This window comes from Lacticaseibacillus chiayiensis (assembly GCF_004123795.1).
In the GTDB taxonomy this organism is placed as follows: domain Bacteria; phylum Bacillota; class Bacilli; order Lactobacillales; family Lactobacillaceae; genus Lacticaseibacillus; species Lacticaseibacillus chiayiensis.
The window spans coordinates 1-40,899 of the sequence record NZ_MSSM01000029.1; the positions used below are offsets into that span (position 1 = coordinate 1).

Genomic DNA, 40,899 nt, shown 5'->3' on the forward strand with positions numbered 1-40,899 from the left:
CCCGTACTGACGTGCTCTGCAGCTGGCTGGTCTGAACCGACTGACTTGTTAGCCGTGATGTGCTTTGTGACTGACTTGTCTGGATCGAAGCACTTGTCGACTGACTTGGGTAGATCGCCCGACTGGTCGATTGACTCTCACGTACTGACGTGCTCTGCAATTGACTTGCCTGTACTGACTGACTCGTCAACCGTGATGTGCTTTGTGACTGACTTGTCTGGATCGAAGCACTTGTCGACTGACTTGGGTAAATTGCCCGACTGGTCGATTCACTCTCACGTACTGATGTGCTCTGCAGTTGACTCGTCTGGACTGACTGGCTCGTCAATCGGGAAGCACTCTGTGATTGACTCGTCTGGATCGAGGCACTTGTCGACTGACTTGGGTAGATTGCCCGACTGGTCGATTCACTCTCACGTACTGACGTGCTCTGCAATTGACTCGTCTGGACTGACTGGCTCGTCAATCGGGAAGCACTCTGTGATTGACTCGTCTGGATCGAGGCACTTGTCGACTGACTTGGATAAATCGCCCGACTGGTCGATTCACTCTCACGTACTGACGTGCTCTGCAACTGGCTGGTCTGAACCGACTGACTCGTTAGCCGTGAAGTGCTCTGTGATTGACTTGTCTGAACTGAAGCGCTTGTCGATTGACTTGGATAAATTGCCCGACTGGTCGATTGGCTCTCACGTACTGACGTGCTCTGCAACTGGCTGGTCTGAACCGACTGACTTGTTAGCCGTGAAGTGCTTTGTGACTGACTCGTCTGGATCGAGGCACTTGTCGATTGACTTGGGTAGATCGCCCGACTGGTCGATTGGCTCTCACGTACTGACGTGCTCTGCAACTGGCTGGTCTGAACCGACTGACTTGTTAGCCGTGATGTGCTCTGTGACTGACTTGTCTGAATCGAGGCACTTGTCGATTGACTTGGGTAGATCGCCCGACTGGTCGACTGACTCTCACGTACCGACGTACTCTGAAGCTGACTTGCTTGTGTCGACTGACTAGCCCTTGTTGACTGACTGACAGCTTGACTCATACTCATTGAGGCAGAATTTGATGTACTTTCAGATAATGATTGGACATCCACAGAGTAAGTAACCGTTACCGTAAGTGAAGGACCAGTCCAAATTAGTTGATCTTTAGTCCAATTAACACCGTTCGGACTGACCACATAACCCGGCACATGATTAACCGGAACAGCAGCCGGAGCCTTAGTAAGCGTGTAAGTCGATTCTCCTGTAACCTCATCGGTGTCTTTAGTATAAGTACCCGATTCTGTCACATCTGGCAACTTATCAGGAAAGCCTTCTGGAACGCTATAGTGAACAATAAATTGGCGTGTTACTGTCGACTGAGTATGCTTATGGACAAGATAAACGGTACCAACGTTGTCATCAGGCGAGTTTGTGAATTCAGCCGGAATTGTTGGATTCTTGGTTGTTGATTGTTCGTAGGTTGATGGAATGTACTTGCCATCTGCATTTATTTTGTAATCGATCTTGTCGCCACTTTCACCAACGTAGGATACATCAGTGTCAACAATCTTATTATTTTCATCCTGATCAACATAATTAACAACCAGACCAATAACAGAACCATAACCATCCCTAAATGCAGTCCCTGAATCAAGTTCAGGTGATTCATGGTTAAATGAAGTATAGGTCGTTGCCGTTGTATCAGAACTTGCTGTGTATGGCTTCTGCGCAGAACCTGACGTCCAAGCGTTTGGCTTTACTGTTGTCTCTTTGTTAACGTAATTGACTAAATCTTTAAGGTAGGCTTCACGCCCAGCCTTATAAGCAGCGTTGGCATTCTTGGCTTCTTGCGTATAGGCCGCGTCATAAACCGGTGTAACCAACTTGGTAGCATAGTCGGTGTTTTCTGGAACGTTACCCAATAACGTATTGTTGAAGCTTGGTGTAAAGCTTCCTGGAGTAGTACTTATGTCGCCCTTTGTCGTTCTAGTATGCGAATTCGTATCAGCGGTCACCATCGCATTGTATGCGGCGTCAGCAGACTGCAGATAGTGAATAACATTGGCATAGTCACCTAAACTATAACTGTGCGCACCGCTATCGTCTTTATAGTAACTATCGTTTGATGGCAGTTTAGGATCGCCTGGTGAAACAAACGTCGGTGTATTTTTCGAAATATCATCGGCACTCATATTCGGATTGGCTTGATAGTCAGTGAACGCCTTCTGGACAGCAGCGTACTCAGCATTGTAAAAGGCTACCAAGACAGCCTGAGCACCTTGAGGATTCCGGGTATAGGCCGGGACGCCTGAAACAATTTGGTTACCAGCACCACTGTCAATCTGCTTTTGCATATCGGCTGTAATGGCACCTTGGGACTCTAAATAAGCTGATAAATCAGCAGATGTCTTTGTCTTGTTATCAGTGTTACCTGCTGCCGCATCTGCTAACGCATTGCTTGCCGCATACTTAACAAGCGGCGCCAGAACTTTATTTGCCCAAGCGAAACCACTTGCTTGTGTAACAACAGACAAATCAGCACTTTGTGTAGTCCCAACCATTGCGGCCGGGTTATTGTCATCATAGCCTTTTACCGAAGAATAGATTGACTTGCCATCACCCAACTTGCCCGTTGACAAAAAGATATCGACAGCTTTTTGAAAACCGATTGCAAAGTTGTATTGAATGGCGTGACGCGCCACATTCGCAATTGCTTCATAGACCATTTCCATGAGGGGTGAATTAATAACTTTATCCAACCCAAGTCCACTAACCAGCTTTTTATAGCCGTCGTTTAAAGCAATTGCTTCACTTAACGATTTTGGAACGTAGTCAGAAATTTCGGTACCAGTACTTGAATTCTTGTTCATCGCCGTGTTGGCGCCACCAATAGAGCGGACATCCGCAAGCGCTTCATGAGCAATACCATTGATAATATTGGTTGCCAGCAACTTGACCAATGCATTCACATTTTTAATTGAGGTGTTAACAGCATCGGCGGCAATATTACTGCTATCAACCGTATAATTCATAATACTTGGCGCATAAACGCCATTGCCAAACCATGTATCAATCAAACCGCTAATGACGCCGCCAAGCGCACCTGCAATATTAGCAATGGTCCCTAAAAAGCCAGAGGTACCTTGCAAAGCGGTACTATCATAAGCTTTATAATCAATAATAGCGTTGGCAGCCGATTCGTCATTGGCTTTGCTGTTAATATTGTCCAGCCATGCCAATAAGCCATTGACATATGCAGCAGTAGCGGCCGCGTAACCGGCGGACCAATTTGCGCTACGGCTCCAAAGCCCAGTGTGCCAACTGCCCAGAATATCCATTGCAGTATTGGCCGTACCATCTGAATCTAACATAGTTCCGTTAGTACTTTGATAAAGATCATACAACTTCGTCAGCTTTTGAACCGCACTGCCTGTATTAAGTCCCAGTGACAACGACCCTGCATTGTCCTTTAATTTACTGTCCGCTTCACTAACAGCACCCTTATAATCCGAACTGTTTGGATCAATGGCGTCCGCCGCTGCTTTTACACTGACATTAGCTGCAAATGCTTGTGCCATTGTGCGACCTGTCTTTGCTTGATTAGCAGAAGTCTGTGCACTTGTACTCATCGAAAGAGATTGACTAAGCGAACCACTACCGCTAGTTATCTGACTACCAGAGCTTGATTGACTGACTGGATTCGATTGACTCGCCGAGTTCGATGTCGTTGTCGACTCAGATTGGCTATCACTGGCCAAACTATTTGTGGCAGAATTAGAAATACTCGTGGAACTAACAGCACTAGCCGAAACGCTTTCAGAAAGACTCCCCGCCTCGGATACTGAAGTTGATTCCGAGGTCGTGTTGGAGGCCTGCGTTGAATTAGCAGGAATCGTTGCAGTATTTTGAGTCGCTAAAACATCATCTTTGCCAACAACTTTTCCCACCTGTGGTTGATTAGCAGCATGAACGTTGTGCGGCAAAATAAACATACCGCCCAGCAGTCCAGCTACTGTGGCCGTACCGGCAACCAGCCATCGTTTGCCAGCCTTATACATCCGAAAACGGACTTTGCCGTTTTCTTTAATGAACTGCTCGCGTCTATTTATTTTTCCCATGTCATACAAGGCCTCCATACCAATATCAAATGACCCCAACTGATACTTACACTCATTTCAATGATATAACTAATATTATTAAATTTCAAAATTATTTTTTTGATTAAACTACTTACTTTTTGTTATTTTCAGGCAATTAATATTTGTGTACGCCTTTAACTTTTTCAACGACCGCGTTTTCTTTTAGTTATCTGAATGCCACGTTTCAAGAACAAAATCTGCGCTTACATCACGCTAATCGAGACGGCGTTTCAGTCTATTTTTTCGCTATACAGATACTGGTATTCAAATACATTAAGATCTAAAAAGGCCACAAAAAACTCGCTGGCATCGTAAATCTCACGTTGGCAGCGAGCTGACAATTTTTTAAATCAGGGGATTGAAGTGACATAAATCCAACTTTAAAAATACTGACGATGGAGCTTGACCCGTTCAATCACTTCTAAACCAGCATTTTCAACGCCTAAATCCTCATCTCTTTAAGCATTGCCTGCAAAATAGTTTGCTCTGGATGCTCATTTATCAACCAGTTTTGCGTATTGACAATCTGTTGGGCTCTTTTGTCATCCGGCTTGCTTAAGAGTCGCAATAATTCTTCTTGTGCATGACCGATATCATGAACAACATGCAGCCCGTGGAGAATTTTCTCCCCTTCTGGTGTAAAGGGTGTGTGGTTCTTCCGCAGCAGTGCCACAATTGGTTTACGTTGAATTTGCATTTCGTAAAATGCGGAATACCCGTCTGTCAAGATCACATCGGCAGCAGCAGATGCGCCATACTGTGATTGATGCTGCAGCACGCCACCATTTGGTAAGGCTGCAAAAGTTTTTAAAAATTGATCGTACTGTTCCAGTGTCACGCCAGAAACAGGTTCAGTAGCAATGATTTCACGTAACAGCGGATGTGGATTGAACAAAACTGAAAGCTCTTGATGTTTTCGTGCCCATCCCAGCATGGCTTGATATATCCTTGGAAAAGTTCCAAATTTAAACCACGTGTCAGTTACCGAATGATGAGCTGTCCAAAGCACGCGCTTACCTGGATGGTTGATTGGCCATTTCGGGGTCGCATGCTCGATCATCTTGGCCTTCATGGATCCCACCGGCTGGAAGATGTCCTGGGAGATAAATGATGCCGCAACAGCTTCCTTTTCATCTGGATAAAGTGGTTCGGCTGTATAATAGCGCCACACATGCAAGTAATAATCATTTGTCAGCATCGTTCCCTTTTGATGATGAGGTGCGTAGGTCATTTTTTCTGTAATGGTATACGGCACGTGAATCAATCTTGCCCAATCAAGGTGATCAGCTTGAAAGGCTGATGGATAGTCACCATCCCACTGTGATTGGCGAATAATAAAATCTGCCTGCCACAAACGTAATTTCTTTAAAGCTGCCTCGTAGTTGCTTTCCACAGGGATACAAATTAATTGCTGCTTCTGTAAGAATGCGGTGACGTCATCGAGTGTCGGCAAAACGTTCAAATCATAATACTGCTTATTCATAACAAGAATTTTAGCTTCGAACGCTTCATCTTCTTGAAGTGCCTTCATTAACGGTAAAAGTGCCGGTAGCGTTTCGACACTATTCAAAATAAAGGCAACGCGAACACGCGAGCGTGTCTTGATCTTCTTTATGAGCGGAGTGACGGTTAAACTAGCCTGATCAAAATGAGCATCAAGCTGGTTGCCAAAACCATTTTTAAGATCATGTAAGCTTTCGGGCAATTGGCGCGCCATTAGTTGATGTTGGACAGATGGATCGAGCACATAATCGCCAATTAAGATGAATTTAACCATCTCGCATGGATTTTCGGGAAGAGGAAAACGTGTTGTGATCTCATGATTCATATCCAGAAACTGCAGTTGATCATCACGCACTTGCCAAAAGCTTTCATTGTGTGCCGCATAGTTACTAATCTGTCCGTCAGAATTCAAAATCATATCTCGCGTATATGGTTCTTCATCCTTTTTGCCAAATGCAAACCATTGTCGCGTGAGATAATTCTCCCAGATGTGACGTTTTTGCTCATTCATAACCTGCCTATGACCTCCTAAATTTTCTTATGTGCGCCTATCAAACAGTATCTTATTTTGCAGGCGCCTTAGTTCATAAAGTTGGCTATCTAACTAACGCTATTGATAACGACTCAAAATCAACATAGAAGGCGCCTTGGGAAACATCCAAGTTGACTTCGGTGGCAGGATATTACTATCGGCGGCCGATTCCAAAAAGGCTGATTTCGACATGGGGTGAACTTTGAAAAAGACAGCATTTTTATTTCTCCGATGGCGCCGAAACTCCTTTTCACTTAGATAATGGACTTGGCGTTGTCCATCAAAAACCCGAAATGCTTGCTGAATAATTTGTGTATTTAACCGATAAATATCGTTGTTCCAAAATCCATCTGCATCTAACGCAATAAGCCGAATACGCCAAGCTTGCTTCCCGCGAAACATAATAACGGTTCCGGGATCTGGCTCAGGATTACTTTCCGAGAGCAATGTTACCTGAAACTTCTTTTGGATGAAGCGTAAACTTGCCGCAAAACGATCGTCGCTAATGCGGATCAACTCTCGGTGTATCGGGTCAATTCGAATATCGTTAAAACCGACAACATATGCCAAGACCTTTTGCTTAAAACCACTTAATGACGTGGCATATAGCCGATGATGCCCATCGCCGACATAAAGATGATCAACTGGAATGAACCGATCAAGCAGTGCCGCTGCATCTGCTTCGTTATAGTACAATAGGCGAATCCCATTAAACTGATAAGTAGCATTCGGGACATGATTCGCAACAAACGCTGACAAATGCATATCTGTGTTTGCCATCAACAAGACAGGTGCGGCTTCTGTATTGTACCCACGATAATTACTAAGCATTCCTTGAATCGTATCCGGTAGCACAAGTTCATGGTTCCGGACGTGCTGCTGTTGATACTCGCGAATTGGAAGATCACAGACAAGTCCCAAAATTCCTTGCTGCTCTAAAATGTAGACGCCGCCATGATGGACTGCCAACGGTTGCCGATTTAGTTCTTTCTTTTCACGTTCGTCTAAAAAAAGCGTCCGCTGATCAAAGTGAATTGCGTTATTGGCGATCTGCGCAAGATTAATGAATTCAGAATCATGCAACTTGCCAGATAAATTGACATAGCTATTTTCGAGTGACGCTAATTTAACCATTACCGATACCATACTTTCTCTTGCGGCTCCTGCCAGTCAAATGAGGCCTTTCCTTGTTTATTCGCCAGTTCGTAAAACTTAGCAGCAAAAAACAAGTCGTGTAATGCCGTGCCAATGTTATAGACTGTTAACCGCTCTTGATCATTTTGGCGACCAGGCGCATGACCTGTTAACACGTCATTTATTTGTGCTAACCCGTGAAATTTGTCAAAGTATTTAAAGTTGCGAATCTGGGCTACAGAATCGCAATAAATCCGATCAACAACTGCATCGAGATTCATAAATCCCCGGGTGTGAATTGGCAGCAATAAGGTTCCGGGTTCCATCACACTGGTATCGGTTAATATATCTTTCGCGGCATAAGTAACCGAAGAAACCACGACATCCGATTGACGGAAAACCTCTTCAGGGGTCGTAACGATCTGAACAGCGGATAATGAGATGCCCATTAGCGACTGTAAGTACCGTTCGAAATCACTCGCCTGATCCTTATACTTCAGTAACACAATCTTTAAGGGATCGTCATGAATTGACAATAATGACTTCACCGTTGCCCTGGCCTGATTACCTAATCCGATAAAGCCCACACTTTTATAATGTGATCTTGCTAGTAGTTGAATACTGTGAGCTGCAACTGAACCGGTTCTGGCGGTTGTAATATAGTCGCCGTCCATAATGGCTTTTAAATGACCATCGTTTAAATCGTAGATCATGATATGACTTGTTAGCGTTGGGTGGCGACCGGGGATGCGATTAATTACTTTTACACCGGCAATGTTCAGGTCGGGGATGACGACTGGCATAAAATTATAAAAAACTTCAGAGCTTGGTTTTAAACTTATTTTAGCCGGCAGCTCAATATGTGATTGCATTCGCAGTGCATCGTCAACCCACTTCACTTTCTCTTTTTCAGAAACGTGCAGTTGATTCAGTTGATTAAAGTCAAAAAGTTGTGTTTCCATCGTATGCCCTCAATGCGTGGATAAGTGTCTGATTTTCTGCGTCCGTTTTAACCGCAAGCCTTACATACTCGCCCTCGATGCCAGGTTTTGTCCCTAAATCTTTGATTAAAATATTGGCCGACTCAAGAAGGTAAGAAGAAAGATCCTGACTGGTCACACCGACGAGCTGCACCATGAAAAAGTTGGCCTGTGACGGCAGAACTGTCATGTACGGAATCGTTTCAAGGGCTCGGAAAAACCGCTTACGAACCTTGTAAAAAACAACTAGCCCTTCATTGTAAGCCAATTGATAGCTGCTAACCTTTTGAAGAAAGAACTGACCAAAAGCATTGATATTCCAAATAGGCAATACCCGCTTGATTTGAGCCACTAATGCCTCATGGCCGCTTGCCAGCACTCCTAATCGAACGCCAGGAACACCATACGATTTTGAGATACTTTTAATGACAATTAGATTCGGAAACCCTTTCAATAAATCTTCGTTAAGTAACGATGGATGACGTTCAGCATCCACAAAATCAATGAAGGACTCATCAACGATCACGCGAATGTTAAGCTTCTGTGCCCATTTGCAAATCGCAAGTACTTCCTTTTTTTGTAAATAATTGCCGCTCGGATTGTCAGGGTTGATAAGAACCAAGCAGTTGACAGGATGCTTGGAAAAATAATGGATCACGTCTCTCCCCGTATAATGAAAACCCATTTGTTGGGTTATCATCGTCTCAATTTGGGTTCCAGCGACGCGATTGGGGTATTCTTCAAAAGTCGGTCGAATGACGCCAATTTTGCCGGGAATTAGTTTTAAAGCCGCCTGAATCAACTCGGAGGCGCCGTTACCTACGACGATTCTTTTTGGCACTAAATCAAAGGCCTCAGCGGCTAATTCTGAATTAACCGTCATCCCTGAAGGATAAGCCGTTAACAAGCTTGGCAATTCAGTTTGAAACTGCTGAACCAGTTTTTCTGGTGGAAAAAAGGGATTCACTAGGTAGGCATAGTCTTTGATATCAGGAAAACGCCAGTAACCACCATATTGTCGGCTAAGTCGTTTCATCTTTTCAGTTGGGTTTGAATTCAACCGAATTTCCGCAAGCCGCAATTCTTGAAGCGTGTCAACTTCGTCCCAATCTTTCGCATCAACCACGACTGCCCGCAAAAGTCCCTTCTTTAAAGCTACTAAAGCACCAAATACCGTTTCGTAATAGTCATTACCACCAAAGCTTCTGATTTGTTGGCGTACATATGGCAAAAAATAATGACGATTAAAATGGCAGCTAAGCTTGTAAATATTGACAGTCTTAAAATAATCACTTGCCAAAGCCTCTTGTTGGTCATCGCGACTAACAAATGCCGTAATCTGATAATCATCATCAAACGTGACAACAGTTCCGTCCATCCAGTTGTCCAAAGAACTGACGATGGCGGCATCGGTCGGCGCATCGCGAATGACATCCATGAGTTCATCGCGAATAATGACATCAGATTCGACCAGCAACGTTTCGTCTTCTTCTAAAACAGAACTTGCTTTTGCAACCGACACAATATTGTTTGACGTTGCGAACTGATCATTTATCAAGATCGTAATGGGAACCCGCGACTCAATGGATTTTAGATACTTCGTCAGGACTTCTTCTTTGTAGCCGGCCACAATGACAATACGCTTCAGGTCAAGTTGGTTCAGCTGTCGAATCATCCGTCCGATCAACGTCTCCCCGTTAAAAGACAACATGCATTTTGGCTTGTGCTTTGTTGCCTGCTTAAATCGGCTACCTTTACCTGCTGCCAGTATGACTGCTTGCATCTTATTCTCCACCCTACCCGAATGTTATTGACAAAAATATTTATAAATAAGCATAACACCAATGACATAATTCATAAATAGTCGCCAAAACCCTGAATCAACCTTTAGGCATTTTTTGCGGTAAATTTTCTGAGACGAGTTATCAATTATGTGTGATATGCTCTCCAAAGCAATTCAATGCTTTGAGGTTAAGAAACATGTACCTTTTTACTTATGTTAAAATAAATCCATTAAAGCATGAAGGTGGTTCGATCTTTGAAGATTTTGGTTGTTGGTGCAGGCTTGTTTGGTGCTGTCTGTGCCCATGAACTTGCAAAAAAGGGACACCATATCACAGTTATCGAAAAGCGAGATCATGTTGCCGGCAACGTTTATACTCGCGACATTGCCGGTATTCAAGTACACGAATATGGTGCGCACATTTTCCATACATCAAATCCCGTAGTATGGGACTACGTGCGGCAATTTGCGCACTTCAATCGTTTTACTAACCAAGTAATTGCAAACTATCGCAATACTTTATACAATCTACCCTTCAATATGAATACTTTTTATCAAATGTGGGGAACCACCACACCTAAAGCTGCAGAAGCCAAGATCAATTCACAACGCAGCCGCCTACACGAAAAGAACCCTTCAAATTTGGAAGAACAAGCCATCTCACTTGTGGGCACGGATATCTACCACAAACTAATTGAAGGATACACTACCAAGCAATGGGGACGCGCGCCCAAAGACCTACCCGCCTTTATTATCCGCCGCTTACCTGTTCGTATGACTTTTGACAACAATTATTTCAATGACCGCTACCAAGGTATTCCTGTTGGTGGTTATACCCAGATAGTCGAAAAAATGCTGGATGTGTCTCATATCACAACGCATCTTAAAACAAACTTCTTTTCGGCCAAGGAGGACTTTCTGCAACATTATGACCACATCATTTTTACCGGTTTAATTGACAAGTTCTTTGATTACCGGTTCGGCGAATTGGCATATCGATCATTGCGTTTTGATACAAAGCTACTTGATGTACCAAACTTCCAAGGTAACGCTGTTATGAATTACACAGATGCATCCGTTCCTTTTACGCGCATCATCGAGCACAAATGGTTTGAATTTGGTCATGGCAACCCAAATCAAACTGTCATTACTCATGAATATCCACAACCTTGGAGTCGCGATGTTGAACCTTATTATCCTGTTAACGATATAACTAACAACCACCTGTTCTCACGTTACCGTCAATATGCCGAGCAATCAGTTCCAAACGTCACTTTTGGAGGACGGCTTGGTCTTTATCGCTACTATAACATGGATCAAGTCATCGCTGCCGCCCTGCAGTTTGTTACTAAGAGTCCTCTTTTTTAATGAGGTTGCTGCGTTTCTCTAAGAAATCTATGACAAAAGGCGTCTGTGTACAGTTAACAAAATGCATACAAACGCCTTTTATCTTGACTGATTAATGCCCATTAAATGACACTAACCAATTCTGATCTTATTCATAGGCACATTAGCTTCACCAATTTTTTGGAAAGCCGCCAGCGGCATCCGTACCTCCTGAACATATGGAATATCGTTCTTCAAGATTGCCTCAAGGTTGCCTCGCAAAACATGATTGTCATCAAAGGGGTTTTCAACTAACTGTAAAACGTTATGTGAGCGGGTCTTGACAAGTGAATCTAATTCGACCCCCATGTAATTGAAAGTCACCGTATCATTGGGATGCACCCTTTTAGCCATCTGGTCTTGAATAAACTCCCCTAAGTTAGCATAGTGCGTGTTCACTTCATGACTGATCGGATCTTCAATGGTAATGTAGTTAATCGCGTTATCGTAGTAATAGTATCTTAACACCGGACGCTGCTGCATGTCATAGAAGACAATTTCTTGAATCTCGTTGTTGTAATAAAAAATATTACTGAAGACACTACCGTCAGCAGCATACTCTTCGATATAATCCAAGCTACCATCGAGGTTGGTGTAACGAATATCCTGTGCCGCTCGCCGCGAATCCGGAAACAAAAATTCACGGCCAATACTGTCACCTTCATGTAAAATCGAAATACTGCCATTTTCATTCATATCAACCTTAGCAGAATAAGGCACGCGAACTTTGTTGAAAAATCTGTATTCTTTAGGGTGATATGTGCGCTTTGTCAGTAAGTCAACGAGGTTAATACCTTTTAAACCCTCCTTTGCTAAAACCTTTCCGTAGTCTGGTTCAGCCGTTAGCGTCAAGAGTGTGGCATGGTCGCGCGCTATTCTTTTTTTGATATCCGGCCAAACGGGGGACGTCAAATCAACTGTGTTCAACAACTCATAATGCATCGATCAATTTCCTCCATTTTCCAGCTATAACGTGATCCTGAAATGACGCAACCGAGATCTGCGTGTTCTTTTGAAGTTGCGCGTAGTCTGACTTCATAAGCCGCTCAATTCCTCGCATTAGTTGCTCAACGTCAAATTCATCATCTTCACGTTTGAAATCCTGCAGAAAGCCATTCTGGCCATCCTTGACTAACTCCAAGGCACCAAACCGTGCTTTAAAGGTCACAATTGGCAGTCCAGCATTCAAAGCCTCGATGTAGGTTAGACCAAAACCTTCGGAAAATGAGGCAGAAATAAACACGTCATATTGCGGATATACGTCCGCTAAATCATCGGATAAACCTTTAAGAACCACATAATCCTGCGCGTTTTCTTGTTCGATAGCCTTTTTAATCTTGACATCTTCACTGCCTTGACCATAAATGTCAAAACGAACATCATGACCTTGATTATGTAACTTCGCAACAGCATGGACGATCAGATCAATATGCTTTTCTGATGCTAAACGCGATGCTGTCATCAATCGAATCGGTTCTTTCAACTCACGTGGGGTTATTTTCGCAGGCTCATCAGAAACGCCACCAACCGGAATGGTTACAAACCGCTGACCATCATTAGGAAAGTCAATCAACATGTCCTTACGTTGCAGTTCAGTTGCAACCACAACCCGATCGAAAGCGGACAAGTGATCAAACAAGAATTCATAGTGATTGTTCCATAGAGGATTTTTTGGATCATCCCTGTCGGATAACTGATCAGCATGGATCATATAAATTAATTTTGATTCAGGAAGTCGATAATTCATTAAAGCCTGGTCTGTGTTTTCACCACGATCAATAATGAAATGACTGGGAGCACCATACGCCGCATCAAGTTGCGCAAAGAAGTAACGATAAAGCAAAAGCGCATTGCGAAAAAATAAGTGCTTTCCTCTTTGATCGTACAAGTGGATATTGGCAATAATTCTTCCACGATTCTCATCGTCAATGATCTCGTACATCACACGTCTTTTACCACTGGCAACGTCGAACAACTCGACACGACCGCTGCCAACCATCAAAACCTTATTTTCAGGATGATGTATATCCGGATACTTAACGTAATGTTCAACTACCATCATGCCGGAATCAGTCATATATTCCCGCTTGCGATGCGTGTTCGTACCGTCGATAACCAGCTTATCTTCTGGCGGCGTCATTCGCTTTTCGAGTCCATTTTTAAGGTAATCATCACCTAAGACAAGATACTCCCAGAGATCGATGACTTGGTCGTCGCGCAAATGCCAGCGATCCATCGCAGGGTGCAGCTCGCGAATCAGATCTAGAAACACTAATCGGTAAGGTATCCCAACCTGATCAAAGCGCTTTGCCCGATAAAATTCTGCATGTTCGACACCAGAGTTTCCCATGCCCATAGCCGCATTGATAAAAAAATTCATACTGAGTTCTCACTTTCCTTGGTTTTTAACACCATGACGCTTTATTTAATTAATACCTTTATTTTTCACCTTGAAAGACGTTTTGGCAAATGCTTCTTGCCAAAACCACTTCATGGGTCGTCATGCGCCAATTGAATGGTTCATCAAATGACTGGCGATCGCGTAAGGCTTTATACGCCTGCTCAGCAATCGAGTGGATTTCTTCTTCATCATTCAGCCTGTCAGCCGGGATTCGCAAATAATACTGATCTGCCATTTCACTAAGCTCAAAAGTCTCATTCGGTACTCGTTGCCGCAAGACGACCATTTCCTTACCAGCAGATTTTGTATCATCATGAACGTGAAGTAAGCGGTTAGTCACTGGTTCGGCGATTTTTATCGCTTGCATCACAGCAGCCGGTGCCAGATAACACGAAAAAAAACGAATTTTTTTATTATTGATATTCAGTAACTCAAGCCGATAATTATTTGCGTCCTCCGGCATTGTGAACTCACCATCTAAGTGTTGGCCATAATACTGCGCAATGATGTGGTCGCCATCACCCATGAAGCGGAGGTTCACAGTTACCGATCTATCGGGAACGACTGTTGCTTCAACATGATACGCATACTTCTGCCCCCGCTTAAGCAAGGGAATTTGGACATGTGGCTTGCGATCGGCTTTCATAGGTAGATTTTCCCAATAATGCATCGCTGTCCCCGGAGCTTGCAGGGGGTTCACAAAACCGACAGACCCATCATGGTGATATTCGATTTTTGACCCATAGGTATAACTTGCTGAAGGCGTACGTTCCCAATGAAGCATTGTCAAATTAGCCATCTATTCTCCTCGCTAACAAACTCAATCAACGTTTCTTCCATACTGCTGGTGAAGCAAATGTCGAAATTGCATCACAAACCAGTTAACAATCCCATTTGTATCATCATTATGGCGCCCAACCAAACCTTTTGATAGGATTCGCGCCATTGGTTCCGCCTTTTTAAGATACTGTCGAACCTGTTGAAAAGCATGCGGATCATAATCATCATTCATCATATAAGCAAAAGCAAAGGTCGTATGACTAAAATCCGCTTTCTTAAAGACACGCCAGAATTGTTCATTTAATTTATCGGCTCGCGACAAGTCTCCTTCATAAAACAGTAACATATCAAGGCTCGTGGCAAAATCACCTGGTCGTGTCAAGTGGGTTCCTTTGGCAATGGTTCCCACGTTGACTAGTGGCTTGCCGACAACAATCGCAGATGGTGCGAGCCTTGCACCGTAATAAAGCGCCCCAAACGTGCCCATAGACAAACCGGAAAGGATAAGCTCATTGGGTTTAAAATGTAGCCGTTTCAATGTTTCTCGGATAGCTGCCATGACCTGTTGCTGCAATGCTTCACTCCCGAGATAAAAAGCGCCACCTTCCAAGCGAGAATCGGCAATCAACAAGAATGGCCCGTGAAACATCCGCATCATATAATTTCCTTCAAAACCTTCCGCAGAACGATATCCCGAAAAATAAACATTGAGCGGCGGCTTTAAATCGCCCGCATCAAAATAAATGGCCAGTTCAGTATTCATGCCGGCAGGTTCGATTAAACGCCGATCATTTAGTAAAAATTCACCGTAAGGGCCGCGTGATCGGCGCACATGAAACTGACCGATATGAAAGGTGCCCGATCCACTGGCAAAAACAGTTAGCTGCATGTTGCAGCCCTTTTCGCCACCCTCGACTTTGAACTCCTGCCTGAGTTCGTCGTCAACTTTTTCGTCAGATCGTACAAATTCATTGGTTTCAAGATCATATTGCGTGACAACTGCCTTCAAATGAACACTTGGATCCAAGAGTTCAAATTCGACCAATACCGTATCTAACATGTGTGCCGGCACCCATTGGGCAACGTTTGGATAAGCTGCCAAGTGCCACTGATGATCAAGATTAACCTTGAATTCGTGATAAGATTGGCCTTGCTGACGAATACTCCCTTCAAAACCGGGCGCAATTGTAAACCAGCTTGGCGGCATGCGATAACCAGCCTGATTACCAAAAAAGTACTTATTAATGGTCGTCGCCAGTGCATCAACATCACTAAAATCAAGCTGATGAGCACCTTTTAGCTGCATGATTTTTTGACAATCAGGCGCCATTTCAACTGCCTGATCATATAAAATCTGGTTAGCCGGTAACGCGGTTAAAATCTCTGGCCGATTACACCATGGCGATGTCTGGTCAATTAGAAACAAGGCATCCTGATAGTATGAGTTTAAGCGGTTTAATTTAAACAGCGCATGCTCCTTAACCGGAGGCGTGTCGGCGTCATTGATCCAAATATATTCAAACTCGTCCACTAACAACGTTTCCAGCGGTAACGCGTTTTCTCCAACCTGAATAACTTTCTTTGTATTGCGCTTTTTAGCTTTCACCAAATGCTATTACCTCTTGCCACTTTTTAATCAAGTTGTCAGCCGAGAACTTCTCTATCAATTCGGCATTCACCACCAATGACTGATTCCAGTTGCTTAACGTTTTTAAAAAGAAACGGCACGCTTCGGGAATCGCTGCCAAATCAGCAACAACAATGCCGTTTTGATGCTCGCGAATAAGCGTACTTGACTGCCTGACAACGAGCGGCACACCATTACTGATCGCTTCGATCATCATCCGCAAGTCAGGTATGGTTGCTGTGTCGACATACACCCGGGCCTGATGCATTAACGTTTCCTGTACATGACGTTTAGCAACCTGAAGATGGATGCGACTGGCAACGAATTCTGCAGCGCTTAACGCCTGCCAGTTCGGCAATTCTCGAAGCTTTTTTCCACGCTTGTCAAGTCCGGCGATCGGCTTACCACTGCGTTGATCGGCAACAAATTGGGCAACTTCTTGATATTGTTCGCTGGTCAAATCGACATCAAAAGTTGATTTAATGAAAGCTTGAAGATGATCTGACATTGTTTTTACTTGCCCCTCGCTGCCTTCGACAATCAGTGCCTGATCATCTTCATGTTGTAATACTTTAATTAGTTGGATCAGTAACCGCCGGGCTTCATTATCCCGAATATTGCCAAGTCGCCAATAAATTGAATCTAATGCAGTCTCATTGCTTAAGCCCAGATTTAATGTTGTTGCATACTGGGGGATCACGTATTTTGCGACTTGATCTGCCTTTTCCTTATTTCCCTTAGCCTCGGCCTGCCGCACAAAAAGTCGTTCATCTGCCGAGGTTGGGAAAACAAAAGCATCCCCATCATTGATTTGAATCAAATCTTTCGCAGTTAACTCGTGCTTTTGATTAACCAGAAAGATTATCTGTTTCAAAAAAGGTTGCTCACTGCGTAATTCAAGTGTGTCTGTTCCCAGATCAGTGACAATTGGCGGCGACTGTTGAAGTTGCATGCTCTGCTTCATTAAAAACTCATAAACGATTTCTTGCATCGACTGGTAACTGGCAGCCGCAAACCGGCTCCTCTGACTGTCAGCAACCATTATCTTCTGCGACGTTTGCGTCAAGACCACATAGCCGTTGTCATTTAACCAGAATGTTTTCCACTGCCCATCCGCCTGAGTCACCGTTTTGGTCGTCACGAAACCACGATCATCATACTGTTCCTTGACGACTTCACCCGAAGGCAATCTATGTTCAACCCAGTAGACAAAACCTTCCTTATGAAAATGTGCTTGCATAACTTTTTTTGAACCCTGAAAATAAAAAACATCGCTCCCAAGAAAGTAAGGAATCGTATCTTTGGGCAAGACAAGATCCTCAATCGTGAATGGCACCCCCGATTTCATATGAATGTCCTGAATGTCATCATACACATTGGTCCACGAAAAGGTTTCTAACCCGGCTTGATATAACAATCTGCGTAAGTCTGGCATTTGATTTGTAAACAACATCGAAAATGGCACCTTATTTTCTTTGAACATGGTAGCCAATTCAATGACAGGATCTGTTTCCGGATGATCGGCACCACTCGCAAAAGTCGGCATCAATGTTAACATGCTCCACTCCCTCACTCAATTGGCTCATCAAACAAGCTATAACGATTCTTATTCCATAACGCAATAAATTGTTGCGTAACTGTATCGGTAATTGTCACCATAATAAAAACACCGCCTAAATACATAGCATAGTTCGAGGCAGAGGGCAAATACATGCCTATTGCCAATGGAACAACGCCAATTAACAACAAATAAAAATCACCAATCATACTTAACCTAAAAAAGTGTCCCATGATAAGGGCCTCGGTCGCATCACCCGGCGTCGTGTGATAAACGTAATCCCCGCGTTCTTTTAGTTGGCGTGCCATTTTTGTCGGGCTAAGATTAATCAAACCAAAAGCAAAGCCAAGAAACAAAACAATAAATGCATAGGCGAGAATACCAGGCCAATGATTGTAATTGATCTGCGTGATAATGAATTGACCAACATGGGTATATTGATAGCCGAACGCTTCGACAACCTGCTTTGGTAAGACAAATAACATATTGGAAAACATAAATGGCATTGCGCCTGCTGCTAAAAAAGGCAATGGCAAATATGACTCACTGAAGGTGCTCTCTAAGGATGGTCGCTGTATAGGAATTCGCTGTTCCGCGCGATAGACGAGCAACCCAGAAATAAAGACTAAAACGGTAACAACAATTCCGACTGTTACATTGGTAGGGTTAAGCTTCAAACGCGTTGTGCCATAACCATATAAAAAAGAATGCGGCAAGCTGGTAATGATCCCCGGAATAATCAGTGCCACAGATCCTCCGAAGCCATGATTCGCATTTTCGAGACCGATAAACAACGCAAACATGGCACCGGCAACCATATATAAAACCGCTGCTGCAACACCCAAGTTAAGGTTGTCACTGATTAAATACAATGGTGCAATCGCATCACGCAAATAATAAACCATCACAATTCCTTGAAGGACAGCTAAAATAAATGTCAACAGACGCTGTATAAAACCGACTTGCTGAACTGATAAATTGTTAACTGAACGAATATCCAATGACGCAATCGCTTGCCACACAATCATGGCCGTCATGTAAGGTCCCAGACCCAGAGACAATAAGGTTGGCATATTCATTTGTCCGCCTGTCGTCAGGCCAAACATTTGCAACAATGCATTGTGGCCCATCATTTTTCTAGCCATTGCAACATCAAACCCAGGTAGCACAACTTGTTGCCCCAATGCATACACAAAAAGTACTAGCAATGTAAACAGGACCCGTTTAGCGACATCCTGATGCTCTCTCATATATTTCACCCTTTAAATCGCTTTGTCGCACCATCGGTTGACTTTTTCAGCTCAAGGAAATTGAACCTGAATAGTGCCGTCCTTATTGAAGATCAAATCAGAACAAAGCAAATTTCGCGTAATTCTAACGTTCATACTCTTCTTCATTTCGTTGAACGTACGCCGCGTTTCTTTTTGGTATTCAAATAACGGATCACGCCCGTTGGTTGTCCGATTCATCGTAACTGCCTGTAAAGCTTCCAGATTATCAACTTGGTCAATCCAGGACACATCAATTGTTTTTAAAAGCGTAATCCTTTGAAAATAAAGCCACTGCATAGGATCGGTTAACGACTCATGCTTTTTTTCAAGCTGGCGGGTCATCAACGACAACATGTACGTGGGATTCCGCCACTCTGTATCATGTTCATTAAGTGTTTTCGGCAAAAAATCCCGGTCGATATTTGAATAAACAAAATCCAGAAATTCTGAAATATCGCCGTCGCGGTGCTCATGAACAAAATCATCCGCAACGCGTTTGAAGACGCCGTGAATAACACGATCAAGCGAAGTTGCCACCATAATTTGGTCTCGGGTTGCATACACACTATCTCGTTGTGCCCGGAAAACCTCACCATACTGTAACGTTGAAAAACGGGCGCTGCGTCCATTATTGCTGACGCGATCCTGAGCGTGATCAATGACTTTGCGAAACCGTCCATGCCGACTAAGCCGTTGCTCTTGGTCATGAGCGTGACGATAGGTGTATTGACGCACCCATTTTGGCGCATTCTGAATAACAATCCGGTCTTCCAGCGAGGTGTAAAAAATACTGCTACCCGGCTCTCCTTGTCGTCCCGCGCGGCCACGCAACTGATTGTCAACCCGACGATTTGCCATTCGTTCGGTTCCTAGGACAAGCAGGCCGCCTTTTACTTTGACCCCTTTGCCTAGTTTAATATCGGTTCCGCGCCCAGCCATGGACGTTGCAACCGTTACGGCACCGAGTTGTCCTGCTTCGGCAACAATCTTGGCTTCTTTAGAGGCACTGCGCGCATTTAATAAACTGTGTGGAATTCCCTCACGCAATAATAAACGTGAATACAGGTTAGATAATGATAAGGATCCTGTTTCAATAAGAATTGGCCGCTTGTCTTTATAGGCTTCACGAACCGTTTTTAACGATGCCAACAGCTTTGCTTCTTGGGTAATATAAAGTTCATCACGTAAATCATGACGGATCATCGGCTCATTTGTTGGTACCCGATAAACTTCCATAAACTCGCCTGCGTCCGTTGCGGCTGTTCCTGTCATCCCTGCCAACTGGCCAAACATCCGGAATAAATTCTGATATGTAACCGATGCCATTGTTCGCATTTCATCGGTTACTTTGACATGTTCTTTTGCTTCAATTGCTTGATGTTGCCCGCTTTGCATCTTCATCCCGATTAATTCACGGCCATTATCGCGATCAACCAAAACCACCTCATTATGATCGACAACATAATCACGATCCGGTTTGTATAGAAAATGTGCCTTAAGTGCCAATACCAAGTGGCGGTACAGTTCATACCACGTTTTACCTAAAAGATCGTCAACTCCAAAATAGTGTTGCATCCGTGCAATACCTTCTGGCGTAAACCAGACAGACTTATGATCATCACTGATCTTATAATCCACCTTTTCTACAAGCATATTAATCATACGATCAGCTGCTAAATAGTAATTCGAGTGCACTCTGGGAATGCCGGCGATAATCAAGGGGGTTTGTGCACTATCAAGTAAGATTGCATCGGCCTCGTCAATTAAAGCGTAATTCATATGCTTAATGTATTGCTCTTCGGGATTAGCCGCGAGATTGTCAAACAAATAGTCGAAACCAAGTGCGGAATTAGTGGTATATACAATGTCAGCGCCGTATATCTTCTCCCGATCGCGTTTTTCGCCTTCGTGTCCTGGTTGAGCAACACCTGAAGCAACCGATAAACCTAACCAACGATACACTTTACCCATCTGTTCTGCGTCTCGATTAGCCAGATAACTGTTAGCTGTGATCAAAAAATTTCCTGCCCCTGTCAAGCCATGTAAATACATCGGCATGGTAGCTGTCAGGTTTTTCCCTTCACCTGTTTTCATCTCGACGATATTATTGTATTCCATAGCAACGGCACCGAGTATTTGAACCGGAAAGGGCCGCATATGTAAAACGCGAAAATCCGCTTCACAGACGACAGCAAAAGCTTCGATCAATAATGATCGCAATGCGTGCCCACTTTTTAGCTTTTCACGAAATAAAACGGTTTGATGGCGAAGCTCTTCGTCACCCATGGCTTGATATTTGGCCTGCAAGTCAATGATTTTTTTTGCTCGCTTCCGATACCGATAATCTGATCCCCAGAAATTCATTAACGGATCTCCTAACATAAAGTTGTTCAGTGTTGCTTTTGCTTTTGCTTGTCTCTATACTCAAACTATTATGACAAGTAAAAAAGAGAATTTAATTGACAAAGACATTGCACAACGAGTCAAAAAAGAAAATGAAGAGATTACCAAGCCTTCAAAAGACCATGTAAAAGTCAGTACCGTTGTCCAAGTGACAGTTGCTTTGCTTTTGGCTGTTATGGTCTTATTCGGGCTTGTTTACTCGCTCATTCAGATTTTTTAACTTTAGCGCCTGAATTAAAAAGGTAGCGTTCCCTTCACCGCTAGTACGGCTTGGAGCGCAGCCATTTGATTGTGTCTGCCCGTTCGAATTAAGTCGCTAATATTTGCCACCTTGTCAGCAAGTTGATTGTAGTCATCTTCCGTGATGCCAGACATAATATTCGACAAGTTATCCAGCGAGTCAATCGCTATACCAAGCCCGTTTTCACTAACATATCGGCCAATTGCCGTTTGGTTAAACGCAATGACAGGCAATCCCACTGACAGATATAAACTAAATTTATGGGTCATGTTGATTTTTGCGTAAGGATCAAAATGATTTTCGGTGTCTGCATCCCAAATCAAACCATAGCCATCATTCAACGCCAAAGCCAAGGCTTCTTGCTGATAGCTTCCTAAATAATCAACCGATTCTGCTAAATTGAATGGCAACTTTGTGTCACCGTCAGCAGATCCATATACTTTTATGTTTAAATCAGCCGGTACATTTCGCAAAAAGCCAGCTTTTCGTTCTACTAAGTTGCCTGCATAGTGAAGTGTTTGTGAAAACTTCGGTCGGCGATAAGCGATCGGTTGGTGGTAGCCCCATGGCCCGCTTGGAATCATCGGAATGCTAACACCGTCAGCGGCTAACTGGTCTTTAACAAGTTTTGTCCCAACAATCAAGCCGTCAAACGACTTCAGGAATTTTAAAACCTCTTGTTTGTTGTAAGAATCCGGAAAACGCAAATACTCGACATCATGTACAAATGCAACGATTAACGCTCCCTGCTTATGTACAAGTTCCACAACAGCTTCTTCTACTTCTGGTTCAGCATACGTCGGAATTTGAAAAATAACGACGTCGCCTTTGGTCACCGTGGCGATCATCCCTAAAATTTCTGATCGCCAGTGCTTATCATTCCAAAAAACGTATCGAGACAGGAAAAGCTTACGGAAGCCGATTTTTCCAAAAAAATAAGCCGTATCCATCTTTGCCTTAATGGTTGCCTGATCCGTGTCCGGCTGTAATGGTGAAATTATATATTCCATTAGTTTAAATCCTCCATGCTGTCAAGCAGCACTATGTTTTCTAAGTAACGCTATTATAGCATAACGTTACAAAAATATTTCTAAACCCCTTGCAGCTCTGAATTTTTAAAAAATAAATGTGACAATTAAATTCTCTTAAGTCGGCTTTTCCTTAAAACCGGTTGTCTTCGTACCAACCTTCACCTTTAACTAACAGACGTTCTTCTGCGTGCGTCACATCAAAACATAAGCATCGTCAAAAATTCATTGTATGCAGTTGCTTTTTGTCGCTCACACGCCGATACTAAAGTAATAAGTATTCTTGTAATCAATAATATGTTGGCGGAGAAAGCGCCACTTAAACACTGTTACACACCGTTAAATACCAAATGGAAAGATTATAGGTAGGGGTCATGGCTAATTATTTCTTACATTTTAATGGTTCAAATGAACCTTCTTATCCGTTCTGGGGCGAAGGGTTCATGGGCAAGCAAGCTTTGGATCACGAATACTTTCTGCGAGAGATCGGTTTCAGACAAATTGATGCCTTCTTTTATCGCTGGCCTGAAGAACCAAAAGATTCGTTAAATGCTCGCATGGATGGGATCCTGGGCGGTTTAAAAATAAACGATTGTTTGTTAATTCAATGGCCCTTACCTGACATGGGCGAACGCTGGCTTCAAAAATTGATCAAAAAGACCCATGAGTTCGGGGCAAAATTGATCTTCTTGATCAATGGTCTCACTAGCTGGAGCGATGGTTTAATATTACCTGGAAAACGTAACCAAGGAGAAATTCAAAAAGCACTAAGAAATCCTAAGGTGCAGCTTGAAATGTTGTTCCTTCATCAAGCCGATGCCGTAATTACCTCCTCCTTACAAATGGTGGAGCAACTTAAAAAAGAATTAGCTTTAACCGGCCAACAATTGTCACCCTGTACGACCTACCTTGGTCCCGATGGCTATAGAACCCGCTATTTTCAGAACCGAAGAGACTTAAACAAGGGAATCGATTTTATCAATTCTCTGCCAGGAGCTCCTTTTTTCTCGCAGCTCCCAGAAGACCTTCACTTTAATGTCTACGGTGACCAATCACAAAACCATCTGCTGTCACAGCGTCAAAATATCACTCTTCTTCCTTGGAGCGATCCTGAAGCGATGCCCCAACTGCTTAAGGGTACTTATGGGTTGGTTTGGGCGTCCCAACAGTATCCAAATGTTGCCGGTGTCTGTAGCGAATATGAAGAATACCAGACATCCGTTACATTAGCACTGCATTTAGCAGCAAATGAGCCTGTTATTGTTTGGTCGCAATCCGCAATAGCTGATTTTGTTCGCAAGAATGGTCTGGGTCTGGTGATTGATTCACTAGAGCAGTTGGCACAACAAGTTGCTACCATCACCGATTCAGACTATAACGATATGATTAACAATGTTGAAAGAATTAGCCCGCTTATTAGAGAGGGCTTTTATTTAAAAAGAGCGATGCTGAACGTTATCGCAATGTTGTACGATCGTACAAGCGACTAAACTTTCGTGTCGGTTAAAGACATGAACTTTGTAGGAATCACAGTTGCTTAATTCGCGCGAGAAAGACTTGGTAAAAAGAGGTTCACTGATGGCAAACTATATATTTCACTTCAATGGAAGTATTCACCCGGGCTATCCATTTTGGGACTTTGGTGCGGCAGGAAAGTGTCATTTAGATCGCGAAACTGCTGCAGAGGAACTCGGGTTTTCACGGATTGACGGGTTCGTTTATAACTGGAATACCGAACCAATAGATGTTCTTAATGCACGAATGGATGGATTGCTAGGGGGCTTACAACGATACGATTGTTTGCTGGTTCATTGGCCCTTTTCACCGAATTTCAATCATCGATGGATTCAAACATTCATTGATCGAGTACATTTGTTCGGTGCCAACTTAATTTTTTTGGTTGATGATATGGCTAGCTGGCGTTCCAATCCCGTCTTACCCAACCCAGCAAAAGTCAACATTGAGAACTACATGGCATCGCTTGACGTATCCGCAGAAGTTAATCTCTTAAGTCAAGGAGATGGCTTCATTTTCCATTCAGAAGCAATGTTGAAACATTATCGCGAGCAATTACAGTTGGCCGATAAGAAGTTAACGGATAAAGTTTCATGGTACGGTCCGAGCTTGAACATGACTAACTATTTTCAAGGACGCCGGCATTTTGATCAAGGTGTCGATTATGCGGGCGCGCTTTTCAAAGCCGCCTTTTTGCACGAGCTTCCTGACAACTTCAAATTAAATATTTATGGTGCCCGGGAAAAAGACAAGGAACTTATCAAAAACAAGAATATCCATCTACACGCTCGGGTTGACCCTGAAGCGATTCCCCAAATGCTTGAAGGCTCTTACGGATTGGTTTGGGATTCAGAAAGCTATCCCGATGTTGTTGGTCCCCTTGGTCAGTATGAACGCTATAACACCCCGGCTAAGTTTCCGATGTATTTGTCAGCTAACGAACCGGTGATTGTCTGGTCGCAAGCTGCAACTGCTGATTTTGTCCGAAAAAATCAAATTGGCCTTGTACTTGACTCATTGGCAGAACTACCAAATGCGGTGCGTGACGTTAGTGAAGAGCGGTACAACCAAATGATCACTAATGTTATGCGGATTAGTCCACTGATTCGCAACGGATTTTTCCTAAAAAAAGCTATTTTGGATGTCATGGCAAAGATTTATGTACGAAGTGTTTGAAGCGCAACGCTTTTAAGGTATAGAGGAGGTCGCTTATGTTGTGGGTTAGTCGTGGAAACTACATGGCTGTCAAGGCTGGTGATGAAAATAATCGAACAGCCATGTACAAAGCACGAGAAGATTATGCAGCAGACTTAATGGCTATTGGGGCACAACCCTTTGACCTGTTTATTTACTATTGGCGCGATGAACCGGATGAAAGCGTAAATGGCCGGTTGGATGGCATCCTAAGTGGTTTCCATTTAAACGACACTCTCATTTTGCAAGTACCGGCCTTTGTTCGTCCCCTTAACTTAAAGTTGATGATTATTAAAATTCATGAAGCTTATCACGGCAAAGTCATCGGTTTAGTTCACGACTATTATCCGCTATGGAATGTTGCTGCTGCAAAAGAAGATACTGATTCCGATCCTTGGCTCGACCAGTTTTCATACCGCACTTATCCCGCGCTTTTTTCCATGTTTGACGGTCTCATTGTCCACAGCGAGTCCTACAAAAAAGCGATTAAAAAAGAACTGAATTTTAAGGGGCCGATCGTGACCCAAGGACCTTTCAGCTATCATTTAGCCCCTGACGAAGATATTACAGAACCGCATTTTGAGAAGAAACTGGTCTTTGCCGGCAATATCAACAAGTCCAAGTATCTGGACAAGATTCCAACTTCCTGGCATCTTGATATTTTTGGCAAAAAGCCAGAGGGAGACATACTGAATCTTGAGTCGGTTGTTTATAAGGGTTCTTTTACGCCCACAGATTTACCAAATCACTTCAATAGCGGCTTTGGACTTGTATGGGACTCAGATAGCTTTGATCAGGTGATTGGTGAATCAGCAAACTATAGTCGAATTAGTTACGAACACAAGCTCAGCCTATATCTCGTTAAACGCCTCCCCGTCTTCATTTGGAAACACGCAGCTCCCGCAAAATGGGTAACCGAAAATCACTTAGGGTTCGCGGTTGACAATCTTTCCGACATTTGGCCAATTATGGAAAACCTCACTGAAGATGATTATAAAAACATGCAAAAAAACTTAGTACACGTCAGCAATCTGATTCGCAGCGGCGTTTTTGCAAAACACGCAGCCCTGAAAGCAGTGTTGGCGGTTAACGAATCTTATAACAAGTGGTAGTCGAGGGCGATCCTCGACTTTCTGAATTCCATGGCAATAAATAAATGGTAGGTCCGCATCAGCAAATGCGAGGCCTACTATTTTTGTTTAAAGTATTCGGTAATTGATCGTCACCCTAATCAGTCAACTGACAACCTTAGTCAGATAACTAGTACTGTCTGTCACGACTGCCTCGAGCTTGCCGCTAGCATCCGTCGACCTAGCCGCTGGCGGCGATACTGTCAGCTGACAGATTTAATTTTTGAAAGTTATCCCGGTTTATTTTTAAGACAAAATTTTAGATTATCTTTGCATAAGCAATCACATATCATATTTTCACTTAACTTATAATCAGGCGAAAAATCAACTGGGAATTTCAAAAGTCATGGTCATATCAAAGACTTTCCCAAATTGTTCACAACAAAATAGCTTCATTTCAGGCCAATTGTCTTGGCTGAAATGAAGCTGCTATTTTGAAACCAGCTTTAAGATGTTATCGAGTTCACAGAGAAATAACACGTCGTTGCAAAGTTCACAGCTTTGACTCTTACAATCCTGCAGAACCACAGACATCCACTTTTATCTATCTATTTTTTACTTGCCGGCTTACCGACAGGCTTACCAGACTGCAGTTTCGCAGCCAGATCAAGAATATAAGCCCGCAGCTCATCCTTGACCTCCGCATGAGTCAAGCCATATTCGATATTCGTCTTAACGTAACCGAATTTGTTGCCGACATCATAGCGATCACCAGTAAACTCATGAGCAAAGACCCGTTGCGTTTGGTTCAGTGCATCAATCGCATCGGTCAATTGAATCTCGTTTCCTTTACCCGGTTTTTGATTATCAAGAATATCAAAAATCTCCGGCGTCAATAAGTAACGGCCGATAATTGCCAGATCGCTTGGCGCATCGGCAACTGCTGGTTTTTCAACAAACTTCTTAACGTTGAAAAGGCCTTTGGAAACTTCTTTTTCAGGATCGATGACGCCGTATGCCGAAACTTCATCATGCGGTACCTTCTTAACAGCAAGAATAGACGCATGCGTCTTGTCATATTCCTCGATCAATTGTTTTGTTAACGGAACCTTATCATGCATCAGATCGTCGCCAAGCATGACAACGAACGGCTCATCGCCTACAAACGACTTAGCCAATCGAACGGCATCCCCAAGGCCACGCGGATATGGCTGCCGGACGAAGAACAGGTTAACCCCGATATCGGTGGTTGAATGAACAAGCTGTAGTAAGGCGTCTTTATGTTTTTCTTTCAGATTCTGTTCCAATTCTGGAGCCGAGTCGAAGTGGTCCTCAATAGAACGCTTTTGTTTACCCTCAACAATCAGAATATCTTCAATCCCACTTGCTTTAGCTTCTTCAACGATGAATTGAATGGTCGGTTTGTCAACAATTGGCAACATTTCCTTAGCTAAAGCTTTTGTAGCCGGCAAAAAACGGGTCCCAAGCCCAGCTGCCGGAATGACTGCTTTACGAACTTTCACACGCATACAAGTCCCTTCTCTACTAATTTAACTACCTACTTTACTATACTAGAAACCGTTTGCGAAGAGTACACAATTCCGCTAATTCTAAGAAAGAATTCATGACTTCATCGTAAAAAAATTAAAAAATCTCGGTTATTGTCAAAATGACCGAAATTTTTGTTAATCATTAATCTCATGAACTTTGAACTTCAGCGGTTCAATGTGGTGTTTACGCCAAGCCGCCAACAACGGCTGAATGGCCTGATGGGAATCAATCAAGACGATCCCACAGTCACCACCGCCTGCGCCTGACGATTTAGCCGCGCCACCTGCTTCTTCTGCCAGCGTCACCAATTGCCGCAAAGCCGGCGTTTGAATTGCAACACCGGAAAAGTGTGCCAACTCGTCCAGCAATTCACGGTTACGGCGAATGCCTGCCTGAATGCGGCTCAATGAATGTTGCCGAAAGCCATCGATTAACTTCTCAAGCGTGTCGTGGCTTGCCGTCAAAAATTGCTGATAAAGTTGCGGCTTTTTGGCTTTAGCCAAGGTGATTTTATCGACTAATTGTGATGTAGATGCTGGTGAACCGGTCCAGCCAACCAGCAGTTGCATGTCTGCTGGTGCCGTTAACAACTCAATCGACAAATCCGGCCAGTCAGTGTTGATCAAATCTGCCAGTGACATTTGATTTCTGGCAGCCGCCAGCCATGCCTTGTCAAACGAGCGGTAAGCGATCCACCCGCCATAAACCGAGGCGGCAATGTCACCTAAAGAGCCATTACCCTGAACATCGAGGTGGGCAATGGCTGCAAGCTTATAAATCTGGTCTTTGGACATCTTCAAATCATAAAACTTGGCAAGCGCTTTGATCGTTGCAACTGTTACCGCCGCGGAACTCCCCAAACCATACTTCTTTCCGTCTTTGGCATCCAGTTGCGAATCAATATAAAGCTTGTATAAAGCAAGTGGTTTATTTAATTCACGCGCATACTGTTCCGTTAATTTAATCGCCGAGAGAATGTAATGAAATGGATTATCCCGGTTATCAAAAACCATTTCATCGCCTTGGCGTTGCCAGTATAACGAGTTTTCTTGATACTGTTCAGACACGATACTGCCGAAATGCTGCGCGGCTTCGACCGTCACGGTGACAAATTGATCTAACGCCACAATGATTGCCGGAAAGCCTGTTTCGACCACCGCGTATTCACCGGCAACATAAAGTTTGCCTGGCGCCTGCGCTGTTATCACACAATCAGAACCCTTCAATTTTCATTAATCAAGGATCCCAGAAGGAATCCGACTGTAAGTATAGCCGACCCGAAGTGACAAAATTGTTAGTCAGCAAAAACCTTACTCTTTTTAAAGAAATACCTTAATTATTTTAGCAGACATTAGACTTTCTGCAAGAGCGTAAACTGGCGCGTTTAGAAACCGGAGTGTAAGTGGCCTCTAGACACAAATGACTGGGCTTTGGTGATTTGTGTCTAGAGGTTCTTACACGCAGGTTTCTGCGCCAGTGAACGCGTTTCCGCAAGAGCGTAAACTGGCACGTTTAGAAACCGGAGTATAAGTGGCCTCTAGATATGCTGACTTCTGGATTGAGCATATGGTCAAGGGACTTATGTTATATGCGAAAAAGCGGGCTAATTATCCTACCATTTCTGTTTTCCAAAGCAAAAATCTTTCTAGGGTTGTCAAATGACCCTGCTCAGCAATTTATATCAGTGTAAGGCAAAACAAACGCCTTACAAACCAAGCCACTGTTAACCGACATCGGCCGAGTCGTTAACAAACCAGTCATTCACTATAAGGAGGAATCACCATGAGCCGCAATATCACGAGCCAAACAATTGTTTATACCCTGACCGACCCAGAGAACGAAGCTTTTAAGCAGGTGCGTCGGATGAACAACGTTGACCCTGATGCCAAAGACGAGGAATTGCTGGCAATCGGTCAAGCGTTTGCAAAGCTTTATCCAAACGCAGCTCTGACCAGCACCGTTTTGCAACAACAAGCTGCTATCGTCGCCTAAGTTAATCGGAGGGATTATCGATGAAAACACTAATTTTTAGTTTTAAGTCCGAAGCTGGTAAAGCCACCAGCATTCGGATCAACAAATACGATGCCGAGATCACAGCCGAGCAGGCGCAGCAATTCGCCGACGCCGTTGCCCAGGCACAGGCATTTAAAAAGGAAGGCATGAACCTCTATGTCACACCGGTCAGTGCTAAAGTGACCGAAACCAACAGCACCGACCTCTTCACCACCGAAAAAAAGCCCGCGTAAAATAAAGGGTCATAACTGACCTCCCCAAACACGGCACCCCATTTTTCAATGATTATCGATATGAAGCAGCCAGCGCCTGAAAAAAGGTGAGGCTGCTTTTTTATATAAGCGCGTTATAGAAAAGAACCTCCAGCAAACACCTGAACGCGACAGAATCAATCTCCATTCAACATGGCCGTTCTTCACGACTCCTTCTTAGGCACATCACTTTCACGGCCGGCCAGCTTATTCAAGTCATCAAACGTCGGCAAGCCTAACAAATGCGACCAGGCACGCAGCTTACCTAAAAGGCCGGCTTTTCCCGGCTTGTCTGCAGCCAGCATAGTGGCATCCCCTGCCGAAATAATCCCCTGAAATTCGCGGGTATACTGAGCCAACACCATTCCCAGCTGTTGAGCATATCCCCAGTTAGCCACCAATTGTCGCGGCGACATTTTCGATAGCACAAACAAACTCAATGCTGCATATCGGCGCACTGCCAACGAAGTTAATTCAGGTTTCTCTCGAGCGAGGGTCAAAAAAACCGCTCCCAGTTGATGAATGGCTTCCAAATCACGCTTTTGAAATTTGGCGTGAACACTGCTGGTCGCGTTAAATCGGTAGTAATAGCGCGGTTGATCGACAAAATAAATTTGATCAATACGCGGCAAGAGCTGGCCAATGAAGTAAGCATCTTCAAGTAAATTAAAGTTGGCGACCGGCACTGGCTTCTTAAACAAATCGGAGCGAAACATTTTGTTCCACAAGTAGCCCCGCAAATCATGGTCCTCAAGCCAATACCGATACTTGTCATCACCTTCGATCGTAAATACAGGCGCGCGAAACGAACGGGCTTTAATTTTAGTGCTGCCAATATAGTTATAGTAGTTGACCACCGTCATATCGACCTGGGGCGTTTGCATACCTTCTGCCAGAGTTGATAACCACTGGGGATGAACCAGATCATCGCTGTCCATGAAAGCAAGGAACGAGCCCTTGGCGTGTTCAATGCCAACTTGCCGTGCGCGGGCTTGGCCACCATTTTTAACTCGAACAACATGCAATCGCGCATTCTGACGGGCATAGCCTGCTAAAATCACCTTACTGGTATCCACTGACCCGTCATCTACGCAAATGATCTCAAAGTTCGGATAATCTTGCGCCAGCAAACTATCCAGCGCCTGAGCCAGATATTTTTCGGCGTTATAGACTGGCATGATAACTGAGATCAATGCTTCTTGAGCTGCCATATCGTCCCTCTTTTCTCTTATTCCTGCAATGCCTATTATCAGACAGCATAGCGTCTAAAAGCGATATAATTAGCCAAATAAAACAACAAAAGCAGGAAACAAATGGTTGCTTCCTGCTTACAGGTTCCGCGATAGCTGGTTTTGATCAACCGTTTGGCATTCCTTAATCTGGCTAGTGGCGAATCCTATTATTCCGGAAGGGTCTTGAGATCGTCTTCGGTCAGCTGATACTTGGCATCAATCGGATCACCTTGTGAGGTCAGAATCTTTGGGCCATTGTCCGTAATCACGAGAGTATGTTCATACTGGGCGCATTTACTGCCATCGGCCGTGACATAGTACTCCCATGTATCGCCTGGCACTTGTTTGCCCTTGATCTTCCATGTGCCTTCCGTAATCATGGGTTCAATCGTAATCGTCATGCCCGCCTTGAGCCGCAAACCATGACCTGGCACGCCATAATGTGGCACATTCGGACTTTCATGCATCGTTGGCTGGATGCCGTGACCCACAAGCTCACGAACATCACCATAGCCGTTGTCATCTTCCGTGTAGGTCTGAATCGCGGCACCAATATCACCGATTCGATTGCCGACGACCGCTTCATCAATCCCTAAATATAACGACTTCTTGGTCACATCCATCAGCTTCTGGTCAGCCTCTGATACTTTGCCAACACCATATGTCCAGCAGGAATCGCTAAAATAGCCATGCCAACTGATGACTGTGTCGACGCTCACCACGTCGCCATCTTTTAGTTTCAATCCTTTGCGCGGAACAGCATGGGCTACTTCGTCATTGATACTGACGCAGGTCACATACTTATAGCCTTCAAACCCGACCTGTTCTGCTTTAGCGCCATGAGACTCAAAAAACTCTTTGGCGAACCTTTCGATTTCCCAACTTGAGATTCCCGGCTTAATAATATCGCGCAAGCCAACATGCATTGCTGCTAGAATAGCGCCTGACTTGGCCATGCCTTTTATTTCACGTGCTGATTTGATGGTAATCAAACTTCTTGCCTGCTTTCCAATACGATTTTAACTCGCAATTAGTGTAGCATTAATTGGAAAAGAGCGCGAGTGCAGTCATTGTGATGAATGAATCGCCCAGAAGTTGTCACCCTATGCTATAATCAGGCGAATGAGCAAGAACAACAGCCTCGCCGTCATCGGAATTCGAGAGCTGTTTTTTTAGGAGGATGAAGAAAGAAAATGGCAAGCGCGAGAATTGTATATGCCAGCCTAACCGGTAACAATGAAGACATCGCCAGTATTGTTGAAGAGGCTTTTGAAAATTTGAATGTGGATGTCACCACAACAGAAGTTTCGCAAGCCCTGGCCAGCGATTTTGAAGATGTTGATATTTGTGTGACGGCAACTTACACCTATTCAGATGTTGGTGACGGCGAGTTACCGGATGAAGCGGTTGATTTTTATGAAGAACTTCAGGATCTCGACCTGACTGGTAAAGTGTATGGCTGCTGCGGCAGCGGTGATCGGTTCTATGACGACTTCGCGACGTCTGTCGATGATTTCGACAGAGCATTCGCCAAAACCGGAGCAACCAAAGGAGCCGAGAACGTTAAAATCGATCTTTCTCCTGAAGAAGACGATATCAAGCGTCTGGAAGCCTTCACCAAGCAGTTAGTCGAAAAATTCAAGGCTATGCAATAAAATAAAATGAACCCAAAAGGCTTGCGCAAGTTCTCGCGCGAGCCTTTTTTGCCACCGCAAGTAGACTGAATGAATTACGATTATTCTTTTGTTCGCGGCGCTTTCACCCGACGCTTCACAAAATCGTGGACTTTTCCCTTGCTGCGGTGAAGCCGCCCGATGAAGTACTCTGCCGTCAGCGCATTGACCACCGCACCCCACAGCAAGACCAGTGCCGAAAAATTCAGCCATAACATAATCGCAATAAACGTTCCGATAGTACCGTAAGACAGGTAACGGGTGCCAAAATAATGCATATATAACGAAAAGGCCTGGGCAATCAGAAGCCAGCCAATCACCGTGAACGCTGTGCCGGGCAGCACTGTCCATATTTTGATTTTGACATTCGGTAAAAAATAATCAAGAAACATAATGATGATGAATAATGCCGTAACGGTCACGGGCCAACGTAAGGTATTAAATGTTTTCAGCCAATCATCATTCAGCCGGAGCAATGGGATTAGCCATTCGAGAAATTGGCGGCCAAATGCAAAGACAATCAAAATCGAGCCCATCACAATAATCAGCGTGAACGTCATGAGCATCGACAACAGCCGTTGAATAATGAAGTTTTGCGTAGTTTCCACGCCATAAACCTGATTAAAGCCCATCTTCAGGCCATTCACGCCTAGACTGGCGGCCCACAATGTAGCGACAGCACCGATTCCCAACAATCCGCCACTACTTGTGTTCAGTAAATTAGCAATCACTGGATCGAGCCACTTCATCACATTCGATGGCACCGCTTGCGTCAAATAACTTGCTAAACTACGGTAAGTTAGCCCTAGGTACGGCAAAGAGTTGGCAACAAATAAGATCAAAGGGAAGAGTGATAATAACGCATAGTAGGCGATAGCCGCTGCACTTTGGCCGATATTGGATTCAGTCACGCGATTGATTGCCAAGCGGACAAAGACCCAAAACTTGGTCCGACGTGGCAACTTCATATCTGCTAATGCCATTTGGCCCGAACGTATCATGGCCTGTTGTTCCGTTGAAAGTAACGGTCGCTTTTGACGATTCTTCTTCCGCGCCATGCTTTGCCCTCCTTCCTAGCCAGCGATTAAGGTTCTCTTTAATTCTGCCAGACTCAATCTAATAAAAACAAGCAAAACTTATTTTGATTCATAAATCATTCGAATAATGGCGATTCTCGAAATGGTGTCTCGCCGTTTACGCCAGAAGATGTGAGTCAACTGCACGGAGAAAAGCGGCGTAATCGGCTTTAACCTGATTCAGATACCATTTGCTCCACCTCTGAACTGCGCTGTCGAAATGCTTATCCAGATAACCGGTGACGACTGCTGCTTGCGGCGTTTGGGCATGTGCCATCGCCAGAAGGTACGCCGTCATCTGAGTATAGTACTGAAATTCAGTGAAGTTGAGTTCCTCCAGATCCACCGACCCTTTCATATCCCGAAATTGGCGAACGTAATAACTTTTATCGCCAACGTTAAACCAGCCCAAAAAAGGATCGGATGCTTTTTGAAGAATCATTTGAGCGGCAATGATCCGCTGCCCTTGACTGACTTCCTGTTGTAACGTTATGCGTTCGGTATGCGGCAACAGTTCCTGCCGTGGTGGCAATGCTTCCTTGACCTGCAACACTAAATGACTGCCGCCTAATCCGCTGAGCAAAACCAGGTAACAATTCGTCCCGAAGCTGCCGATACCGACACTGTGATGAATGATATCCGTAATCCGGTACTGGCTTAACAAAACCAGAATATCCGAACGTGTGGTCTTGCGATACTGGGTAAATCCATCGTAAATCGCCTGATAGGTTGCCTGATCAAGCCGCACAGAACTCGGCGGATCGTCTTTAAACCGCATGTGGCCATCATCAGTTGTCAGCGTATATTTTTTAACGACAGAATCATTATTGCGTTTTGTCGCTTTTTTGACGAATTTCGCCAACAGCTGCGAGTCTTCTGCGCCGGGAATTTCCTGCATAAGGTGTTTGACCTCAGTGGATTGGTAGAAGCGATCCAAGGCCCCGAGCTTGAACAGGTCTCGCAAGGTTTTGCGATAAATGCTGGCATCAGTTTGAACGAGCTCATCCAACTTATCGGCCGAAAAGCCTTGCTGATCGCCAAGCAGGTAAACACTAGTTAGCAGCCGCTTGATATCAAACTCAAAACTATTAATCTGGGCTTCGTCAAAGTCATTGAGGTCGAAAAGTAGATTCCGTTCCGGTGAGGCGTAAAAGCCAAAGTTTTGTAAATGCGCATCGCCATCGATTAGTAGATTGATCCCGGATTTTTCACCTTGGCGCAAATCGTATGCCATCAGTTCGGCAGTACCGCGGAAAAAAGCCGCCTGCGAGGCACTCATTCGTTGATGACGCATTGGCAATAGCGATTCCGTCAAGTTCTGTTCCACACTATTAATAAACTGAACTGGATCACGATCAATTTTGCTAACGGCAGCGAGGCGCTCAATCGGGATGGTCTCCTGAATCTTTTTTCCGGTCTCCTTCAAATCATCAATCGTGTACTTAGCTGCAACCCGCTCACGTAATAAATTTTTAAGATCTGATGAACTTCCCATAGCTGACTCCTTCTTGGTTTTAGTGAGCGTGAACTGGCGCGGTTAGGAGCCGGAGTATAAGTGGCTTGGGGCGTGATGGTCCGTGCTTAGGCCATCGCGACCAAGGTCCTTATACTCCAGCTCCTGCGCCAGCGAACGCGTTAGGTGCTGTCCGTTTCATTGCGTTGGGCTAACGCTTTGTAAGTCAAAAGTAGCGCATTGCTGAACGATTTTCCAGTGTTGTGAGCGCATAGGCAATAAGAAAACCTGCTTGCATGCGGTCTTACAATGGCCAATTAGCAAGCAGGTTTTTATTCACATTAGTTTTATAGACAGCGTGACGTGCAGCAAAACGATGTTCCCCAGTTTATCGTTTAATATCCTTGTGCGATTTGAGCTTTTTCAAACCATGAGATTCGCGGATCGTCTGAAAACCGACCATTGACAATAAAGTCTTGCGTCACGGCGGTTAAAATGTCAACCATTTGATCGCGAGAGATATCGATGAAACCCGGTGCCATCAAATTAGCAATCCCTGTTGCGACAATCCACACCCCACAAATCGTGTTGCGCAGTTGCGCTTCGCTTAAGTTTTTGGCAGGTTCATAAGCATCAAAGACGCGCATGGCTGTACTCATCGCATATTCGCGCATCTCGTCAACGCCAAAATGATCTTCAACAAAAACCGCGCGGTAAAGCGGACGATTCTCTAGTGCAAAGTAAATGTACGCCAACCCCAAATCAACAACCGGATCATTTGTATAGTGCTTCGCCATCTTCAGCGCCAACAGTTCTTTAATTCGATCCATGACCGCTTGCTTTAATTCGGCCATATTCTTGAACTCCAAATAAATCGGCTGGGTCGAGCAGTTCATCTTCTTAGCAATATTCCGTGCTGTAAAGCTCTTAAAGCCTTGTTCCACAACCAAGTCGTACGCTGCATTGAGAATCTGATCATGCGTGATAGTTTTCTTTCGTGCCATTTTGTTCCCCTTACTTTCTTTAAAAAGTTATTTAAAGCTAACTTGCACACAACTAAATTTTAGACACTTTAGGCAACATCTCCACTCCAAAAGATATACCTTGCGCCATGCCGTTATTTTACCAGAGATGAAACCAGAAAGGAACCGAATTCATAAAGAAATCTCAGTTTTTCTTAATTTATTTTGACATTTTTTGATGCTAGCACGAGACGTCATATGCCACGCACAATTAAAAAACCAAATCAAAACATTTTTGCAACAATTGCGAAAATATCCTGGTTTAGTTTTTGGCTGATATGCCAGCCGACTCAGCTTTCGGCTTCTTCGGGCTGGATCGCCTTTAAGACATCTAAAAAGATTTGACCGTATTTATCGAGTTTGGCTTGACCGACCCCTTTGACAGCTAAAAGCTCGTCCATCGTTTGCGGCATCGCGCTGCCAATCACCTTTAGCGTTTTATCCGAGAAAATCATGTAAGGCGGCAAATGTTGCTGTTCTGCCAATTGACGTCGAGTGCTGCGCAATTCCTGGAAAACTGAGTCATCGACTTCCAATGTCTGCTTCGCTTTCTGCGCGGTTTTCTGAAAAACCGTTTTCTGACCGCGTAAAACTTCGGCTCCTTTGGCGGTAATCGCAAGTGTCGGATACTGGCCACCGCGAGTTTCGAGATACCCGCCAGCTGTCAGAAAATCGATAAACGTCGTGATATCACGCTGACGACGATTTTTCATCAAACCATAAGTAGATAGTTGATCCAAGTGAAACGACAAAACGCGCTGATTGTGCGCTCCGGAAAGCACTTGGGCAACAACGCCTTTGCCAAACCGTTCGTGCAGTCGTACAACGCACGACAATACTTTTTGCGCATCAATCGTCACATCAACCGATTCACGATCATCAAGACAGTTTGAGCAGCGGCCACACGGCTTGGTTCCCGTTTGCCCAAAATAATCCAAAATGAACTGTTGTAGGCACTGGTCAGTATTGGCATAATGTTCCATTGTTTTCAGTTTGTCATATTGCCGCTGTTGGTGCGCCTCGTCACCTTCAGATTGGTCAATGAAGAACCGTTGTACCTGTAAATCTTGCGGTTTGAACAGCAAAATGGCTTCACTCGGTAGGCCATCGCGCCCGGCTCTGCCAGCTTCTTGATAATATGACTCAAGGTCCTTGGGAATTTGCGCATGAATCACGAAACGAACATTACTTTTATCGATGCCCATGCCAAATGCATTCGTTGCTATCATGATCGGCTTGCGATCAAACAGAAAATCTTCCTGATTGGCTGCTCGCTGCTTTTCAGTCATACCAGCGTGATACTTTGCCACTGGTAACTTTTTGTGTTCTAAAAATGTATAAAGGCGATCCACTTCTTTGCGGGTGCTAGCGTAAATAATACCGGATTGATCAGCATTAAGCTTGAGATAATCCAGTAAATAACGATCTTCGTCTTGATCACGCACCACCTTAAAGCTGAGGTTATCGCGTTCAAATCCGGTATTGATGACCCCATCATCCGGAATCATTAGGCGTTGGCAAATATCCTCACTGACTCGCGGCGTGGCGGTTGCAGTCAAGGCAATCACAGGCGGATGTGCCGGTAACTGGGCAGCGACCTGAGCCAAATTCAGATAACTCGGCCGGAAATCATGCCCCCACTGCGAAATGCAATGGGCTTCGTCAATGGCAAAAAGCGCCACGTGCGTCTTAGCAAGTTGCTGCACAAACCAATCGTTATCAAATCGCTCCGGCGCCACATATAACAACTTAATCTGTCCCGATTTTGCCTGATCCAGTCGCTCGTTAATGGTCTGATAATCAAGGGTGCTGTTGATAAATGTCGCTGGAATATCATTGTCATTTAAAGCGTCAACCTGATCCTTCATCAAGGCAATCAAAGGCGACACCACCAATGTCAAGCCCGGCAGCAACATAGCTGGTACCTGATAGCACAGCGATTTACCACCACCGGTCGGCATCACGACTAAGGTGCTTTCGCCCGCCATCACGCGATCAATGGCCTGTTTTTGACCGATTCGAAAATGATCGTAACCGAATTTTTCTTTTAAAATCGTCGTTGGTTGCGTGCCAACCATCCTTTCCCTCCTAACCGGTTTTTCCCTGCCTCGATTATAGATTTTGTTAACGATAACAGATGCCCTTTTCTAAAGTATCAGCTTCTAAACGTTACGCCATCTACTTGCCGTATTTAAAGCAAATTGACCACAAACCAAATAACAAGACTAAAACCTAATACCATTAAATCCAACAACAATAAATTCAAATTCAATAAGGTCCACCACGCAAAACCCGCTGGCCAGAACGTGAGGAAGAGATAAAAAATGACAATGGTGACTAAAAAAGCAATCGGCGCACTTTGCCACATATTCTGTAGATCGCGGGGCGATAAAGCGATGCCCGGCGTCAAAATCAAGGTCACGACTAAAAAAATCGCCAGCCATTGCCAATTAATCGCCACCATACCGCGCATCATAACCCACTTTTCACTGAGACTCGATGAAGCCGCCAGCACCTGCCACACCTGATTCCCATCCGGAAAAAATGCCCACCGACCAAGGACCAACAAGACAAGACTGATGCCCCAAACCGGTGCACTGCTAGATAAAAACAACCCCAGTTGGGCAAGCGGATCATGCCGATCATAACGCAAACTGACATGCGCGGCACTGCCTTGCGAAGGATCGGCTCGCAACGAAAAATTCGTCACATGCAAGCCAAATAATCGTGCAATAGCAGCATGCAACAACTCGTGGACAAAAATGCCCGGCTTCATGTACCAGATTTGGGTGTTCGATCGGCCAGCATGATTCACCATGGCTTGAACCGTTGCGCCATTAACCGCGCTGATGAGCAGGATGCCGCCAATGAAGATCAACCAGCCGGGGACGTAAACATTCATGAAAGCTTGCATGGGAACATCCTCCTTTGGCGTGGGTGGAAGGTCGAAATATGTTTGGTTGCGCAAGGATGAGGGTAGCAGAGCTTAGACGCAATAGTCAAAGACAAGCCCATTTAAGAAAAAATTCCCCCGACACTGCCGCGAAAACGCGCTCACCGGCGCAGAAGCCTGCGTGTAAGGACCTCAGACCCAAATGGCTAAAGCCCAGCCATTTGGGTCTGAGGCCACTTACACTCCGGTTTCTAACCGCGCTCTAACAAAAAGCACAGCCGCTTGACTGTGCTTTTGACTGTGCCCTATCGGAATTGAACCGATGACCTGCCGCTTAGGAGGCGGCCGCTCTATCCTGCTGAGCTAAGGGCACCAGACAACGTCAATTATGCCAAAAGCCGCAACGCAATTCAAATGCATTCTGATATTAGCCCGCTAATAGTGGTCATTGGCCATCGCTTTTTGTTTAGCTGACTTGTTAAGCGGTCCGATACGACCGTTCAATTGAGTCGAGCATCCGGCCAACGTTGCGGCGGCGTTTGTGACCAACCAGAAGTTCCGTCACCATCTGTTTGAGTTGCGCAGCCCAGTTGATAGGCTGAACGGTTTCACTCACCTGAACGCGGCTGGCCGCGGCACTCAACGGCGTGATCAAATAACGGACTTTAAACCGTGAAAAGCGCGTCATGGTCAACATCGCAAATTCGCGATTGATCACATTTTGTGTGACTTTAACCTGTGCCCATTCACCATCAGGAAATTGCTTGCGGTAGGTAAAACCACCGAGTTTAGCCATATCAACCGGCTGATGACCTGCTGCGACAATATCGGCTTGAACCGGCGCCACGATTTTACTATATAAAAATGCTGCCGGTGTCTGTAATGTCTTTTCAATTTTCATGGGGATTACCTCTCTTGCTTGTGAGCGTGAGCCGGCGCGCTTAGGGGTCGGAATGTAAGTGGCCTTGGGCGGGATGGCCCGGTCTTAGGCCATTGCGACCAAAGTTCTTACATGCAGACCCTGCGCCGGGGAACGCGTTATGGTGAAGACGATGATGCTGATGCTTGCCACAGCCGCACGCTTTACTTTTGGGCATGGACTTGCTGGTAAAGATCAATAATCTCATCGGCAAGTCGACGAATAGTCATGGCACTCATAAGATGATCCTGACTGTGCACCATTAATAAAGTGACGTCAACTTTTTG

General features: G+C 44.5%; 31 protein-coding genes and 1 tRNA gene. 7 read left to right on the forward strand and 25 right to left on the reverse strand.

Annotated features, from left to right (window positions below; genetic code table 11):
• The 5 genes from BVJ53_RS10915 to BVJ53_RS10935 form a co-directional block, all read right to left on the reverse strand.
• Window positions 1-4,102: KxYKxGKxW signal peptide domain-containing protein (locus BVJ53_RS10915; RefSeq protein ID WP_167470194.1), on the reverse strand; the 4,102-nt coding region annotated here is incomplete at its 3' end.
• 463 nt (window positions 4,103-4,565) lie between these two features.
• Entirely contained in the window at window positions 4,566-6,137 is a 1,572-nt protein-coding gene (locus BVJ53_RS10920) for a hypothetical protein (RefSeq protein WP_129302418.1), read from the reverse strand.
• A 99-nt stretch (window positions 6,138-6,236) separates the two neighbouring features.
• Window positions 6,237-7,292: a DUF1015 family protein gene (locus tag BVJ53_RS10925; protein WP_158280579.1), complete on the reverse strand. Its 1,056-nt coding sequence runs from the start codon at window positions 7,290-7,292 to the stop codon at window positions 6,237-6,239.
• Window positions 7,292-8,254 carry an ornithine cyclodeaminase gene (locus BVJ53_RS10930; protein WP_129302420.1) on the reverse strand — a complete coding sequence of 321 codons (963 nt, stop codon included), beginning with the start codon at window positions 8,252-8,254 and terminating at the stop codon, window positions 7,292-7,294. Before BVJ53_RS10930 ends, BVJ53_RS10925 begins: the two co-directional genes overlap by 1 nt.
• Window positions 8,235-10,055: an aminotransferase class I/II-fold pyridoxal phosphate-dependent enzyme gene (locus tag BVJ53_RS10935; protein WP_129302421.1), complete on the reverse strand. Its 1,821-nt coding sequence runs from the start codon at window positions 10,053-10,055 to the stop codon at window positions 8,235-8,237. The genes BVJ53_RS10930 and BVJ53_RS10935 overlap by 20 nt, the downstream gene beginning before the upstream one ends.
• A 255-nt stretch (window positions 10,056-10,310) precedes the next feature.
• On the opposite strand from BVJ53_RS10935, the gene glf reads away from it, so the two are divergent.
• The gene (gene glf, locus BVJ53_RS10940; protein ID WP_129302422.1) at window positions 10,311-11,423 is read left to right on the forward strand and encodes a UDP-galactopyranose mutase; all 1,113 of its coding nucleotides are present in this window, start codon (window positions 10,311-10,313) and stop codon (window positions 11,421-11,423) included.
• 111 nt (window positions 11,424-11,534) lie between these two features.
• Here the strand turns inward: glf and BVJ53_RS10945 are convergent, their stop codons facing one another.
• The 8 genes from BVJ53_RS10945 to BVJ53_RS10985 form a co-directional block, all read right to left on the reverse strand.
• Window positions 11,535-12,383, reverse strand: a complete 849-nt coding sequence (locus BVJ53_RS10945; protein WP_129302423.1) for a hypothetical protein — start codon at window positions 12,381-12,383, stop codon at window positions 11,535-11,537.
• Window positions 12,373-13,821, reverse strand: a complete 1,449-nt coding sequence (locus BVJ53_RS10950; RefSeq protein WP_129302424.1) for a glycosyltransferase — start codon at window positions 13,819-13,821, stop codon at window positions 12,373-12,375. Before BVJ53_RS10950 ends, BVJ53_RS10945 begins: the two co-directional genes overlap by 11 nt.
• A gap of 58 nt (window positions 13,822-13,879) precedes the next feature.
• On the reverse strand, window positions 13,880-14,641 hold the full coding sequence (asp3, locus tag BVJ53_RS10955; RefSeq protein ID WP_129302425.1) for an accessory Sec system protein Asp3: 762 nt from the start codon (window positions 14,639-14,641) through the stop codon (window positions 13,880-13,882).
• 21 nt (window positions 14,642-14,662) lie between these two features.
• Window positions 14,663-16,228, reverse strand: coding sequence for an accessory Sec system protein Asp2 (asp2, locus tag BVJ53_RS10960; RefSeq protein WP_238150169.1), 1,566 nt, complete (start codon window positions 16,226-16,228; stop codon window positions 14,663-14,665).
• A complete protein-coding gene (asp1, locus tag BVJ53_RS10965; RefSeq protein WP_129302427.1) occupies window positions 16,218-17,807 on the reverse strand; it encodes an accessory Sec system protein Asp1 in 1,590 nt (529 codons plus the stop codon). Before asp1 ends, asp2 begins: the two co-directional genes overlap by 11 nt.
• An 11-nt stretch (window positions 17,808-17,818) precedes the next feature.
• Window positions 17,819-19,057, reverse strand: a complete 1,239-nt coding sequence (locus BVJ53_RS10970) for a preprotein translocase subunit SecY (protein ID WP_129302428.1) — start codon at window positions 19,055-19,057, stop codon at window positions 17,819-17,821.
• Window positions 19,058-19,108: 51 nt separating this feature from the next.
• Entirely contained in the window at window positions 19,109-21,442 is a 2,334-nt protein-coding gene (secA2, locus tag BVJ53_RS10975; protein ID WP_129302429.1) for an accessory Sec system translocase SecA2, read from the reverse strand.
• 273 nt (window positions 21,443-21,715) lie between these two features.
• On the reverse strand, window positions 21,716-22,732 hold the full coding sequence (locus BVJ53_RS10985; protein ID WP_129302430.1) for a galactofuranosyltransferase: 1,017 nt from the start codon (window positions 22,730-22,732) through the stop codon (window positions 21,716-21,718).
• Window positions 22,733-23,124: 392 nt separating this feature from the next.
• Between BVJ53_RS10985 and BVJ53_RS10990 the strand changes: the two genes are divergently transcribed.
• From BVJ53_RS10990 to BVJ53_RS15345, 3 genes are all read left to right on the forward strand, one after another.
• Entirely contained in the window at window positions 23,125-24,240 is a 1,116-nt protein-coding gene (locus BVJ53_RS10990; protein WP_129302431.1) for a glycosyltransferase, read from the forward strand.
• Window positions 24,241-24,328: 88 nt separating this feature from the next.
• Complete coding sequence (locus BVJ53_RS10995; RefSeq protein WP_129302432.1) at window positions 24,329-25,441, forward strand: glycosyltransferase; 1,113 nt, start codon at window positions 24,329-24,331, stop codon at window positions 25,439-25,441.
• A gap of 35 nt (window positions 25,442-25,476) precedes the next feature.
• Window positions 25,477-26,571 carry a sugar transferase gene (locus BVJ53_RS15345; RefSeq protein ID WP_129302433.1) on the forward strand — a complete coding sequence of 365 codons (1,095 nt, stop codon included), beginning with the start codon at window positions 25,477-25,479 and terminating at the stop codon, window positions 26,569-26,571.
• Between the two features lie 566 nt (window positions 26,572-27,137).
• Here the strand turns inward: BVJ53_RS15345 and galU are convergent.
• Complete coding sequence (gene galU / locus BVJ53_RS11005; RefSeq protein ID WP_129302448.1) at window positions 27,138-28,052, reverse strand: UTP--glucose-1-phosphate uridylyltransferase GalU; 915 nt, start codon at window positions 28,050-28,052, stop codon at window positions 27,138-27,140.
• Between the two features lie 162 nt (window positions 28,053-28,214).
• The gene (locus tag BVJ53_RS11010; protein WP_129302434.1) at window positions 28,215-29,288 is read right to left on the reverse strand and encodes a phosphomevalonate kinase; all 1,074 of its coding nucleotides are present in this window, start codon (window positions 29,286-29,288) and stop codon (window positions 28,215-28,217) included.
• A gap of 574 nt (window positions 29,289-29,862) precedes the next feature.
• Here BVJ53_RS11010 and BVJ53_RS11015 point away from each other — a divergent pair.
• Entirely contained in the window at window positions 29,863-30,072 is a 210-nt protein-coding gene (locus tag BVJ53_RS11015) for a DUF1659 domain-containing protein (RefSeq protein ID WP_129302435.1), read from the forward strand.
• Between the two features lie 20 nt (window positions 30,073-30,092).
• Window positions 30,093-30,326 (forward strand): DUF2922 domain-containing protein, encoded by a 234-nt coding sequence (locus BVJ53_RS11020; protein ID WP_129302436.1) that lies wholly within the window; start codon window positions 30,093-30,095, stop codon window positions 30,324-30,326.
• A 182-nt stretch (window positions 30,327-30,508) separates the two neighbouring features.
• Here the strand turns inward: BVJ53_RS11020 and BVJ53_RS11025 are convergent, their stop codons facing one another.
• On the reverse strand, window positions 30,509-31,555 hold the full coding sequence (locus tag BVJ53_RS11025; RefSeq protein WP_129302437.1) for a glycosyltransferase family 2 protein: 1,047 nt from the start codon (window positions 31,553-31,555) through the stop codon (window positions 30,509-30,511).
• A gap of 188 nt (window positions 31,556-31,743) precedes the next feature.
• A complete protein-coding gene (gene map, locus BVJ53_RS11030) occupies window positions 31,744-32,568 on the reverse strand; it encodes a type I methionyl aminopeptidase (protein ID WP_129302438.1) in 825 nt (274 codons plus the stop codon).
• 201 nt (window positions 32,569-32,769) lie between these two features.
• On the opposite strand from map, the gene BVJ53_RS11035 reads away from it, so the two are divergent.
• A complete protein-coding gene (locus tag BVJ53_RS11035; RefSeq protein ID WP_129302439.1) occupies window positions 32,770-33,231 on the forward strand; it encodes a flavodoxin in 462 nt (153 codons plus the stop codon).
• An 80-nt stretch (window positions 33,232-33,311) separates the two neighbouring features.
• On the opposite strand, the gene BVJ53_RS11040 is transcribed toward BVJ53_RS11035, so the two are convergent.
• The 8 genes from BVJ53_RS11040 to BVJ53_RS11080 all read right to left on the reverse strand — a co-directional run.
• Window positions 33,312-34,307, reverse strand: a complete 996-nt coding sequence (locus BVJ53_RS11040) for a YihY/virulence factor BrkB family protein (RefSeq protein WP_129302440.1) — start codon at window positions 34,305-34,307, stop codon at window positions 33,312-33,314.
• 136 nt (window positions 34,308-34,443) lie between these two features.
• Window positions 34,444-35,820: a DUF2252 domain-containing protein gene (locus tag BVJ53_RS11045; protein ID WP_129302441.1), complete on the reverse strand. Its 1,377-nt coding sequence runs from the start codon at window positions 35,818-35,820 to the stop codon at window positions 34,444-34,446.
• A 353-nt stretch (window positions 35,821-36,173) separates the two neighbouring features.
• The gene (locus BVJ53_RS11050; protein WP_129302442.1) at window positions 36,174-36,782 is read right to left on the reverse strand and encodes a TetR/AcrR family transcriptional regulator; all 609 of its coding nucleotides are present in this window, start codon (window positions 36,780-36,782) and stop codon (window positions 36,174-36,176) included.
• Between the two features lie 308 nt (window positions 36,783-37,090).
• Window positions 37,091-38,878: a DNA helicase RecQ gene (recQ, locus tag BVJ53_RS11055; protein WP_129302443.1), complete on the reverse strand. Its 1,788-nt coding sequence runs from the start codon at window positions 38,876-38,878 to the stop codon at window positions 37,091-37,093.
• A gap of 113 nt (window positions 38,879-38,991) precedes the next feature.
• Window positions 38,992-39,714: a hypothetical protein gene (locus tag BVJ53_RS11060; RefSeq protein WP_129302444.1), complete on the reverse strand. Its 723-nt coding sequence runs from the start codon at window positions 39,712-39,714 to the stop codon at window positions 38,992-38,994.
• 278 nt (window positions 39,715-39,992) lie between these two features.
• Window positions 39,993-40,066 (reverse strand) — tRNA-Arg (locus BVJ53_RS11070).
• A gap of 105 nt (window positions 40,067-40,171) precedes the next feature.
• On the reverse strand, window positions 40,172-40,594 hold the full coding sequence (locus BVJ53_RS11075) for a DUF3284 domain-containing protein (RefSeq protein ID WP_129302446.1): 423 nt from the start codon (window positions 40,592-40,594) through the stop codon (window positions 40,172-40,174).
• 182 nt (window positions 40,595-40,776) lie between these two features.
• The coding region (locus BVJ53_RS11080; RefSeq protein WP_137295990.1) for a PTS lactose/cellobiose transporter subunit IIA at window positions 40,777-40,899 on the reverse strand (123 nt) is incomplete at its 5' end.

What these genes read in the sequence shown, in the direction of transcription:
- BVJ53_RS10920 (WP_129302418.1), bottom strand. Translation starts at nt 6,137, where the DNA reads ATGAATGAGCAAAAACGTCACATCTGGGAGAATTATCTCACGCGACAA.
- BVJ53_RS10925 (WP_158280579.1), bottom strand. Translation starts at nt 7,292, where the DNA reads ATGGTTAAATTAGCGTCACTCGAAAATAGCTATGTCAATTTATCTGGC.
- BVJ53_RS10930 (WP_129302420.1), bottom strand. Translation starts at nt 8,254, where the DNA reads ATGGAAACACAACTTTTTGACTTTAATCAACTGAATCAACTGCACGTT.
- BVJ53_RS10935 (WP_129302421.1), bottom strand. Translation starts at nt 10,055, where the DNA reads ATGCAAGCAGTCATACTGGCAGCAGGTAAAGGTAGCCGATTTAAGCAG.
- BVJ53_RS10945 (WP_129302423.1), bottom strand. Translation starts at nt 12,383, where the DNA reads ATGCATTATGAGTTGTTGAACACAGTTGATTTGACGTCCCCCGTTTGG.
- BVJ53_RS10950 (WP_129302424.1), bottom strand. Translation starts at nt 13,821, where the DNA reads ATGAATTTTTTTATCAATGCGGCTATGGGCATGGGAAACTCTGGTGTC.
- asp3 (WP_129302425.1), bottom strand. Translation starts at nt 14,641, where the DNA reads ATGGCTAATTTGACAATGCTTCATTGGGAACGTACGCCTTCAGCAAGT.
- asp1 (WP_129302427.1), bottom strand. Translation starts at nt 17,807, where the DNA reads ATGTTAACATTGATGCCGACTTTTGCGAGTGGTGCCGATCATCCGGAA.
- BVJ53_RS10970 (WP_129302428.1), bottom strand. Translation starts at nt 19,057, where the DNA reads ATGAGAGAGCATCAGGATGTCGCTAAACGGGTCCTGTTTACATTGCTA.
- secA2 (WP_129302429.1), bottom strand. Translation starts at nt 21,442, where the DNA reads ATGAATTTCTGGGGATCAGATTATCGGTATCGGAAGCGAGCAAAAAAA.
- BVJ53_RS10985 (WP_129302430.1), bottom strand. Translation starts at nt 22,732, where the DNA reads ATGGAATATATAATTTCACCATTACAGCCGGACACGGATCAGGCAACC.
- BVJ53_RS10990 (WP_129302431.1), top strand. Translation starts at nt 23,125, where the DNA reads ATGGCTAATTATTTCTTACATTTTAATGGTTCAAATGAACCTTCTTAT.
- BVJ53_RS10995 (WP_129302432.1), top strand. Translation starts at nt 24,329, where the DNA reads ATGGCAAACTATATATTTCACTTCAATGGAAGTATTCACCCGGGCTAT.
- BVJ53_RS15345 (WP_129302433.1), top strand. Translation starts at nt 25,477, where the DNA reads ATGTTGTGGGTTAGTCGTGGAAACTACATGGCTGTCAAGGCTGGTGAT.
- BVJ53_RS11015 (WP_129302435.1), top strand. Translation starts at nt 29,863, where the DNA reads ATGAGCCGCAATATCACGAGCCAAACAATTGTTTATACCCTGACCGAC.
- BVJ53_RS11020 (WP_129302436.1), top strand. Translation starts at nt 30,093, where the DNA reads ATGAAAACACTAATTTTTAGTTTTAAGTCCGAAGCTGGTAAAGCCACC.
- BVJ53_RS11025 (WP_129302437.1), bottom strand. Translation starts at nt 31,555, where the DNA reads ATGGCAGCTCAAGAAGCATTGATCTCAGTTATCATGCCAGTCTATAAC.
- BVJ53_RS11035 (WP_129302439.1), top strand. Translation starts at nt 32,770, where the DNA reads ATGGCAAGCGCGAGAATTGTATATGCCAGCCTAACCGGTAACAATGAA.
- BVJ53_RS11040 (WP_129302440.1), bottom strand. Translation starts at nt 34,307, where the DNA reads ATGGCGCGGAAGAAGAATCGTCAAAAGCGACCGTTACTTTCAACGGAA.
- BVJ53_RS11045 (WP_129302441.1), bottom strand. Translation starts at nt 35,820, where the DNA reads ATGGGAAGTTCATCAGATCTTAAAAATTTATTACGTGAGCGGGTTGCA.
- BVJ53_RS11050 (WP_129302442.1), bottom strand. Translation starts at nt 36,782, where the DNA reads ATGGCACGAAAGAAAACTATCACGCATGATCAGATTCTCAATGCAGCG.
- recQ (WP_129302443.1), bottom strand. Translation starts at nt 38,878, where the DNA reads ATGGTTGGCACGCAACCAACGACGATTTTAAAAGAAAAATTCGGTTAC.
- BVJ53_RS11060 (WP_129302444.1), bottom strand. Translation starts at nt 39,714, where the DNA reads ATGCAAGCTTTCATGAATGTTTACGTCCCCGGCTGGTTGATCTTCATT.
- BVJ53_RS11075 (WP_129302446.1), bottom strand. Translation starts at nt 40,594, where the DNA reads ATGAAAATTGAAAAGACATTACAGACACCGGCAGCATTTTTATATAGT.